This is a genomic window from Kovacikia sp. CALU 1929, assembly GCF_056784235.1.
The window spans coordinates 173,015-215,838 of record NZ_JBXBCF010000071.1 but is presented as its reverse complement, the minus strand read 5'-3'; the positions used below and the strand labels follow the sequence as shown (position 1 = coordinate 215,838).

The 42,824-nt window shown below is 47.8% G+C and carries 32 protein-coding genes (1 of these 32 cut by a window edge); 7 read left to right on the top strand and 25 right to left on the bottom strand.

The genetic code is table 11. The features are described 5' to 3' along the window. The first annotated feature begins 302 nt into the window (after nucleotides 1–302). A complete protein-coding gene (locus AC1S52_RS17410; RefSeq protein WP_482030305.1) occupies nucleotides 303–674 on the top strand; it encodes a hypothetical protein in 372 nt (123 codons plus the stop codon). 14 nt (nucleotides 675–688) lie between these two features. Here the strand turns inward: AC1S52_RS17410 and AC1S52_RS17405 are convergent, their stop codons facing one another. Both AC1S52_RS17405 and AC1S52_RS17400 read right to left on the bottom strand, forming a co-directional pair. Next, nucleotides 689–4,375 carry a hypothetical protein gene (locus tag AC1S52_RS17405; protein WP_482030304.1) on the bottom strand — a complete coding sequence of 1,229 codons (3,687 nt, stop codon included), beginning with the start codon at nucleotides 4,373–4,375 and terminating at the stop codon, nucleotides 689–691. A 202-nt stretch (nucleotides 4,376–4,577) separates the two neighbouring features. After that, nucleotides 4,578–4,721, bottom strand: coding sequence for a hypothetical protein (locus AC1S52_RS17400; protein WP_482030303.1), 144 nt, complete (start codon nucleotides 4,719–4,721; stop codon nucleotides 4,578–4,580). A 170-nt stretch (nucleotides 4,722–4,891) separates the two neighbouring features. Here AC1S52_RS17400 and AC1S52_RS17395 point away from each other — a divergent pair, with 170 nt between their 5' ends. After that, entirely contained in the window at nucleotides 4,892–5,995 is a 1,104-nt protein-coding gene (locus AC1S52_RS17395) for a PDDEXK nuclease domain-containing protein (RefSeq protein ID WP_482030302.1), read from the top strand. Between the two features lie 76 nt (nucleotides 5,996–6,071). Here the strand turns inward: AC1S52_RS17395 and AC1S52_RS17390 are convergent, their stop codons facing one another. From AC1S52_RS17390 to AC1S52_RS17340, 11 genes are read right to left on the bottom strand one after another with little or no spacing between them, the layout of a single operon-like run. Beyond that, nucleotides 6,072–8,177 (bottom strand): DEAD/DEAH box helicase, encoded by a 2,106-nt coding sequence (locus AC1S52_RS17390; protein WP_482030301.1) that lies wholly within the window; start codon nucleotides 8,175–8,177, stop codon nucleotides 6,072–6,074. 17 nt (nucleotides 8,178–8,194) lie between these two features. Beyond that, a complete protein-coding gene (gene brxD / locus AC1S52_RS17385) occupies nucleotides 8,195–9,514 on the bottom strand; it encodes a BREX system ATP-binding protein BrxD (protein ID WP_482030299.1) in 1,320 nt (439 codons plus the stop codon). A gap of 25 nt (nucleotides 9,515–9,539) precedes the next feature. Beyond that, nucleotides 9,540–12,425 carry a BREX-6 system phosphatase PglZ gene (pglZ, locus tag AC1S52_RS17380; RefSeq protein WP_482030298.1) on the bottom strand — a complete coding sequence of 962 codons (2,886 nt, stop codon included), beginning with the start codon at nucleotides 12,423–12,425 and terminating at the stop codon, nucleotides 9,540–9,542. Beyond that, a complete protein-coding gene (locus tag AC1S52_RS17375) occupies nucleotides 12,413–12,649 on the bottom strand; it encodes a hypothetical protein (protein ID WP_482030297.1) in 237 nt (78 codons plus the stop codon). Before AC1S52_RS17375 ends, pglZ begins: the two co-directional genes overlap by 13 nt. Continuing rightward, a complete protein-coding gene (locus AC1S52_RS17370; RefSeq protein WP_482030296.1) occupies nucleotides 12,646–13,089 on the bottom strand; it encodes a DUF29 domain-containing protein in 444 nt (147 codons plus the stop codon). Before AC1S52_RS17370 ends, AC1S52_RS17375 begins: the two co-directional genes overlap by 4 nt. Next, nucleotides 13,086–17,837, bottom strand: a complete 4,752-nt coding sequence (pglX, locus tag AC1S52_RS17365; protein ID WP_482030295.1) for a BREX-6 system adenine-specific DNA-methyltransferase PglX — start codon at nucleotides 17,835–17,837, stop codon at nucleotides 13,086–13,088. Before pglX ends, AC1S52_RS17370 begins: the two co-directional genes overlap by 4 nt. A gap of 23 nt (nucleotides 17,838–17,860) precedes the next feature. Then, on the bottom strand, nucleotides 17,861–21,607 hold the full coding sequence (gene brxC / locus AC1S52_RS17360; protein WP_482030294.1) for a BREX system P-loop protein BrxC: 3,747 nt from the start codon (nucleotides 21,605–21,607) through the stop codon (nucleotides 17,861–17,863). Next, complete coding sequence (locus AC1S52_RS17355) at nucleotides 21,531–22,187, bottom strand: BREX protein BrxB domain-containing protein (protein WP_482030293.1); 657 nt, start codon at nucleotides 22,185–22,187, stop codon at nucleotides 21,531–21,533. The genes brxC and AC1S52_RS17355 overlap by 77 nt, the downstream gene beginning before the upstream one ends. Next, on the bottom strand, nucleotides 22,184–22,996 hold the full coding sequence (locus tag AC1S52_RS17350; protein ID WP_482030292.1) for a BrxA family protein: 813 nt from the start codon (nucleotides 22,994–22,996) through the stop codon (nucleotides 22,184–22,186). The genes AC1S52_RS17355 and AC1S52_RS17350 overlap by 4 nt, the downstream gene beginning before the upstream one ends. 15 nt (nucleotides 22,997–23,011) lie before the next feature. Next, nucleotides 23,012–23,593, bottom strand: coding sequence for a BREX-6 system BrxE protein (gene brxE, locus AC1S52_RS17345; protein WP_482030291.1), 582 nt, complete (start codon nucleotides 23,591–23,593; stop codon nucleotides 23,012–23,014). Then, complete coding sequence (locus tag AC1S52_RS17340) at nucleotides 23,583–23,855, bottom strand: helix-turn-helix domain-containing protein (RefSeq protein WP_482030290.1); 273 nt, start codon at nucleotides 23,853–23,855, stop codon at nucleotides 23,583–23,585. The genes brxE and AC1S52_RS17340 overlap by 11 nt, the downstream gene beginning before the upstream one ends. Nucleotides 23,856–24,575: 720 nt before the next feature. On the opposite strand from AC1S52_RS17340, the gene AC1S52_RS17335 reads away from it, so the two are divergent. The 4 genes from AC1S52_RS17335 (at nucleotide 24,576) to AC1S52_RS17320 (ending at nucleotide 27,974) form a co-directional block, all read left to right on the top strand. After that, complete coding sequence (locus AC1S52_RS17335) at nucleotides 24,576–25,205, top strand: ParA family protein (RefSeq protein ID WP_482030289.1); 630 nt, start codon at nucleotides 24,576–24,578, stop codon at nucleotides 25,203–25,205. Continuing rightward, a complete protein-coding gene (locus AC1S52_RS17330) occupies nucleotides 25,205–26,419 on the top strand; it encodes a ParB/RepB/Spo0J family partition protein (protein WP_482030288.1) in 1,215 nt (404 codons plus the stop codon). Before AC1S52_RS17335 ends, AC1S52_RS17330 begins: the two co-directional genes overlap by 1 nt. A gap of 154 nt (nucleotides 26,420–26,573) precedes the next feature. After that, nucleotides 26,574–27,299: a hypothetical protein gene (locus tag AC1S52_RS17325; protein WP_482030287.1), complete on the top strand. Its 726-nt coding sequence runs from the start codon at nucleotides 26,574–26,576 to the stop codon at nucleotides 27,297–27,299. A gap of 24 nt (nucleotides 27,300–27,323) precedes the next feature. Beyond that, nucleotides 27,324–27,974, top strand: a complete 651-nt coding sequence (locus AC1S52_RS17320) for a hypothetical protein (protein WP_482030286.1) — start codon at nucleotides 27,324–27,326, stop codon at nucleotides 27,972–27,974. Here AC1S52_RS17320 and AC1S52_RS17315 read toward each other — a convergent pair. The 3 genes from AC1S52_RS17315 to AC1S52_RS17305 form a co-directional block, all read right to left on the bottom strand. After that, nucleotides 27,971–29,635 (bottom strand): ShlB/FhaC/HecB family hemolysin secretion/activation protein, encoded by a 1,665-nt coding sequence (locus tag AC1S52_RS17315; protein WP_482030285.1) that lies wholly within the window; start codon nucleotides 29,633–29,635, stop codon nucleotides 27,971–27,973. The genes AC1S52_RS17320 and AC1S52_RS17315 overlap by 4 nt on opposite strands. Before the next feature lie 157 nt (nucleotides 29,636–29,792). Continuing rightward, on the bottom strand, nucleotides 29,793–30,080 hold the full coding sequence (locus AC1S52_RS17310) for a gamma-glutamyltransferase (RefSeq protein ID WP_482030308.1): 288 nt from the start codon (nucleotides 30,078–30,080) through the stop codon (nucleotides 29,793–29,795). 171 nt (nucleotides 30,081–30,251) lie between these two features. Then, complete coding sequence (locus AC1S52_RS17305; RefSeq protein ID WP_482030284.1) at nucleotides 30,252–31,598, bottom strand: cytochrome P450; 1,347 nt, start codon at nucleotides 31,596–31,598, stop codon at nucleotides 30,252–30,254. A gap of 185 nt (nucleotides 31,599–31,783) precedes the next feature. Between AC1S52_RS17305 and AC1S52_RS17300 the strand changes: the two genes are divergently transcribed. Then, a complete protein-coding gene (locus tag AC1S52_RS17300) occupies nucleotides 31,784–34,393 on the top strand; it encodes a two-partner secretion domain-containing protein (RefSeq protein ID WP_482030283.1) in 2,610 nt (869 codons plus the stop codon). Nucleotides 34,394–34,518: 125 nt separating this feature from the next. Here the strand turns inward: AC1S52_RS17300 and AC1S52_RS17295 are convergent, their stop codons facing one another. The 9 genes from AC1S52_RS17295 to AC1S52_RS17255 all read right to left on the bottom strand — a co-directional run. After that, nucleotides 34,519–35,130, bottom strand: coding sequence for a Uma2 family endonuclease (locus AC1S52_RS17295; protein ID WP_482030282.1), 612 nt, complete (start codon nucleotides 35,128–35,130; stop codon nucleotides 34,519–34,521). Between the two features lie 155 nt (nucleotides 35,131–35,285). Then, on the bottom strand, nucleotides 35,286–37,565 hold the full coding sequence (gene topA / locus AC1S52_RS17290) for a type I DNA topoisomerase (protein WP_482030281.1): 2,280 nt from the start codon (nucleotides 37,563–37,565) through the stop codon (nucleotides 35,286–35,288). A gap of 100 nt (nucleotides 37,566–37,665) precedes the next feature. After that, nucleotides 37,666–37,887, bottom strand: a complete 222-nt coding sequence (locus AC1S52_RS17285) for a Mo-dependent nitrogenase C-terminal domain-containing protein (protein ID WP_482030280.1) — start codon at nucleotides 37,885–37,887, stop codon at nucleotides 37,666–37,668. Nucleotides 37,888–37,897: 10 nt separating this feature from the next. Continuing rightward, nucleotides 37,898–38,620: a single-stranded DNA-binding protein gene (ssb, locus tag AC1S52_RS17280; protein ID WP_482030279.1), complete on the bottom strand. Its 723-nt coding sequence runs from the start codon at nucleotides 38,618–38,620 to the stop codon at nucleotides 37,898–37,900. Between the two features lie 41 nt (nucleotides 38,621–38,661). Then, complete coding sequence (locus AC1S52_RS17275) at nucleotides 38,662–39,957, bottom strand: pentapeptide repeat-containing protein (protein ID WP_482030278.1); 1,296 nt, start codon at nucleotides 39,955–39,957, stop codon at nucleotides 38,662–38,664. An 87-nt stretch (nucleotides 39,958–40,044) separates the two neighbouring features. Then, nucleotides 40,045–41,136 carry a SpoIID/LytB domain-containing protein gene (locus AC1S52_RS17270; protein ID WP_482030277.1) on the bottom strand — a complete coding sequence of 364 codons (1,092 nt, stop codon included), beginning with the start codon at nucleotides 41,134–41,136 and terminating at the stop codon, nucleotides 40,045–40,047. Continuing rightward, complete coding sequence (locus AC1S52_RS17265) at nucleotides 41,133–41,279, bottom strand: hypothetical protein (protein WP_482030276.1); 147 nt, start codon at nucleotides 41,277–41,279, stop codon at nucleotides 41,133–41,135. The genes AC1S52_RS17270 and AC1S52_RS17265 overlap by 4 nt, the downstream gene beginning before the upstream one ends. Then, entirely contained in the window at nucleotides 41,276–41,803 is a 528-nt protein-coding gene (locus AC1S52_RS17260) for a hypothetical protein (protein ID WP_482030275.1), read from the bottom strand. The genes AC1S52_RS17265 and AC1S52_RS17260 overlap by 4 nt, the downstream gene beginning before the upstream one ends. An 8-nt stretch (nucleotides 41,804–41,811) precedes the next feature. After that, nucleotides 41,812–42,824, bottom strand: partial view of a ParM/StbA family protein gene (locus tag AC1S52_RS17255; RefSeq protein ID WP_482030274.1) — the 3' portion only. 136 nt of this gene lie beyond the right edge of the window; only the last 1,013 of its 1,149 coding nucleotides appear in the window; the start codon falls outside the window, past its right edge; its stop codon occupies nucleotides 41,812–41,814.

Below are 42,824 nucleotides of genomic sequence, written 5' to 3'. Positions count from 1 at the left end.
TAAGTTTCGCTATTTACAATTAGAATTCAGTCGTCGTTGCTCCATCGTCCACTGGAGCTATGATTTCCTCCCAGAGGCACTTGTCCATTGAAGTGTCCACTGAAATATGAAGTTTTATATCTGGATTCAACACTTCTGATCTTGAAGATATAAATTCATATCTGAAAACACAAAGTTGCAATCAAGCTTCTGAAGTAGAAGCGGAAACGTTCGGAGGAGATAGCCTTTCTCCGGCTAGTTCAGGGAACGATTTTGCAATTCAAGATGCAGTGTTCCCAGAACTTATAGACGCAGTAGCTCAAGTGATAGCGCATCCAGCAGGTTCTCCTTTACCGACTGGTTTGAAGAAGGCGATCGTACAATTCCCTGATCGAGTACAGTCTGCAATTAATTATCTGAACCAGCAACAGCAGAAGCAGCAGATCAAAAATCCGATTGGGTATCTTTATCAAGCGATCGTGGAAGGCTGGAATTTGGCGGCTCCTCAAGCTATCCCTGCGGTATCTGCAAAACAGCACGTACCTGCTGGCTTTAGTGAGTGGTTTGATCAGATGAAAGCGAAAGGGTTGGTAGTGGCAGCAACGGCGATCGACGGAATCCATTGTTCTTTAGATATTCATCGTGGTTGGGTACCAACAATTCAACTGATGCAGGAGCTAAGTATACACAAGTAAGCATAATGGAATCGTCATATCCTTTGCTCTTCTTCAAAATGATCCCAGAAGATTGCCTCTCTTTCAGCATCAGAAGCTTCATACTTTGCCCACTCTCTAATTCTCTGGAGTGGATGATTAAGAAACTTTTGCGCTACTTGGGCTTCTTTTCTTTTTTGTGATGAAATGTTTCCACCATAAACTTGAAGGCTGTGTGAACTAGAGCAAAACTTTTGAAAAGTAAAGTCATCATCCTCAAATTCACTTAAAACAAACTCAGTTAAAGGTGGAATAACTGGATTACCATTTTCATCAAGATAAGGAAGGGCAAGATTTCCAGCAATCCTCTGCGCTGCAACTACTCCTGCTGAATGCAGCCAAGTTTTCATTGCATTGAGAGGTAATGAATTAATCAAATAACGATATTTTTCTACATAAAAGTTCCATCCAGTCTCTTCAGAGAGAATGACATCTCCAAGATACTGCAAAACAAGCTCAGGATGATGTTCAGATAGTTCAACCAAAACTTCTGCTGCATCTTCTTCCTGCTGATGCCCCTTCCCAACGAGAGCAAAACTAGCAATTTGGGCAACTCTAGTCTTATCTACCTCCAGCATGGTACGTAATACTTTACCCCATTGATAAGAATCTCCCCAATTATGGTTAATTGCAGCTTCTAAAATAGTCCACACTGAATTCCAAATTTCAGGAATCTCTGGACATAGAGCCTTTTCGCTAATTGATTCTTTTGTAAGTCGAAAATAGACGAGTTTTATGGCAACCTGAATAGCTAAATTATTAGGTTCTTCTTGCAATGACTCAATCAGTCTCAGGAGAATTTCCTGGAATTCTTCTGAGGATATTGTTCTATCAGCAATGCTAGGTATAAATCCATCAAGATAGGCTAAAGATAATTTTTCAGAATCAATCAGCCTTAAAGTCCTAGTTAAAGCCTGAGTTGACGTACCGCCAGCCATATACAGCTCGTGCGCTAACGTAGGAATTTGAGGTTCAACTCTATCAAGCCAATCATTAACTTTGGACACACTATAAGGGTAATTTGTGATTAAACTTCCAACATATCCCCTTGCCAAACCAGCAGATTGATTATCTATAACTGCTTGCATGATGAGATCTAAACAAGTTGCATTAGCGTCATATTCTCCCATCGCACGTCCTAACTCCCACACTCCAAGTGCTTGTGCAGAGCATAACCACTCCATTTCTGCTTTCAAAGCCTCTTGGTTTTGGCATAATTCTTCAGCAAGGGAGCTAATTTCTTGATACCAGACTTCTCGCTGATCTTGAGATGAAATATTCCATGGAGATCTCCTAACAGTTCTAATTAACGCTCCATGCAAATCATCTGGTATGAAGTTTTTCAACCATTCCTGGATCTCCAATGGAGCATCAGGGGTAGCTGCTAGAATATCCTCTACCCGATCAAGAAAACGTAGAAGAATATTATGAGGTATATCTTCAAGCGGAAAAAGAGTCTTTATGTGCTCAAAGTAGCCTTTAAGTAGGAAGGTACGCAGATGCTGTATTGCAATATTTAATGCACCTTCTCTTAGCCTAGGACTAGGGCTTCTTGCCACTTGAATTAGAGCGTTTAAAGCTAAATCCACCGACTGCTTGATCTCTACCTCCGTTTCAGGCTTCCACTGATCTGGCGGAATGCGACCAGCTACTAATGGTGAACCTACGACACGAGAACCATGTGTTGCAAATGATTCATTCAATGCTCCTAGTGCAAGATCAATCTGATGTTCATTAACTGTTTCAAGTCTGGTTTGAAGAAAGCTGATGCGTTCTGAAAAAGAAATTGATGTTCCAGACAGAAATATCCGAAAAAGATCTTGCCAAACGTGAGTTGCATTATTTGCGATATATTCTTCTGATTCTGCAAGGGCCAGTTTCCATAAAATCGACTCTGCATAAGGAAAAAACTCAGGAAATCTAGCCATCCGCTCTGCAAGCCAAACTAAGTCGCGTCTTGGACCGCGAACCGTTCCACCATAGACTCGCAAAAGTTCATCTATAGAAGCTCTATCAACTAACTGAGCCAACTGTGGTAAATAGTAATCAGGGTTAGTATCTACCAAAATTACAAGCCGAGTGACCTTACTCATAAGGGTTAAATCCAGGGGTTGGAGACTAGCAAACCAAACCCGAAAAAAGTATCCAACAGTTTGGCGCACCTCCTTGGAGCCACTATCCTTTACCCGTTGAAGAAAGGGTTCTAGAAGTACATCTGGAATATTTGCAAGGAAATTACTGGGGTCGTAAGCCCATCGATTCCATGCACCGTCAAATGCTACTTTTGCAATTATCTCTGGAGTAATGTAGAGATAACGCCCTGCAAAAGCAATAAACCCAGGGCTATCTTTTAGCCCTGTTGCTGTTCGCATTAACTCACCTTTGTCAAGCTCTAAAGTTTTGCATAGAAGGCTAAGCTCTTCATTAACACTATCGCGATAGCCTATCTTACGAAATAGTGAAATTGCTTGCACAACTGTTAAAGCTTGAGGATACTCAGGAGAGTTTAGACGAGTCTTTAAATAATCACTAACACTAGTCAAAGCAGGGGTAACATTTCCGTGTATTGCAATACTAGAATCTTGTTTACAAAGATCCGCAGCAAACCTAATAAAACCTTGCGATAGGCTTACGTATGCTCGTCGTCGATCTTTAGGAATACTTGGAAAATTTTGCTCTAAAACTTTAGCAACATCATCCTTAGAAATCCTCTCCAGCCAGAACTCCGCTGATCCGAGTGCTGGACGTTCTCCAGAGTTATCTAGACAGACAACTCTTATTCTGTCTCTATGTCCTATGAGTAATTCTTGTAACCTTAGCCTTGTTTGGAGAAGACATTCATCAGCCACCAAAATAGCTTTTGTTAATTCATTATTTGCCAAGCTTGATGCAATATTTATTGCTTTAGTATCTAAAGTATATAGAACAAAATTTTCTGCCCCTTTACAGACTGTAAGAGTTTCATAAACAAGTCTTGTCTTTCCTACTCCAGCCTCACCTTGTACCGATAAAATTACCTCATCGCAAGATCTACTAAAGTCTACATGCTCAATGATACTTTGCTTTACTTGAGACCAATTTTTTATATCAACAAATCTACTTGTAAGAGCAGTGATATTACGGCCCCATGATTGAAGATGTAATAAATGCTCTAAATCCGGCTTAAAGAAGCGGATGATAATTGAGGGTAAATAGCTCGCCCAGGTTGCAAGATCCGAAGCTGAAATCACTTTTGGTAAGGGAGCAGAAACATTGATCGCTTGAACTTCCTCAGTAAGAACTTTTTCCCAATCACTCCGTTGTGCAGGAGTTATTTCATCACAGATACAAAAACGATAGCCATATCCTTTTTCAATAAGCTCTCTTGAATATCGCTTGCCAATTTCTTGACGAAGTTCTTTCTGAAACTTTGCCTTTGGAGCCTTACTACCCTCTATAGCCTTATACTGCCAGCATGTTGCTACGTCTAACCAACCTGTGGGATCATTAGGAACAGCTACCTGGACTTCTGTATCCACTCCTCCATCAGGGATGTTCGTCCTCTGATTTGTTGCGATATTTGCCAAGTGAATCCCTTTTGAGTAGGCTTCAGCTTTAATCAAAGCATCCACAAACTCAGTAAAGCGATCGCCGCCGGGAGTTCTGCATTTGTAGAGAATGTCCTGCCAAGTAACCGTCCACATAGGATATATAAAATTATTCTCCATAAAATCCTAGCTCATTCAACCAAGCAATCAGTTAAATCCCGATCGCATGATTTGGGACACAAATGTCCCTCATAGTCATCATTATCCAAAATAGGCAAACACTCGATCACTGATATTGCAGAATCTGCAATCCACTTCAACAATATCGTTCCCTTTAGACAGCACCTCCACAGTCAGGTCAAACTAACCCCAGCCCCTTCTCATCCACATAAGCATTCAGATACCGTCCCAATCGAATTTCAATCGCTCCATGCTCTAGGCTGAAGATTTCCTCTAGTCTACCCCCATCATCAAGTTCAGACGAGGCTTCAGATTGGTTCATCATTGTCTCCTGAACGCTTAACTCTTATTGTTGCTGAAAGATTTGAGTGTGGCACTACGGGCGATCGCAGTCAAAACATCCAGCCCCACAAACTGTCCAAAAGCACTTGGACAATCCTACCGTCCGAAATCCCTCTCCGATACAATCAATAAGCTGGGAGTGGAAGGGCAATGGGTAACGATCTGTCAAAACTAGGCTATGAAGAGTTTCTGGGTGAGCTAAAAGAGCGAATTCGCAATGCTCAGGTCAGGGCAGCTCTGGCAGTAAACCGAGAACTGGTTCTCCTCTATTGGCAGATCGGACAGGAAATTTTGCAGCGCCAGCAGCAGCAGGGATGGGGAGCCAAAGTCATTAATCGGCTGGCAACTGACCTGCGTAAAGCATTCCCAGACATCAAAGGGTTTTCTGCCCGCAACTTGCTTTATATGAGGGCATTCGCAGAGGCTTACCCAGATATAGAAATTGTGCAACAGGTTGTTGCACTAATTCCCTGGGGGCACAATGTCCGGATTTTAGACGCGGTAAAGACCCCGAAAGAACGAATTTGGTACATCCAGCAAACCATTCAGTATGGCTGGAGCCGCAATGTCTTGATTCACCAGATGGATAGTCAGCTTTACCGTCGTCAGGGCAGCGCGATTACCAATTTTAGCCGAGTCCTCCCTGATCCTCAATCTGAACTGGCACAGCAGGTCATTAAAAATCCGTACTCGTTCGACTTCTTAAGTTTAGGGAAGCAAGCTCTAGAGCGAGAGCTAGAAACGGCTTTGATTCAGCACATTCGGGAGTTTTTGCTGGAGTTAGGGGTGGGGTTTTCCTTTGTCGGCAGTCAATATCCCTTGGTCGTAGACGGGAAAGAATACAGAATCGATCTGCTCTTTTATCATTTCCGCCTGCATTGTTTCGTCGTCATTGATCTAAAGGTCGTCGAATTTGAGCCAGAATTTTCCGGGAAGATGAACTTTTACGTTTCGGCAGTGGATGACTTGTTGCGGGGTGCTGACGATAAACCGACAATCGGGATTATCCTCTGCCGGACCAAGAGTAAGACAGTGGCTGAATATGCCTTGCGAGACGTTCATAAACCGATCGGCATCTCCACTTACCACATGGGCACCCCATTACCAGAAGAGTTGCAGATGAGTTTACCGACGATTGCAGACCTGGAGGAAGAAATGGAGGCGATCGCTGCCGAAGTTGAGCAGTCTCTAGCATCTCAGGAGATAGAACAGCTTTCCCTATTTGCCGACCCCACCACCCTTGATGAAGAATAAAGTGTTGTTCCCTTTATCTTAGGTAAAAAAATCACTACTGGATATTAGGCAAGCCTTTTAGAAATACATCATCAACCTATTTTCTAAGAAAAGCAGTCGTTGCTGGAATATCTAAAAGGTAATTATGAATCATCTCTAATGAGTACATTGCTGGCAATGCTTGCTGGAACTTACTAAGACGGTACTGAGGTAACTGAGTATCGATAAAGTCTTGGGTTGATGGAGCTTTCCAGAACTCGAAATTGGATAACTGCTCAATCGATAAATTAAGGGTTCCGGCTCCAAGACTCTCACCCTCAATTTTTAGCTTGAAGTTGTCAGCCACAATTTTCCAGTCATGGTGAAACTGCAATCCATACTTCAGAGTGTGATTGATTCTGCCGCCAGCGAACGTCCACCATATCGCTCGATCTGATTCCATTTGAATTCCAAGACTAGCACCTTGTAAGAGGCGACCTAAATCTGCACGAACCTCATCTAAGGCATGTTGAGCCACCGAATCAATGTATGGTACTTTTCCTTCGTCTTTGAGAAGAGCTGCAATTTGTTGGCAGATATCTAAGCCCAAAAGTTGAGGTGCAAAACCACCCCAACTTGGTTTCTTACCACGAGGCGCAGGTTCGACTCGAACCACTCGGTCATCATGGTTAATATGCACAACTGTCCAAGCGCGTCCACCTAAAAGGAACGAACTAATCTCCTCAACCAAGGTGTCTGTAAACGCTTGCTCAAGAGAACCGACAACATAGCCTGCTTTCGTTTGGACCTTGTACAAAACTGGGCTACTAAAGACCGCATAAATCTCCATGAAATTTTTGCGCCCGAATACCCTTTCTGCCGTTGCCCCCATCGAGAGCAACCCACCAGCAATAAATAAATAATCTTGATCCAGCATGTGATTGACTAAAATCTCAAACTCTTCGTAAGCAATGCCAGAAAAATCAGGAACTATAGATAATTGCTGCCAACAGCGTTCCGGGCTAATTGCTCCAAATTGCAGGGTTAGAGCCAGTAATTGATGAACTAAAACTGCCCAGGCTCTCGATTGCACAGGTACGGATTCAACCCAGCCTTTGCGAGCAAGTTCAACAATGGCGATCGCCTGTAAAACGGTTTCAATGCTCTCGCAAAAAAACGTTGTATTGGCAGTCTGCCCAGCTCGACGACCAGTACGCCCTAAGCGTTGGAGGAATGAGGATACGGTTGATGGTGCATTGGCTTGCAACACAAAATCCAAATCTCCCACATCAATTCCCAGTTCTAAGGTTGAGGTACAAACAATGCTGGCGTTTGTACCTCGATGAAATCGCTCTTCAGCCGCATTGCGTTCGTCTAGGGAAATCGAACTGTGATGCACAAAAACTTCAGTTCCACGATTACGCAGCCGCTCAGCAACTTCTTCAGCCAGAGATCGGCTCTCACAAAAGAAGAGACTTTTTTTGCCAGCCGCTTTTTGACTGGCATCCTGGGCGATCGCCCCAAGAGTGTCTCGCAAACAAACCCGCAAATCCTTGGAGGTTGGCTGTTTAGGCGGATCAACAATACAGCGCCGCCGCTGAGAAGTACCCTGCAACCATTTGAGAATATCGTTCGGATTGCCAACAGTGGCACTTAAGCCAACCCGTTGAATATCATTGGGTGTGTAACAAGCAATCCGCTCCAACACCGAAATCAAATGGGTACCCCGGTCTGTTCCGGCTAAGGCATGAACCTCGTCGATCACCACGCCCCGCAAATCACCAAACAGTTTCGCATGGGGTACCCGATTGGAGAGTAACATCACCTCCAATGATTCTGGGGTGGTCATGAGAACTGCGGTAGGTTCTTTGATGAACGCTCGCTTGTGAGCATCTTTGATATCTCCATGCCAGAGAAACCGTCGTAGTCCCACCATTTCGGTGTAAAGCTCTAAACGCTCAGCCTGATTGTTGAGGAGTGCCTTAATCGGCGCAATGTAGATTAACCCAACGCCTTCTGGTTCTCGCTCCATCAGCATGGCGAGCATGGGGAACATAGAGGCTTCGGTCTTACCTCCAGCCGTGGGAGCCAGGATGACTGCGTTATGACCATCCAGTAAAGCGTGGCTCGCTAACTCTTGCACGGGTCGCAGCGTTGTCCAACCAAGGCGAGAGACAATGGCTTCCTGGAGTCGAGGGGGAAAACGAGCAAAGGCAGAGGACATGGTTCACATTCAAATTGTTAAAATTCCACCGTGGCATAACCTTGAATATCTTCTGGTTCCTCATCAAACGGGGGAAGACCCGCGCGCAACCTTTGTTCGTCTTCAGTTGGCACCTTCAGTTCAAACCCTGCTTCCTTCATGGGGTCAAATTCTGGATTTGCTTCAGCCAGGTCTAGCACATCGACAAACTGACGCAGAAACTGCCGAGGCACTACGCCCACATCACCTTTGAAGCCAGTTGTCACCTCATCGACTAATCGCTCAATAAATTCGGTGGAGACCTTATTCACCAATTGAGGGCGATCGCGACTGGGGTAAAGTTCCCGCAATTTAATCGCAACTTCTCTCAATCGTTCAGCCTTAAAGGGTTTCAGCTCCAGTTGAGGTTGGCGTGGATTAGAAAACTCACCCACCTTGCGAAACTGGATGCGATCGTGAAGTGGTTGAAGACCCGCGACCCCCCGCTGGGTATCAAAGAATTCAGGTGTCCCAGTGAAAAGCCAAAGCAGCCCTCGGTAGCGAGCGGCAGCATCACAAATTTGACGAATCCCATTCAAAGACTTGCCGCGAATATCGCGCCGCATTCGTAAAATGGTTTCTGCTTCGTCAATGACGATCACTAGACCTTTGTAGCCTGCTGCCTTCACGATTTCAAGGATGCCCTGAAGGTAATCTAACGACTCTCGGCTACCGATATCCCCCTTAACTCCCGCTACTGCTTTTGCATTAGCCGCGACGTTTTCACTGCCGGAGAGCCAGGAAATGAGCGCACTTGCCTCCGTAATTTTGCCCTTCTGCTTCAGGTCAAAAATGGTGCGTAGCACTCTAGCCATATCATCTGGGGCTTTACCACCCGTCATGGAAGCTAGCTCTTCATCCATACGTTTTTGGACTTGTGCATCAAAGCCATCACTGTCTTCATCTGCTCCGCCTGCAATCAAAGCATCTTCAACTCGTGCAATCCAGCGATCGATAATGTCACTTAGCGCCCCTCGCGGACAAGAAGCAGTTCCCAGTTCCTGCACCACTTTGCGATAAACGTCATCAAATTTGTAGAAATGCAGGTCGTTGTCGGAAACCACGACAAAACTGGTGGCAAACCCTTGGGATTGGGCATCTAAGATTGCCAGACGAGACATAAAGGTTTTACCGCAACCGTAACCGCCTCTAAGAAACTTAAAGCCTCCCTCACTATTGGCAGCAAGTTCTAGCTGGCGGTGCATCTCCGTTCGTTGCTGATCAATGCCAACTGCAAATGTTTCTAGCCCGCGCTCAGGCACAACCCCTTTTCGCAGATTCTCAAAGATGTGGTTAACGTCTCGTGTGCTGATTCCCATGATTTATCTCGTGTTTCGGGTCTATCTAAATATCTTTGACGTAACGTTTACCAGAGGCAGCCGTTTCAATTCTGACGGAGAACGGTATACGGCTAAGATATGTCTCAAAATCTCGGGCAAATCGTCGCACTTGCCTTGCATTACCTAGCATTTGAGTCATTTCTACCTCTGTAATCGAACCATGTTGCTGGAGATGAACAAAGATCCGTCTGATGCTCTCATCCTCAAAGGAATTTTGCCAATCATCAGGGCTAGTTGTGACTGGCTCCGGTTTGGTAGGTTCTGGGGTGCCTTGACTGGAAACATCGAAGAATTCGACGGGTGCTGCTGGTTCCACCTGTTCCATTCTGTCGGGGTGGAACACCTCTACCCGCACTCGCTCAGTTTGAGAGCCTGCCAGATCAAAGAACACTTCTACCCAGTCTTGTTTATCAGTAATGCTAATAATCTGGTTTTTAATGGTGGCTCCAATGACTTCTTTTACCAAGACGGTGATATCCTCCCGATCGGGAACCCGAAGTGCCAGGTTGATTTGGGCCGAACCAGAAAATTGCAGCACACCCTGAGACTCAGGAGCTGGCTGGAGGCGGAGACGGAGACGATTACAGTTAAACGCCTGAGCCAAAGCTTCAACCTCAATGACATACTGGGCAGCAATGTTACCTGCTTTATGGCGATGAGAGACGGTAAGGACTGGAATCACTCGCTCTTGCAGGCTGTTTCCACCATGAACAAAGGTGGCATCGCCTTTACCTTTAGCAAAGACTGCGGTATCTCTGCGAAAGAGGAGGTAACCATCCTGCCCTTCGTAATTCAGAGCCGCAAGAGGCAGCGTGACGCAGCCCTCTTCTCGACGTAATTCGTCGGACAAAACATGTCGTCGTTCGGGGTCGCGTTTAGTGCCGTACTTTGCCTCCATTCGAGTTGTTTGATCTTGTAATAAGAACCCGTGGTCTGCGGTGAAAATAAAGTGTTGTATACCCGCGCTTTTGAGATGATTCCAGACTGACTTTAATTGTCGAATCGATTCCTCAAAGGTGAATAATCCAACATTCGCCTCTCCAGCATCATCAATTTCTTTGCTGTGCACCACGATCAGATCGGCATCTGCACAGCTTTGTTTCAAGCTCGTGATGGAGCGATCGCACACCTCATTCAAGGTCATTAATCGCGATCGCCGTCGTCCGCTACTAACGTTATCGACGCTCCGTTCACCCATTGCACGGGCACGGTTATCGGGAGCATTAACGGTGTATTCACCCGTTTTGAACCCCTTAAAGCCCTTTTGACCCGCCAAGATGAGCTTGCCAGCCTGGTTCACAGGGGCTAAGACATTCATCCCCACTGAGGTTAGGGTGGGTAGCTCAGCAAAGCGCCCTTTGAGGTCAACGACTGCTCCTGCTTCTTTCAACTCAGGCATCAGTTCGGCAGCCATTTCATAACGGAAAGCATCGACCAGAAAGTAAGCGACTTTGCCTTTACTTTGCTGAGTCAGTGGATGCACGACCTGATCGTATAAGGTGCGTTGTTGTAGGTCTGTTTCTGGTAAGAATCCTTCGCTTTCACATAAAGTCGCAAAGTCGCTTGCTAAAGCATCAGCCCAGGCTCGGTAATCGACTCGCAGTTGGTTGGCAACTTCATACAGATCGTTGAAATGGGGCAGTCTGGACTCCAAAAGTTTGAGGCGTTGCTGCTCGAAGCGGCGATGGGCATTATCAACCTCATGTCCTGCCTGGGTGTAGTAGTCGAGAGCATCACGCAGGGTAGGAGTTCCTCTGAGGGGACGGCTTTGTGCCGCAATCAAACAGCCTAAGTTTGCAGCATCCTTGATTAAAGACCATTCAATCCGCCGGGTGGGGTCACGTTGGAGCCAGAAGGAGGCTGCCTGATTGCGGGTATCAGCCCAGTTCTGAGCTTGCTGCCATCGTCCATTTTGCAACGCTGTGATGGCGCTTTTTAGGATGGCAGTTTCTTCTCCCTTAAACGTATCAATTTTGCCGAGATCTTCAGGGCGAATCTGACTCAGTTCTTCTTTAAGCCGAGTTTCTTCCACTGTATTGGCAAGCCGAACATAAATGTCTGGCTGGCGATCGCGCAGATGCTTCACCAGTTGTTCGCACGTCTTGACCAGTGGTGGTGAAAGTTCCTGAATGGGTTGCAGTTCTGGAAGATTGGGCAGCCGAGCCAGATCATGGACATATTCAACACACATGAGCCAGGCAGCACAAATTTCACCCAGTTCTTGAAAGGATGGAATACTTTCTCCGTGGTAAAAACGAACAAAGTTTGAATCTAGTCCAGTGCGGCGATAGAGGTGATCGAGTAACTGCTGGCGGCTGCTTTCATCATTGAGCTTTGCTTTGAATGCATCTTGCCCCCGCACTAATCCTTCTAAGATCCACTCCAAATCGATGGCATTGAAATAGGTACTCAAATCATCTTGGGGCTGGGAAATGACTGTGGCTAGCCACTGATCAGCCGCTGTCAAATTGGATGTCCCGTTATTGAGATAGGCTTCGATCTCATCCGGGGGAACTTTGCCTGTAGCGGCTTGGCGGATGAGGGTATCCAGCGCTTTCCAATATCGTGTCCCGGCTTCGTAAAGCTCTAGAAGTGGTGTTTTGCGAATCGATTCCTGGGTATGACCGGGCATGTGGATGAGTACCCGATCGGGAAAATCGCCATTCCCGTAAGGCTCTAATTCAAACAGCAGTTCTAGATAGCTACCCCGAAATGGCACGACCGGGAAAGGAAAAGCTTCAGAAGCGTAGCGTTCAGCGAGTTGATCGACATAAGAGGTGTAGTGCCCATCCTTATCGAGCCAAACGACAATGCCATGTTGACGCAGTTCACTTTTGACTTCGTCTTCAAGTGCCGTGGTAATGGGACCAAGTTCGTTTAAGAGTCCCATGACTCGCGCTCCTGACGGATGAATTGATCAACCTCTTCGGGGGTAGCAAAATTGCCAGAAGCGGCTCCGATGAAGCGGCTCAAGCCTTGTAATAAGAGGGGAGTAGATTCTAGCAGTACAATGACTTCGACCGTTGCTCCATCAGGAAGCTCTGGCGATCGCACCTCTACCACGCCACCGGGCTGCACCACTACTTTTTGCCTGAGTCCATTGAGCAGGGTCATGAATTCTCCTGGGTATCGGGTAAAAACTCAGCATCCAACGCTTGATCGAGGGTGTAGGGACAAGTCACCGGAAAGCTTTCTTCAGGCAAGTTTGTTTCTTGAATTGCCAGGTCAACCCCATCTTCAAAACCCTGTTGAAACGCCTCTATCAAATAGGGTTGGAGACTGGGATTTTCCTCCAGATGCTGGATGATGCGGCGACGTTGTTCTCGAATGGTCGATCGCCAGCTATTGCTTTGAAGGTTGGGCTGATATTGCCACTTCAGCAAGTGTCCTAAAAGCACTCTGAAGCGATTGCGGAGTTCTTGCTTTTCTCGTTTTCCCAAGGACTCAATCTCCTCCACCAGATTTTCGATATCTAAGTGTTCCCACTGCCCAGTTTTCAGGTGTTCGGCTTGCTCCTTTGTCCAGGCGTAGAAGTCAGTGTCGTAGCTGGTCATGATTCGTCATCCTCCTCGATCGCTCCTTCGTCAAAGTCCATTTCTAACTGGTCTTGTTTTTTACGTTTACGATCGCGCCGCTTTTCTTCCTTCTCTCTTAAATCTGCGACTAGTTCAGGGTTTTCAGCCTCGAATTGTTGCCGTAGTGGGTCAGAGTTGGCTTCGTTGATCGTGAAATCTGGGGCGATCTCGTCTTGCAGGCGCAGTTCCCACTCGTAGGCTTTGGCGGGATGGTATTTCCAGAAGCAACCGTGGGCAACGGCGAGGGAAGGATCAATCTGGCATTTAGCATCAACCCGATCGGGAAAGTAGCGGGCTGCCAGGTGAGACCAGTCGTAGTCTTTTTTGCCGTGAGCGGTGCAAAGTTCTGACCACCAGGTTTTAGGCTTGTTCCACTGAGAATCGAGCAGGCACCAGAGGGCGGCACTGTTCACCATCACACCGTCATCCAAATCCATTGAGAAGCGGGCGTTGGCTTCGCGATCGGGATCTTTAGGGTTGGCTTTGGGGGCACCTTGTTCGGCACATTGCTGTACTAGAGAAATGAAGGTCTTGAGTTCATCTCGCAGTTGCAGAATTTCGGTGTAGCGTTTTTCTGCTTTTGCTTGAGCTTTGCTGTCGCCGCGACCTTTAGCATCGAGTAAATCAGCAACTTCGCCTTCTAACTGACTGAGTTCGGGCATGAGGTAGTCTGCCAGGAGTGTCTGGAGGGTACTCTCTGTCCAGCGATGAATGCTGACAAAGGCGACGAAGTTTTTGGTTTTGGAGGAGAGGGGAAAGTAGATCGGTCGCTGTTCGTAGAGTTTGACGTGAACATCCTTAAAGAAGTTGAGCCGCAGCCAATCGCGCAAAGAGGCGTTTTTAGCAATTTTTGAGCCGTACTGGTTCCAGGTGTCTTTGATGGGTTGGCTGGCAGGATGGTTGAGGCTGTCTTTGGAGTCGGGCTGATTGCCGGAGTAGGCGGAGAGATAGAGGATGCCGTGGGGGAGAATGCCCTCACCCCCTGCCCCTCTCCCTGAGGGAGAGGGGGGTAAGAATTTGGCTCCGGCTTCTTCCTGAGGAGAGGGGGGTAAGTATCCGGTTCCCTCTTCTCCTTGGGGAGAGGGGGGCAAGTATCCGGCTCCCTCTTCTCCCTGGGGAGAAGGGGGCTGGGGGGATGAGGGCAAATATTGAGCAATTTGCTCAAGCACTTTTTCTATTTGATCGAATACTTCTTGGTTAGAAAATCTGAGTACTGTGAAACCCTGTTCAACTGCCCAAGTATCTCGATCGCGATCCTGGACCTGTCGCTGCTGATGAATAACTCCATCGAGTTCAATGACTAACTTTGCTTCATGGCAATAGAAGTCAGCGATAATTTGTCCAATATTGTGTTGTCTGCGAAACTTCGCATTCTGCAATTGGCGATCGCGCAGACATCTCCACAAAATCTCTTCTGGAACGGTTTGCTGTTTCCTTAGCTCTTTTGCCCGTTCTAAAAGCTCTCTTGGAATTCGTCGCTCACGTCCTGCAAGCTCGGAAATGCCCTCATCCCCTAGCCCCTTCTCCCCAGGGAGAAGGGGAACTGGAGGGAGAAGAGGAACTGGAGGGAGAAGGGGAACCGGAGGGAGAAGGGGAACTGGAGCGATCGCCTCCTTCCCAGACTCTTCCTCCCCCTCGCCCCTAGGGAGAGGGGGTTGGGGGGTGAGGGGAAATCGCCCCAACGCCACACCCACCGCATAGGACACCCAATTGACTGCTGGAGGCTTTTCATAAACCGGATTCCACTCAGGCAAAGGCGCACCCGAAGGGCGATCGACTGCTTGCTGTGCCCACTCTTGAGCATAGTTCCAGCAAGAGGCACCCGGTTGTTTGAACTCGACGGAGGTTTCACGGGCGGCTTCGTGTTCGGTGAAGGCTGCGTCAAGTTGGGCAAAGATTTCGTCGGCAGATTCGATAGGAAAGAGGGGAAGGCGGTTTACATCTCCAACTTGAAAATTAACTGTTGGGTTGAGAGATTCAAGTACATTACGAGCAAGAGAACTATTAAATAGACAGACAACACTGGCACAGTTATTTGGATAGACAGAAGATCCAGCAGAATCAATTATGCTTGCAAATCGATGTACTCTTCCAGAGAAAGAAGCACCTATTTTTGCGAAAGCAACACCTGGCTTAAAATAATACTTTTCATTTCGTATTTGCCTTGAATAGCTACCGTATAAAAAACCTGCATAAGTTTTCATTTCTAAGCCATTTGCAAGCCAGTTTGCAACATTATCACAAGGATCAATCCATAGTGATTGCAAGCCACCTTTTACATAACGATGCCATCTTGTCTGATAGCTAGAAGACTTATACTCTGAATGTTTAACGCTTACACAATTAGTAACAACTAATTCCCAAATTTTTCTCAAAAAGCGAACGTTATCTCCGGTATTAACACCAAAGCGGGCAGGAGATACTTCTTCAAGTTTTGGAAATTTAGTATAGGCATTGAGGAAAGCATTATTCCACCAATAGACAATTGGTTTTTCTTTGATTACATTAAACTGTGTAGGCTGAAATTCATATCTTCTCGTTTGCATTAGAACAGCAGCCTTTTTATGATGAATTGATTCGCTTATCTCTGGTGTGTTCTGTTGGTAAGCGATACTCACTACTTTGTTAGGAGTAGTTTTATAAAAAACACTCATTGCAACTGAGACAACATGACCGGAAATTTCTTCAAAAGCCCTTGTACCCAAATCTCCTACCAATCGAAGATCAAAAGTATTAATAAGGTGATCTCGGATAGGAGAAAATTGTTGGATAAACATCCAATTTCTCATAGTTAGAAGTGCCGAGACTCCGCCAGGTTTTACTAATTGAAGACCTCGTTCAAGAAATGCAGCAAACAAATCTGCTTTACCTTTTGAATATTTTCCTACCAAATATGCGGCTTCGGTTAATCGACTTGCCCCTTGGTATGGTGGATTCCCAACTGCCAAATCATAAGTATCCTCTCGAATCATCCGAATAAACCGGACTCCAGCAGTTAACTGTTCCCCTCGCAGGCGCAACCCCAAATCATCTCCACAAGTACGACGATTTAGAAAGGTTTCCAGTTTTTCTAGCAGAATTGCCATTCTGCCCTCACCCCCAACCCCTCTCCCTGTAGGCAAGGGGAGAGCTGGATCTTCTTGCTCCCCTTCTTCCTGGGAGGAGGCTAGGGAATGAGAGTCAAAATCCAGCTTTCCCTGCACCGGACGAAGCAAACTTTGTTCATACTGGGCGATCGCTTTTTCCACCTCGCGATCGATCTTCAGCAGACTACCCCATTGGTCTGCTCCCTTCAACGCCTGCACAATCTGATTCGTGAGTTCTTCTGGGATGCCCGTCGCCTCTCGCACTTCCCGCCGCAGTTCCACCAACGCCGGGTCATCCTCTGGCAATGCCGACAAATTTAAATCTGAGGCAACCAGATTCAACACCGTCAGTTCTGCCTGACCACACAGCGATTTTGCCTTCAGATACAATGCCGCTGCCGCAATCTGCACCGATCGCGCATCAATATCCACCCCATAAAGATTGTTCGCCAAAATTGATTCCACAATCTCTTTGTCGCTCCACTCCTCACCCCGATGTCGCGCTTCCTCTTGATACAGCGCAAACAACAAGCCAAAGGCAATCACCAAAAAATGACCTGAGCCACAGGCTGGGTCAAGAATTTTGACTTCTCGAATACTTTCAGGGGCATGGGCGATCGCAGCATCCGTTAGTGGTTGCGGAACCCAATACTTCCAGCGTTCCTCTGCCTCCGTTTCGATCGGCATTAACTCATCAAGGGCAACCTCTCCCTTTTCTCGCTTCTCTCGCCAGATTTTGCGGCGTGATTCCAGGCGATCGAGTGTTCCATCTGCCTGTACTTCCGCTGCCCAACTTTGCGCTTGACAGATTGCCAGCCACATCTGACCCAAACTGTTGTGCAGCAACCACTCCACCATGTAGCGTTCGGTGAACATCTGGGTTTTGCTAGCAACCTCATGGGGTTCTACTTTGCCCCCGGCATTCAGCTTGGCATCCAGTGCTTCCCGCTCCGGATCATTCCAATACTGATACACCCAGCCCAACGTCGTATCATCCAACCAGGTATCGGGTTCGAGCGCATCCAACGCCTCCACCACAGCCCGCAGCGTACTTGCCGGAATTGGAAACAACTCCGTTAACCCCACTCTGCCAAACAATCCCGGCATCTCTAACGCCAGTTCGTCATACAGCAATTGCAGCAGTGTGCCATAGCCTTCCGTATCGTCCTTACAGAGATCCGGCGCAAAATCTCGAAAGCCTCGATAGCCTGAACTACTCCAGCCACCCGTCACCACCTTGTAGCGCATCACCCCCAATGCTTCCATCTGACGCATCACGATCAGACGGTTTAGCAATGTTGCCGCCGCTAACTTAATGGCTGTGTGCAGATGTCGATCCCAAATGGCTTTTTCCTGCTTCTCGTCCTTGAGAGCCTTGCCTCCCGTTTCTGCCCGAACCTGCTCATCGAGCCATTGCTCAATCCGTAACCGCTTCTGGAAACCTTCCTCCAGCAACCCTGCTTTATTTTTAGGATCAAACTCAACTTCGGCTCTAGGCTCCAGTTGCTTCTTGCTAAACAGATGGATTGAGAAACGATAGGTACTCTCCGCTGCATTGGGTAGATCGGTCAGTAACCGCTCTCGCAGCGATCGAATCGTGGTTGATAGTTTAGCTTTTGCGTCTGGACTTAGGTAAGGCATGAATCACTCTCAAACAAAGTCGGCTAGAGCAGGCGAATTCGGACGTTCTTTCGGTCTTGAAGCTGCTCCAAAAGTTTCTGTCGCAACTCACTCACCAATTGCTCTACATCCTCTGGGCTGCTCACCTCTCGTCCCCGCAGATCAAGCGGAAGGGGGATCACCTGCTCATCTGCCACCTGTGACAGTGTGTTGTCTAAATAGTTATTTGCCGTATCTGCTGCCTTACCCAACTGAATAATTGCCGTATCTCGCAGTTGTAACAACGAGGGAAACAGAGCTTCCGTTGAAGTCTTGTAAACTGCATCCCGAATCGGACGCAGTACATGGTCTTCCTGCTGAGTCGTCAACGTTGCAAAACCCTGCCGCTGTTGCACCTGCTGCCGGAGTGCTTCAGATTCCTTTTCCTGCCGCTCAATCAGGCTGGCACGCAAGGCTTTGTAATGGGCTTCAATTGCCTGCAAATGCGGTTCTAACCGGGCGATGTCCTGCCAGGGACGGGCGATCTTCAGTTGGGCATCCAACTCATCGATCGCAGCCTGCACCTCGGCAGCTTCACCCACCTCCTGGAGCTGTGCTACCTGGTTTTCCCAGACTTTCACCGCACGGGCAACGGCATCGACTGCCGAATCCGTCAATTCTTGCTCAACGCTATTTAAGACCTGAATTCCATCCCGTAAATCATCCAGTGCCTTTTTCGTAGCGATGACCGTATCCTGCACCTGACGCGATCGAGTACATTTCTCTAACGCCTGCTTCAGATGATCTAGCTCCTCTGGCAAATCGGGTCGGTTGGGGAGGCGGTTGTAACGACGCTCTATGCCTTGTAACCGCTGTGCCAAACCTGGAAACTGCTGAAATACGGCATCGGCGATTGCATCATTTTCCAGATCTAACTCAACACCGAGATAGTCTTTGAAGAAGCGGCAAATATTGACCTTATCGCGTGGCGTGATGTCTGTCTGTCCTGGTGGCAGAATGTCTGCTTGCCTGAGTTCCCGATCCTTCTCAAACATATCTCTTGCACCGGGATCGCGGACTGAGGTAATCACAGCCCCCTGTTCTGGTCGAATCCGAATCCGCTCGGCTCGCAGGAGTCCCACCAGGCAGGCTTTGACCATATCAGGTGCATAGCCATAGGGTGGACCCCCAAAGTCTCGCAGCAGGTTGCCTCCCGTAACTCCATTCGCATCCAAAATGTAGGCAGCAATCCGAGCTGGCACTTCACCGCTACAGGTTGGCTGATATCGACCTGCATCCGTCTCCAAGATGCCCAACCCATTCTTCATGAATTTAGGGGATGGTCCAGCCAGGGTCGGTTCTAAAAGCTGCTTTAACTCTGTCGGTGTGATGGGGATATCGACATAGCGGCTGTAGAGATCTGCCATGATGCTCGTACCGGCTCCTAGCAAAATGGCAGCGAAGCTGCCCCCATGCGCCTGCTGATCAATTTGCCGCCCCTGAAAATAAAGCTCTCCGGCAACAAAGACCTCCGCAACTGCCTCTTTTACCTTGCCTTCCAGTTCATCCAACCTCCCTTGCTCATCAAACAACTGCCGTTGCTTTTCCCGCGAAAGAGATGAGACCCGCGAACTATAAAGCTTGACCATGTTGCTGGAGCGCACCAGATCTCGAATTTTGCTATCCAACTCCCCAGGCGCACCTACAACCCAAACCAACCGATTTTTTAGCAGGTCTGAACTGCTGGCAGTCTTCCAGCTATTAGCCTCTCGGTCTTCTCTATTCGTCAAATATCGAAAATCCACCGTCACCACTGCCAAATCAGCAGGGACCTGAAGCCGCTCATCTTTGCGGTTTTTGCCATCACTGTAAAAAGCTGCCCAACGGAATGAGTTTCCTTTATAGCGGGGGCGATCGACCCCTCCCAGTAATTCCTTGAGCTTGTCTGACACAACTTCACTCACTGTGTCATTGGGAACTGTGTAACCATCCCGTTCCCGTGCCCACTCCTGACCGGCTGAACTCTGAACTTTATAGCCTGTCTTCTCCGAATAGGAGAGCAACCCCAAGCTACGCAGTTTTTCCAATGCCTGACTCACGTCAGATTCCTGATTTCCGGCTCCCAGGCAATGGTAGAGGCACTGGCTCACCAGCGTAGCAGTTGTGGGTTCCTGTTCTTGAATCAGCTCCAGCAATGCCACTGCTTTTGCGACTCGCATTGCCATGCCATCCGGCAACACCTCTTCATGCCCAAAAATACGAGCCAGGGTGTTCTGGATATCAGGGTCTAGAGCAGACTGCTGGATCTCAAAAATGTCCTCTAACGTGACCAGAGTGCCGATCGGCTTATCCCCCAGCTTCAGCTCTCGAAACAGTTCACCTAACAGTTGGAGTAATCCCCGAATTGCATAATCATCGCCCTTAGCTCGAACAGAACGAGTGCGGAGATTGGTTGTAATCTGCATCAGCAGATCAACATACCCCGGCAACATGGGATAGACTTCAACAAAATCCTCGACTGTAATGCTGTCGCAGTTGTAGGCATAAAGCTTCAGGTCAGGACGGTGCTGCTGAAACAGCGATCGCAGTTCGGCTTCCTTCGTTGGGTCTTTTTTCAGCAGTCGCTTATGAACAACATCTCGAATATTTGTCGGTGCCAGGTGAACTCTGAGCTTAGGTGGAAACCGATCTTTTAACTTACCGATGTTGCTTTCATCGTCACTATCCTCCAAAGCTTGCTGACCCGTAGCCAGTAGCCAAACCTGCCCTTTCAGCTTCTGCCCCAGATCAGACACAAACGACTGGAGCTTTAACATCCGGTTCGTATTCTGATGGATGTACTGGCTCACCTCATCCACCACAATAAACAGCGTCTTCCCCGGTGCTCTCAACTTCAGAATATAGGCAATGTCACGAGTCACCTCAGCCACCGAAGTCCCACTCCCCGACTCAAACCCTGCACGGCTCTCAATCCAAGCCATTGGGTTGTCATAAAGGTGCGGCTTCATGGCGTGGAGCACTGCTGAAAACTCATCTTCTACAAGTTGGTCTTTTTGAACATCAGTCCAAGGCTGACCGAGTGTATTTTCCACACAGCCCAAAAAATCATCCCATTCCCCATTTAGCTCCAACCTGAGTTCGTAGTCGGCAACATAATGGCTAATCGTGCAATATCCCAACCGTCGCTGTAACTCACGCTTAACGGCTGAGTGAATATGCTCCTCATCACGGGCGATCGCCCCAATATCAAATACGACAGCGATCGGATTGACCTGACTTCGCACCTGCTCCCAGGCTGCCCGGAACTCATGGGATTTAGGGGCATCATTCCGAGCTAGCAATGCCTCTGAGAGCAATTGCCCATTGGGTAGTTCCAAATTGTCCAGTGCTAAACCCAATAACTTGGCAAAGCTTGACTTGCCTGAGCCGTAGAAACCTGAGATCCAAGAAGCAGGTAACTCCGAGCCGCCTTTTTTTTGCAGTTCCCCCGCAATCCCGCTCAAAAGTCTGACAAACTGTTCATGAATTCCGTTTTTAACCCGTTGATGCCGCAAATCATCGGCTTCATATCCCCCCGTGATAATGTATTCCCTAACTTCTTCCGCAATTTGCTCCGGCGATTGCTCATGAAAATACACCACCGGCGCGATATTGCGGGCGACATCCTCAGCAAAAACTTCTTTGACAAACTCTACTGGCATGGCACTGTTTCTCTCGATATTTGCAGGTGGGTGATCAGCAATAGATGCGGGGACGGTAGTCGCGATCGCCAGCCAGTTCTCCCATAAACTTGAGCGACTGGGTGCGGGCATCCCTGGATTCACTGGGGTAGACACGTTCCCCTGGATAAAGCAACACAACCGGAAGATTGCGCGTTTTGCCATCCAAATGCTTCAACAAGGCAGATGAGCGAAGAAATGGGTAAAGAGCACCCGCTCGGCGGAGGAAAATCACCGTGCGATCAGCCTCTACAGGGTTTTCGTTGACGAAGCGATCGATTTCTTCAATGATGTCTTTGGCAATGCCATCAGGACCCTCAACATAAGCGGCAATTTTCTCTTTGACATGATTTAGGGCGCGATCGGGATTGCGCTCATACAACCGATGTTCGCGGCTGATAATGCTATCGATCACCCTTTGTTCCTCCTGCCTCAAGCGTTTTAGCAAGATTTGGTTTAAGAAAATCTGTCCCACATTCCAGCCTTGAGATTTTAAGAGAGCCGTGAGCCATTGAATTTGCTGGCGCAGCGTAAATTCTTCTTTGGGGTCATAAACCAGAATGGCAAAGCGATAGTTACGCATGGTGCTAATGCGAGGTCCATCCTCATCCAGCAAGTCTTGCCGTAGAGCCTCGATCGCTTCATGTACCTTCGTTCGCAAGGATGTTGTCATCGCTCAGGCACCCCAAAAGACTCAATACTGTGGCTTGCCCAAGCCTCTAAGCCTGAATACTTCCAGCCAAACTCATAAAGTTCACCCATGCGATTGAATGCAAGACTAGGTAAACGTCGCAACCGCTGCTCCAAAAAACCTTCGGTTAGTCCAACAGAAGCCAAATAAGGATTTTCTAGCAGGGTGCCCTCAAACGACAGATAGCGGAGGAAGTACAGCCAGTAGGAGAGCGCTTCATCAGTAACCTTGGGGTAGGTCAATGAACGATTACCCACGCTGTTAGAACACAGATCGGCCGCTGCCGCCGCCGCGATCAGTCCAGTCGCCATCCGCTGAGTCGTTGCCGCAGACCAATCGCTTTTAGTTTGGGACGTCACCCAGCGAGCCACAATATCTCGGTCAATGCTGGCATTTTTTTGTAGTCGCCGTTGCTCTAAAAATTCACCTGTAAATTGGCGATATAGCGGATCTGTAAGTTGGAGATGCCAGTGGCAGAGGTTTTGGCGAGTAATTGGATCAACGGCTTGCCATTTCATTAGAACAGCCAGTGCTACCGGGTAAGCATCGTAACGGTGGCTAAATTCTGCCAAAAGCCGCCGGACGCGATCCATACTCTTGTTGCTAAACCATCGCTCTTCAAAGGCAACGGTAGGGCGTTGTTCTTTAGGAATATCTAGCCGCAGGTTCTCCCAATAAGCACGGCTTTCCTCCAATGCCAGAGAAATCCGTAGCAGCCGAGTATGGGGCGCTGTCACTTCAGCTCCATAACAAGTTGGTTGAATCGTTGCAGGGGGCGTACTTGTAGACATCAAAGATTGAAAGCTCTATAGACGATAAAATGGCATTGGGTAATCGTTTGTCAGTGGAAGTAAAGCAGCAGCAAGCTTTTGAGCACAAAGGTCGAACCCGTTAGGCGTTGGGTTATTGATCTGCCGCCCACTAGGCATCACCGTAAAACTCACCTCCTCATTAGATAGACAAACCATATCTTCAAAAATCTTGTTAGAAAAAGGAGCATCTAGCCTGACTTCCAAGCGCAGCACTGCTTCAAAGCTTTTCTTTCCCTGCTTATGTTCCTTCAGACGGTCCAATAACTGTTCATCAACAGTGAAGCCCCAAAAGAATAGTGTCCTCATAGCGTCTGGTTGAGCCATCGCTAAACGCTTTTGTCGGTCTGCTAGAATCGCACATTGCCTCGCTGCCTCAACACCAGCCCATTGATGGGTCTTAGGCAACAGTTCTGCCAAAAAATAGCCGCCACCGCCCTGGTCAATCAGATCGGTATGCCACCAGCCCAACCGCTCTGTTTCACCAGCCCAAGCAACAGCTACCTGGAGGGCAAGAATCCGGTCGAGGATATCTGATGGGAGTTTGATTACAGCCATATCCCGTGCACTACTCTTCACTGTTTAATTCCAGCTCCTCCAGAAAATATCGCTCTAGAAGGTCATGCCCGCGATCGCCCATTCGCTCTAGCAATTCCCGAATTTGTTTAAGAGCCAGTGGCGATGGGACTGAACGGTGATGCTCCCAGCGATTAACGGTTGAGAACGAAACCCCTAACTTGGCAGCAAACTTCTCCTGAGACAGCCCAAGGCGCTTGCGAACCTCACGCACCATCTCAGCCATTTCAACAGATTGTTTTTCTAGGGGTTTTTCAATAGCCATGTCATATAGAGGGTAGTATCCAGATGTTTATGCACTTGCTATATCAGAGCGTAACCTCTATCTCAACAACGTTCTGCAAACTGTTACAGTTAACTGGACATGCTTCACAAACTTTTATATATCTCAGAAATTCAAGTTAAAAATTTCGCCATCTACCATCCTGAACCAGGGAGAATTGACTGAGAGCAAGATTTCCCACGCTCAAACAAGATCTAAAGAACGTTGAGCCCCTTACACGAAGCATCAGAAGATTGCAAAGAGAGATCTAACAAACTGGCTTAAGTCAAGCCTGCTATCAAGGGGAAAATCAGGTGGAGCAGGAAAAGACATAGCAACAGACAGCTTTATATGGACATGTCAATTTTCTACCTGTTTTCAGTCCTAGAATCAGCTATTTCAGTCTATCGATTTGCAAAAATGGCTCTGACACGCCTTTTAGAAGGGAATAAAGAGGCTGCGAAATTCTGATTCGTAGTATTTATATCTAGAGCGATTGTACTACTTCACCTTTTCCAAAAAGGATTCCAACCAGATTTAACGAATATCGAGTTCAAAAATAAGACCCCCGCTTGGAAGTTTGATGGCTCAAAGCTCAAGAAAGGGGGTACGATATTTACAATCTTAAGATTGCAAACTCCAATGCATACACTTACAATCTTGAGATTGTAAATACTGTCTGACCCCTCAAATATAGACACGGCAAGCCTTACGAGGAATTTCATGGGTAAGATTCTGGTTATTTTGAACGGTAAGGGAGGAGTGGGCAAAACCACTACATCTTTCAATATTGCAGCCGTCTTTGCCGAAAAAAGCCGAGTACTTCTAGTCGATTCAGACTCCCAAGAAAGTGCAACATGGTGGGCACAACAGGGAAATCAGAACTTTGAAATTGCAACAGAGACTGATCCCAATGTCTTGAGGCACTTAAAAACAGTCGAGGACTATGACTTGATTGTTTGTGATACCCCACCTCACCTTGATAGCGAAACATTCACAACGCTTATCCATACTGGAGATTACATTGTTCTCCCGACTCCTCCAGCCCCTTTGGATATACAAGCCTTAATTGCAACGATTCAACTTGCTATCCATCCAGTAGGAGTTCCCCATCGGGTCTGTCTTACAAAAGTTGATCCCCGTAGCTTAAATGAAGCAATGGCAGCTCAGAACACTTTTATGGAAGCCGGAGTACCTGTTTTTAATACTTTTATTAGAGCTTACAAAGCTCATGAACGTGCCCCTCTCGATGGGCTTCCAATTATTCAATGGAAAGGGAAGAACGGGACAGAAGCTGCTTCAGATTACCGAAGACTTGTAAAAGAATTGACCGAATTGAAGGAGTGGAACTAATGGCACAAAAGCGTAACCTAACTGATTTAATTCGCCAAAATGCATCTGGATTGTCTTCTTCTTCTCCAATTACGCAAACAGTCGCTCCAACAACCGCTCTCAATGAGGAGTTGAATCAAAAAATCCAAGACCTTGAGCATGAAGTGATTGAGCTTAGACAACAAGCAAACACCGACCAAGACAAAGAGTTTTTAGAACAACAAATTCAGGATTTAACTAAGCAATTAGCCGCTGTCGGCGGTGAGCATATTGTTGAAATAGATCTCATTGATCCTGATCCAAATCAACCAAGAACCATTTTCCCGCGCGCTCTTATTGAAGAGCGAACAGAGAGTTTAAAGCGAAATGGACAAATTTCTCCAATCATTCTCATTCCTCAAGAGAATGGTAGATATCGATTATTTGATGGAGCAGTTCGACGGCTGTCAGGACCAAAGGCCGGTTTAGCGACTCTGCGTGCAGTACTTCTTCCGCATCACGAGTCCTTAGACGATGCGACTCGTTTTGAACAACAGTTTGTCACAGGGAAAGACACTGAAAAACTTCATGACTTAGATGTTGCGAATGGACTCGTTCGGATCATCTGTAGCCGCCATCCTCACCTTGAGGAAAAGCAAATTGACTTTCCTAAAATCCTCAACAACGTCATTTATCAAATCAGAAAATTTGGCAAACTAAAGGAATTAACCAAGATGGTAAATAAGCCAATCGAGAAGCAAAGAGAGTGGCTCGATAGTCTTGGACTAGAGTCATCAGAAGGCAGAGATATTCTGGAGATATTACTTGATCGCCAGTTCAACCCAGCTTCAATTTCAGCGAATGTCTTTCCACTCCTTTCGATAACCGACGATCTTAAAGCTGTGGTTCAAGAAACAGGACTTAGTTCTGGGAAAATCATGGCTATAAATAAATTGACTGCTGAAGCTCTAAATACCAATGAAGCGGATGCTAAACAAGTTCGCTCACAACTTGCTTATCGCATTGCAGAGCAAGAGCTTACTGAAAAAGAAACAAACGACCTCATCCGAAAAACAATTCAGGACCATAATCCCGCAGCGAAACAACCAGACCCAATCGTAGAAAAATCAGTAAAGACGGTCAAACAAATCCAGAACATTAAGCTAGATGAATTCAAACCTGATCAATTAAGAAGCATCCGAGAGTCTTTACAAGAACGTATTCGGGAGATTGACCAGCTTCTTGAGGGCAAATAGCTTAGATTCCTACTGGTGCTAAGAGCGAACTCAAAAAAGGACTGGCAGCTATTTAGGCGTTTCTGGAGGAGGAAGAAAGATGAGTTTGTCTGGAGGCTGACTCAAACAGGTATTCGTGTTACTTTAATTCAAGATAGAAAGTAACACGAATACTATGTCAGCAGACAGGGATTTGAAAACCCATCTGTCAGCTTTAGAAGCGGAGTTGGAAACATTCAAAGGAATGGGGGACTACCTCATCGGAGTCCGAATTGAGCGATCGCCCGCAGGTGGCTCCGCCTCCATTGCAGCAAAGGAAACCTGTAGATATGCCAGACTTCGGGCTGGTAGGGGTAAACTCCTTCCCAATGGAAAAAAGAGCCTTTACATTCCCGTTGAAAAAATTGCCCAGTATGAGGCAGCTTGCGATCGTGGCAAGCAGGTGCAGCAGCTTGAACGCCAAATTGAACGCATCAAAACGCAACTTTGGAAACTTGAGCAGTCCCAGTATCGCCGATGGGATGATCAGAGTCGCAAAAGGCGAAATGTTCAAAAGCTAAGTCTACCCGTTACCAATCCGTCGCATGAAGTGGTTGAGGTTGAGCCACCGTTGATTCCAGAGGTGACCGCTGCCATCCTCGTCTTGTACCGCCAATCTCCCCACACTCCGGTTCATGCAGTGGCAGCGGAGGTCTGGAAGGGAACTCAGAAAATCGCTGAGGTCAAACCTGTACACTGTATGGGCATGAGAGCGGACAAAGTCACTGACTACATTAAGCAACTCTTGATCTCGCTGAATCAGCAATTTGGTGTTCTCAAATTTGAGGATGTAGTGAAAGAAGTTCCAGTCGAGCAATGTCCCCTCAATCCCTGCCCATTGAAACTTTCAGCCACCCTATAATTAGACAACTCTCTCGCTAACTCGATGCAGATAGAGCAAGCAAAACTAGATTTAGATCTGGCGATTGGACGGGCGATCGCTGATCCTAGTTCTGCCAATTTACATCAACTCCTACAGAGGTTGGAGCAGTTGCTCGTTGGGCTACCTCAAGAAGCGCAGTTGCAGCTTGCAGGCACAATTCTGGCTCAACTCGTTGAAATTTATGCCTGCCGCGCCAATCATTTGTTGGAAGAGTGGGAAGAAAGACATAATCCCATCCAGGATGAACCGATTCTAACCAGTGAGTTGCTGCATGAGGTTCTACGGCAGACCATGACGTTGAATCTCGATGACGTTCTAGACGACTCAGATTTATGGCAACGCACTCCACAACCGTCTGACTCTGTAGCAGGTGCGGTTGATAAGAGTAACCTGCTAGAGTTTCTAGCTCAAATGGAGTTAGAAGCCAAGCAAGACGCGCTTGCCGTTGCCCACGATGAAGATATTTCTGCCTGGATTGGGGCAATCGCCCATTGGATGAAAGAGCATCAAAGTCAGGACGTTTCTCTATTGGAACTTCAGCGATCGCTCCAGATGCCGTTCATCGAGATTTGGCTAGCATTGCTGCTCGGAGGCTATGCGATTGAGCAACGGGGCGACTTTTACCAGACAGAGGGAGTCTGGGTGAAGTCTTAAAAAGCCCAGATATATTTGATGGAGGCATTCAATCCATTTTCCTGCAACGTGTCTCCAATTCGAGGAAGAGGAATCAAAGGAACTCCATAGCTGAGATTGACAATCAAGTTTCCCCAGGTCCATTGCACACCCAGCCCCAAAGATGCCAGAGTATTACGATCAAATCCAACAGCCTGGTTACTCCACACATACCCAACATCCAGAAATGGAATCAGTTGTAATTCCATCGTTCGAGTTGAAACAACTGGATAATGCAATTCGATCGCTCCCACAACACCGTTATCTCCAAGTAGGGCATCTTGCCGATAACCTCGAACTGTAGAAAGACCGCCAATGCTGAACTGCTCTAAAGGAACTAAGGGGCGATCGGCAAACTGAAGATCCGAGCGGAGCAGCAAATAGGGACGTGATCCTAACCGCTGCAAGAATGCGAACTGTCCTCGCCAAACAAAAAAGCGGCTATCTGGTGGAGAGGAGTTGGTTGTCGCACCCAGAACATCTAGCCCAAAACTAAACTGCGATCGCAGCAGTAAAACCTGACGATTGCTCCGTTGAGTATATTCTTGGAACACTCGCAACGCTGAGATTCGCGTCTTGCCGTTGTCATCTGCCCCAGCAGAAAGAGGAAAGTCTACGCCCAAGAGTGAAGTGTCGCTTTCTAGGCGAGAAGCCGTAATGCCGATCGCAAACTCTTTGAATGATTGAGCCGTGGCAGTTCTGATAATGGGTTGACGGAAGGTTAATTCATAGATTCGAGAGTTTCCTCGAATATCAAATTCATCAAACGGCTCCTCAATCACCCGACTGAAAAGACTACTGTATCGAAAAGAGACTGTTGCATTGCGTGGGCTGACTGGAATGGTGTAGTCAAGATCTACTTCGTTACTGCCATTGGTATTGGCATAGCCAACCTGCAATCCATCTCCGAGTCCTAATAAATTTGCTTGCGTTAATCCAATACGCCTTTCAAGCGTTCCAATCGTTGGCGAGCGACGATTGTTGAGTTCGACTGTGGCTCTAAACGTTGGAGCAGGTTCCACATTGACGCTCAAAACACTCAACTCCGGCTGACTACCAGATTTTAGATTTCCAGAAATTGATAGAATAAGTGGATCTAACTGAAGCAGTCGCAATGCTTCGAGCAGTTTCTTCTCATTCAAAATCGGATTAGCGGCTGTTTCTAATCGTGGTCTGATGTAGTTTCCTAGTCGATTACTGCCAGTAATATCAATGCGTTCTAGTTTCCCTTCAACAATCTGGATCGTCACCACACCCCCTTGGATTTGAACCGCCTCATTTCCTTCAACTGGGATAAATGCAGCAGAGGTAACATATCCCTGGTCAACATACAGTTGGGTAATGGCAGATCGAACTTTGAACAACTCGGCAATGGTTATACGCCGACCAATGAAGGGAGCAGTGATGACATCCAGATCTTGTTTGCTAAACACCGTGTTTCCCCGGTACTCAAATCGAGAAACTTCAATGGTTTCTTGAGTTTCCGATGGCTCAGGCGGAGGTGAAAGCGGTGGTGGCTGTTCTAGAGGCGGTGGTTGAGGTGCTGATAGCGGAAGTTCGGGTGTTGAGGATGATCTGGGCAGAATTGGAGACGGCAATTGAGGCGCAGCATTAGGAACCTGGGCGCTAGCAGAAACGCCCATTGACCATAAGCCAAGGGTTAGGATAGCAGAAAGATAGCAATTCAAAGCGGACTGAAATTCAGGAACTTCAGTAACTTTTATTACAAAATGACAACTAAAAAATATACCTATAGAAGTACTTTCGTATCCTCACAAAAAGAATATTGGCAATAAAAATTTAGTATCCCGTTGCCTGCCCTACGGGTTTACGAGGATCATTTGCTCCGTGAAAGGTAGAATCTTGACCAATCAAAATTGATTCCGCAGCCCCCCAACCTGGGAGAGAAATGACCCGATAGCCCTTTTCCCATAAAGATTGGACGACGGCTGGCTTTAGGGCAAATGGTTCTGTCACGACCACATTGGGAAGTCCCTGGTAATGAATACGGGGTACGGCAACAGATTGCTCCAGTGTCGTACCGCAAACTACGGTGTTGCTAAAAATTTGCAGGATTGTCGTTGAAATTGTAGGACCCTCAGCTTCCGGTTACAATGCAGGGCTTTCCATCTTTCATTGCAATAGTCGGGCCATTCAACTAAGCGAGCGTTTACCTGGAGCGATCTCACAAGCCTTGCTCAACAAAAACTCAGACTGGCTGCTCTAAAATGCCTTTATTAAAGCCATCTTGGAAGTTCATCACCAACCCAATCCAATTAATCTCATTTGTAAGTTAGTAGGAGGTGCCATCGTAATTCCGTAACGAACAGGCTTTATTGGATTCGATTCAACCAGTGCCAATCGCGATCGAGTTAGGAGTGTCGCTACTATCAGTTTCATTTCAAGCATCGCGAATGCTCCGCCTAAACATCGGCGGCTACCACCTCCAAAAGGCAAGTATTCATACACTGAGAAGCTTTGCTCCAAGAAACGTTCTGGTCGAAACTGAGATGGATTGGGATAAACAGATTGACGACGATGCGCGAGATAAATGGAAGGGCTAATCACGGTCTCTGCTGGAAGAAGATAGCCATCTACTTCGAGAGGTTTAGAAATACGGCGAGCAAACGTGCCAGCTGCCACTGGATAAATCCTCAATGTCTCCTGGCATACAGCCCGCAAATAGGACAGTTGAGCAATTTCCATGACATCAGGTGAAGTTGGCAACGTCTTCAGTTCAGACTCTAATCGAGATCTAACTTGAGGTAAAAAGTGTGTCCAATAAAGCATCCACACGATCGCGGAAGTTGTTGTCTCATACCCTGCAAAAATGAGCATTAATAACTCATCTCGAATTTCTGCCTCAGTCATTGGGCATCCCATTTCATCACGAACTTGAAGCAGCATCGTTATTAAGTCAAGCTCAGAGTCAACAGCACGACTAGAATTGCGCTCTCGAATCTCAGATGCAATCAATTCATTGATTTCCAGTTTTTGTCGTACAAACTGTCCCCAAGGACTCCATGCCCCTAAATCTAATTGCAGAAAGGGAAACACAAGGGCAGCAGCACTTAAAGGAGAATCTAAATCTTTGAAGAAACCGTTGAGCAGAGAATGTAGTCGCTTAACTCGCTCCCCATAAGATCCAAACATTACTTGCAAAATTACGCGCAGTGCAATTTCTTTCATTACAGTTCTGACTACAAACGTCTGTCCTGCAGGTTGTTGAGAGATGACTTCTTCCGTAATTCGACAAATCTCATTTCCCCAATGACGTAGGTTTTCACCATGAAATGGTGGTGCTAACCAACGGCGATGGTTTTGGTGGCGATCGCCCTCTAAAAACACTAAAGCGTATTCGCCCAAAACCAACTGAAAAACACTACCTCGTTGATTGGATTGCAATACTTCTGATGATGCTGTGAAAATAGTTTGAAGCCCAGTTGGACTAGCCACGCAAACTACATTCGCCTCAGTATAAGGCAGTCTGAATATATCCCCATACTGCTGGTGACAATCTTCTAATAACGCTAGTGGATTAAAAAGACCTTGAATGCGCCAAACAAGTTCGGGTGTCGTGGGACCTGGCGGAAGAGATGTTTTCACGGATTTTAAATGCTAGAGAGGCGAAATTGTGAGATTGACGTTCTATAGTTTAGCTATAGAACTTGAAACAGAGGGTCGAAAAGCGCTCAACATCTATCTTTAGAGATAGTTTGTAGCTAGTAGGTTCCCCTAAAATTCAAACAGTTTAGCTTGAACATTCAGTTGTTACTTGTTTTAGAGAGATTATGCAAAGACCTGTGATTTGGCTGATCGGTAGTTTAATCTCGGTTGGATTGAGTTCAACGGCAGCATATTCTCAAGTTGTACCGGATGCAACCCTTCCCACTAACTCAACGGTCACTCCAGGTTGTACAGTTTGCATCATAGAAGGGGGAACAGCTAGTGGAAATAATCTCTTCCACAGTTTTCGCAACTTCTCTGTTGTGACTGGGGGAGAGGCTTTTTTCAATAATGCTCTTAACATCCAAAATATTTTTACACGAGTCACAGGCGGAAATATCTCTGCGATCGATGGAACTATCAGGGCAAATGGAGCCACCAATTTCTACTTAATCAACCCAAATGGAATTCTTTTCGGTCCCAATGCCAAATTAAATATCGGAGGTTCATTTCTAGCAACTACTGCGAACCGTCTGCTCTTTGCTGATGGAAGTGAATTCAGTACTAGCCCAACATCTTCTACTGCTCTCTTAACAAGTAGTATTCCAGTTGGACTTGGGTTCTTAAATCCGGGTCCCATACAGGTTCAAGGTTATGGGCATGAACAGTTTGTCGTCTCGATTGGAGACGCTTTTTCTGCTTCACTTCTGTTAACGGGTCAGGGACAAAGTCAAACAGGTCTGCGAGTTCAACCTGAAAGGACTCTAGCTTTACTGGGTGGTCCTGTTGAATTCCAGGGAGGTATTTTAACAGCTCCTTCTGGACGTATTGAGGTTGGAAGTGTTCAGAGTGGAACAGCGTCTCTTTTTTCTGTCCCTGGTGGATTCGGAGTAGATTACTCTGGAGCCACTGCTTTCGATTCAATTACCTTAATACGACAATCTGCATTAGATGCTACTGGAGATCGGTTTAGCAATATCCATTTACAAGGAAGAAGTGTAACCCTCAATGATGCATCTCTAATCACCATTTCAAATACAGGAATAGGTTCACTTGGAGTAATTCAAGTCGATGCTACAGATCAGGTCAATCTATTTGGTTTGACACCATTTAACCGTCAAGATTTACTACCGATTGTGCAAAAGTGGAAACGTAGCATCGTGAGCGATACCACTTTAGGCAAAGGCGCTGATATTTTTATTAATGCACCTGAAGTTCGGTTGGATCAATCTGCTTATGTAACCTCTTTGACCTTTGGTTCCGGTCAAGGACCTGGAATTTTTATTAACGCGAATCGCCTAGTTGATATCCGTAACATTTCTCCTAGTGAATCTGCTGCGGTCGGAAGTAGTGTGGTTACAGCAACATACGGTTCAGGACAAGCAGGAAATACCCAAATATCAACCACGCAATTAAATGTTGAAAACAGTGGCATCATCAATAATGTTTCCTACTCTAATGGCAGAGCTGGAGACACTTATATCAATGCAATTGATTCAACGTTAATCAATGGTGGAACTCCTAAGTTAGTCATTTCACTTAGCACACGAGCAGCAATACTGTCTTTTGTAGCGACGTTTGTAGGATCTCAGGCAACCAATACTGGATCAAGTGGAGATGTCTTTCTTACGACTAAAAATCTTCGCGTCTTAGGAGGCGCACAACTTGCAACACTTGCGTCTGGCTTTGGCAAAGCAGGATCTCTAACAGTTAATGCTTCTGATATTGTTGTAGCGGGTACAGCACGGTTAACACAGGCAGATTTGCAGAGCCAACTTCAAACAACTCCAGGATTTGTTGGTTTGTTAGCAGCACTAGGTTTGTTGAATGAGCCTACTCCAATCGACAAACCAAGCCGAAGCATTGTTGGATCAGGGGCAGGTTTAGGGAACGCTTTTACATCTACCGTTCTCAACACATCAGAAATTATTCCTTCAACAGAAGGAGGCAGCGTTACTATCAATGCCAATCATGTGAGAATTGACGATACAGCTTTAGTGACTGTTCAAAATACGGGTATTGGGAACGCAGGGACAGCCTCTATTCGTGCAAACCGCGTTCAACTCACTAGAGGAGGTGAGATTTCTGCTTTAACTTTCAATGGCGATGGCGGCAACATTGAAATTCGATCTAACTTGCTTGCTCTAAATCAAGGATCTATCAATGCCTCAGCACTCGGTCTTGGTAATGGGGGCAACATCAGTATTTTTTCCGACTTAGTGGGAGCAGTACGATTTCCAAATCGTATTACTGCAAATTCTGCTAGTGCATTTGGTGGACGTATTCTAATTGTCTCAAAAGGCGTTTTACTATCTCCTGGCAGCATTCTTACAGCAACCTCTGCCCGTGGGACAGAATTTAGCGGGATCGTTGATATCCAAGCTCCAGACATTGATTTGTCGCGGAGTGGCGTTCAAGCCGCGCCATCTCCAGCGGTTCCTGAAGTGGCGGTAACGTGTGGCGGTGGTACTACCGCCAATGCCAACAGTTTTACCATTAGTGGGACGGGAGGGATTCCAATCAACCCGGATGAGTTTTTAGGGAGTCAGGGGGGTTGGAGAGACCCAGAGCAAACGCAATCCCAAAGCAGTACAGCACCTTCGGGTAAAGGGCAAGCGATCGTGGAGGCTCAAGGATGGGAAAGGGCCTCTGCAAATACCGTTCGGTTCGCTGTTACACCTGGTACATCAAGTTCTTACCATTCTGATGCATTGACCGGATGTGTAAAACGGTAATCATACCTCTTGAGCTTCTGCGATTTGTCGCACTGGTCGGGCAAATGGAGGAATGATGTGGCCATGAAGGAAAAGGGGCACGCTGCTACGCAGATACCGGAAGGGTCGCACGATTTTCATCGAATTCATGCATTAGCCTTGAGAATTTGTTCTGCGGTCAGGTTTAAAGTTGGGAAGGTTGGGGAAAAGATGCGGTCTACACCCTGGTAAATCGTGTCCTGATAGCGCCCCTGATCGAGTACACAGATCGTCACCCTGTTTTGAATCGGATCAATAATCCAGTATTCTGCAACATCTAACGCCGAATATTCCACCCATTTCGCCCGGTAATCTTCGGTTTGAGTGCTAGGACTCACAACCTCTACTACTAGTTTAGGCGGAGCCTGATGCGCCAGAATGACAGCTTCGCGTTCACGGAGTGTCTCTGCAAGAGAATCATCCATATCTGACCATTGCTCTAATGTCAACACAGTGACATCGGGAATGCGGCAGGTATCCCAACGGTATCCTCGCGGGGATTGCACGCCCACTGCCAGCCGTTGAGAAGTCCAATCCAGCCCAGATTGTTGAATGGATGAATTCAACGTATCATCCACAAATTTGATGATCTTGCCATGTCGTCCGGTGCCCAAACTCATGGCAATCAATTCTCCATCGACTAATTCATAGCGGGTATCGGTGCCATCGTCGTAGGACAAATATTCCTCAAACGTCAGTTTTCGAGCTGCAATGGTCATCCTCGCACCATCCTTGCCGTCTGTGATGCTCCAATTATCGCATCATCAAAATTCAGCGCCCACTCAAGTTTGCGGCTTAGTTGAACACCCGCACCAACATTGAACTTCTGCATGGTTGGAGCTTCAACCGTGCAGAATATCTTGATCTTTGCAACCTACTGCTTGCGGCCTCTGAGCTTTTCCACAGACTTATGCTTGGTTATCTGAACAGGATCTTTACCGGATTTCTCACTCCCCAACTCTCCAAACTTAGGACTCCAAAATCCGTTCGACGTTTGGAAGTAGACTGCCCCCTCATGCTTCTTCTGTTGCCGTGCTTTCACATTCGAACAGCGCAGCATCACCTTTGGCTGCCCATCTTTCTGGTAGCCGTATTCCTCCAATGGTTTCTTGCAGACTGGACAGGCGTGCTCGGTTAACTTTCCGGAAGCATCTTCTGACTGCTCCGACTTGACACGCGGTGATTCCCAAGTTCTGGTGCGATTCTCCGAAGGAGACGCTGCGCGAACGCTCCAAAATATCACCGATTCACAACTCTGGCACTTGAGGAAGAATCCCTTCTTGACCTTCTTTGAAGGAAGTTGAATCATCAGCGTTTGGCACTGAGGGCATTGGGTATCAGAAACATCAGGAGTCTTTCTGGCTGGCGCTTCACTGGCATGGGTGGGAATTACCTTCCGTGCTTGCTCCAGCGCTGGAGCAAAATACTCGCGGTTCCAACGGGTGAGCCACTGCTCCCAACTCAGTTCACCACTGGCAATTTGGTCGAGTGAAGCTTCCATCTCTGCGGTGAACCCAACATCGACCAACTTGGGTAAGGCTTGAACCAGGAAGCGATCGACCTGCTCACCCACCTCTGTTGGTTGTAGTTTGCTTTTGACCACACTGACATAATCCCGTTGCTTCAACGTTCCAATGGTGGGTGCATAGGTGGAGGGGCGACCAATCCCTTTGCGTTCCATCAAAGCAACGAGCTGGGCTTCGCTATAGCGGGGTGGCGGTTGAGTCTGCTTCTTGTCATGCGCCGCCCGCTCCAGGTTCAGTGCCTGCCCCTGCTGCACGATCGGTAACTCGGCATCTTGACCCAGTGAGCGCCAATACTTGGCAAACCCCTCGAACTCAACCACCTGACCTCTCGCCTGCCACTGCACATCACCGGATTGAGTGATGATGCGCGTTTGCCGGATTCGTGCAGGCTGACAAAGCGATGCGACGGTGCGTTTCCAAATCATCACATAGAGTGAAAAAGCATCCGCGTCCAGTTCCGCTTTGAGGGACTCGGATGAACGGTGAACATCCGTGGGGCGAATCGCTTCGTGAGCTTCCTGGGCATTTTTGCCGCTCTTGTGCTGAGTGACCTTCTGCGGCAGATTCGTTGGGTCATGACTGGAAAGCCAACTCCGCACCGATTGAACAAACTCCGAACTCAAGTAGGTGCTGTCGGAGCGGTGATAGGTGATGATACCTTTTTCGTACAGTCCTTGGGCAAGCTGCATAGTCTTTTCTGGCGACAATCGCAGTTTAGACCCGGCTGCCTGCTGAAGGGTGGAAGTCGTAAAGGGAGCAGGCGGCGTGCGATTGACTGTTTTACCGTCAATGCTGACCACCCGATGCGGATATTGTTGAGCAAACTGGATAAGTCGATCGGCTTCTGCCTGACTCAGCACCCGGTCGGATTCAGGAGCTTTTTTATCTGCTGGATCAACGGCATCATCAACGGATTCTTCTGTAGACGTGCTGCTTCCACCTCGATAGTAAAACGCTCGAAACCCTTCTTTGTAATCCACGTAGCAGGACCAATAATCTTGGGGTTGGAAGTTGCGAATTTGCAAGTCCCGTTCGACCACGAGATGAAGGGTCGCAGACTGAACCCGACCGATCGATTTCGCGCCATTGTTTAACGCCCAAACGAGAGGGCTACCACGATAACCCACCAGCTTATCTAAAACAGAACGGCAAATCCCAGCATGAACCAGATTCAAATCAATCGGTCGAGGATGGGCGATCGCAGCTCTGACGGCAGCGGGTGTAATTTCTCGATAGGTAATTCGCTGAACGGTTTTCAATCCCAATGCCTGAGCAATATGCCAACCAATGGTTTCGCCTTCCCGGTCTTCGTCGGTTGCCAGAATGACACTCTGAGCGTGCTTTGCCGCTTCTCGCAATTGCGCGATCGCCTGTTTGCCGCGTGACCCACGGGCTTCCCAACGACACTGCACATGGTCGCCCACAAGGTCAAACCCTAGATGCTCATCGCCATCATTCGCTAGTTCCCGAATATGACCTCCACTCGCCTGAATCAGATAGTCATCTCCGAGAATGTGCCGCAGTTTTGCCAGTTTCCCTGGAGCCTCAATGACGATCAGGGGTTTGCCTTTCGAGCCTTTGGAATGCCCTGTCGCGGAACTAGAGCGTTTGAGAGTGGAGGTCGCCATTTGTTAAAACACATCCATACAGTTGTCAGAATTTTAGTACAAGCGTCCTTTCCAAGGTGAGAAACGGCTCAGTTACCAATATTGCATCGCTGAAATCACCTCAAAGCTCAAGAAAAGTCAAGGCACGGAAACGGAGACTCATCAGTTGGTCGTAAAAGGGATTCAGTTGGCATAACGGTGGAATGCTGGCGATCGTTCGACCGAACAGTTTAATCTTGCGGGCAAATGGACAACTTGCAGGAATCAACCAACAAATCAGAGTGGCTGTATAGCTGTCCTCGATTTGCCAGTAGCCAAGCCAGTTCTTGAATGGTTTCAGCATGGTGCCCTCCTCATGCGGCTGATGCTTTTGCAGTTTTACGCTTGCGGTTCGGTGCTACTTCGGGTGTTTGTGTTTCAACGTCTGGCACCGCCTCCGTTTCTTCTGAACCTGTTTCGCGCTTACCGCCTAACAGTTCCAAGCGATCGACTCGAATCACAGGCTTGGTTCGTGGAAGCTGGGTTGCTTTGTCTGTCCAACGGTCAATCTTGAGTGACCCGGTAACCCCAATCAAACTTCCCTTGCGAACGTAGTTCATCGCAACTTCGGCGCGTTTATTCCATAATTCCAATGAGTACCAGTCGGGTTCTTCCGATTTGGTTCGATTGATCGCCAGCGAAAGATTGGCGACAACGTTGCCGGACTCCTGGTCCTTGCGGTCTGGATCGCTCCCGACATACCCGACCAACATCACGCTATTCAGCATCTGCTCTGGGGATGCATTTTGAACCCGTAATGCCCGGATACTCAATCGTGGGATCGTGCGATTTTCGGCAAGTGAAATTTGCTCAATTTGAGTCAGCCCTTCAATTAAGACTCGACTACCAACCGGAAATTGGTTGTAAACGTCTGTTCCCAACTCATTCCAAGCCGTAACCGTCACGGTTTCTCGGACCACCGCATCTCTACGCTCAAACTGAAATTCCAGGTCAAATTCGCAGATGGGTGTTTGATCTTGGGACGTATGCCGGAGTTCAGCACGGATCAGAGTTCCGGTCAGAAAGATATTGTTCATAGAAATGTCCTTTTTATTTTGGTTAAGGTTAGAAAACCCGCTCAGGCAGCTTTAGGAACAATTTCGGGATACTCCATCGCTCCAACCTGCGACAAAATCCAGCTAGCAGGCTGAGATACAGGTGCAGCAGGAAGAGGTTGAGTGGCTTCTTCCTCCAAAACGGTTCCAGAAAAGTTAGTCCACTGGTCGCATTGCCAGTTTTCAATTTGTGCACCCAGAAAGTCAGCCTGAGTGAAATTAGTGCCTTCAGTCTTTGCCCCATAGAGCAGGGCACACCTGAAGTCGGCATGAGAGAGGTCTGCTCTTTGCAGCCCCACGCCCATCATTTGGGTCACTTCAAAATTGGTGCGTTGGGCGATGGACTGCGTCATGACCGTAGACTGCAAGATTGCCCATTTCGCAAAAGCATGGGACAAATTGGCATTGATCAAACGAGCATGACTGAGATTAGCGGATTTGAGTTGAGCCGAAATCAGATTGGCTTCATTGAGCGTGGCGTAGGTCAGATCGGCAAATGACAAGTCTGCTCCCTGGAGTGAAGCTCTACGGCAATCTGCGAAGGCAAGCTTGGCACTGGTCAACTTTGCTCCCCGCAACCTGGCAGCATTAAGGTTGGCATAGCTTAAGTCAGCACTGGAGAGGTCGGTACGATCTAAGTTCGAGGCGGACAAATCAACACGGGAGAGGTTAACCCCCGGCAAAGAACGACCGGAGAGGTCAATCTTAGACAGGTTCAACTTTTGATTTGGGTATGCCTCACGCCACTGGTTCCAACCGTTGAGGTCGCCTGATAGGAGAAATTCCAACCCATCTGCTAAAGCAAAGGGGGGAAGTTGCTCCTCTTCTTCCGGGGACTCATCAACGCTGGTTTCAGGCACCTGAACGGAATCGGAGGTGTCCTCCTGCTGCTCATGCAAATCGAGTTCGGAACGGCGATCTCCTCTCTTAGTAAAAGCCACTCCTATAGCAACAACACTCACAGTACCTCCACTCATAAACAGCAGAAGCGGTATGCTCGCCCCGTGGCTTCGCGGCTTCCCTGCGGATAAAGCGGGTGTTGTTTGGGGAGACGGAACCGGGATCGGTGTGACTAGAGGAGTTGATGCTTCTTGTGAAGTCGCTTCGGGTGTAGCTGGTGATGGCGATCGCTGCTGAAGTTGCAACTTTAGTTTTTCGATCGGAGGCAAGTCAGTAGAAGGGGAGGGAGTGGGTAAAGAATCACCTTCATGGGCGACTCCTGCGAACCAGAGGGACGGAGCAAGGGCGCACGGCAAAGCCGATACCGCAAGAGTCGCGCAAGCGATTGGTAGGAGTTGTTGCCAGCGGAAACGTTGCACTGAATGACCTCTGATTTACACTCAATGACTTCAGACTAAATCTGCGATCTTGCATCGGTATGGCACTGGTCAGGAACTGTCTGACATTCAGTTGCTTGTTGTGGATAGCAGTGAGAGTTGAGCAGATGGGTAATAGGTTTGAAGAATGGAAGCGTAATGGTAGCCTGCTTCCGCCAAATTCTGTGCTCCTGTTTGACTCATGCCCACTCCCCCATGAGCCTCACGGCTAACCTCCTCCGTGGAGGCATACTGCGCCATTAAAATTCGCCCGTTTTGGGTCAGCACTTGAGCACGAGTAGAGTCTACAGCAGCGATTGTCGAATCAGTTTCAGCCTCAACACCCCGGTAAACTTGATGGTATTCATCATTTCCAAGATCGAAGTACGGACTGGCGGGTTGCTCTAAAAATGAAAGGGCATAGGAACGGGCAGCGATCGCTTGAGAACACAGCGCCTCAATATTCCATGAAGGTGGCATCTCAGCCCCAACCGCACCGTAGAGATATTCTTCCAGGTCAACCCAGTTAACTGCCAGCAGGTTTTCCCCGTCAGACACAAGCTGCAAAACTCCGCGATACCAATGCCCATCCACGAATGTTAAGCCTTCTGAACCCGGATTGATCAACGCACCATTGGGAATTGTTTGAGAGCCAACCTGTAAGCCATTAGAGCCGACCTCTGCCAAGTACAGGTGATTGGGATTTAGACTGGCAACAACCTTGCCATCCGCATCAAGGATATCTGCTGGAGTAGAGGTGGCAATTTGCAATTGGTTTGAGTGAGAGGCGACCCGCACTCGAATAAAAGTGGACGTTGGCGGCACTACCTGCCATTGAACTGGTGCGGTGGGTGCGGTGGGTGGAGCATCACTCGATGGATCTGTCGATGACTTAGCCCTACTTTTGGATATTTTGCTCTCAGGTTTAGAAGACTTGGAGCGTTGTTTTGCTGTTGGCTGTTGTTTGAGAGTGAGGTTGAATTTTGTGGTTGAGGGGTTGGTTGCTGTAGAGGGACCTGGTGCAATCAAACTGGGGGAGAGAGTTGTTGATGTTGGGGGTTGGGGTTGAGGTTGAGCCGTAGTTCTTTGTGCCGTTGCTCCAATCAATGGTGTCAGTGGGATGACTCCCGTGACCCCTACCATCCCCACACCAACCCAACGTCTAATCGGTAGCGTCATCATTGCTCAAACCACTCCTGTGACTGCGTCGGAGGAAGGTAGTAAATAGGGCGGCGATTTCTCTTCTGCCTGGTGAGGGCAAACACATGGAGGGCGATTGCCAAAACGCCAGTGGTTATCATTACGCCATTAATCAGTTCGGTCATGCCAGGTCTCCTAATAGTTCGTCGTCATCGACATAAATGGCTTCCAGTCCAACAGACACTCTGTCTGCTTCTAAAACTGGGCGAGCGTTTTGAGTTGACTCAGGGGCAGCTTTGAGTGGTGAAACGTGCTGAGTCGTGGACGAGCCAGATTGCAGAAGCTGCATCAGGGCATCAAGCACCGTTGAATTAGCGTTGGCAGTTGGCAGTGACTCAGTGAAGGGCGACACGACTCCAAAGTCCTCACAAATCGCCCGAATTTGCTGGCTCAATACTGTGATCGAATACCGGGCAGCCTCCTTTTGCTGATCGGTCTCAGCGCCACTCGCCCTGAGCGCATAAGCTTGCCAAAAACCCGACATCGCTTCCAGCGCTCGACGTTTGCCCTCCCGAATCGAAATTAGAGAGGCAAGCTTGCCATTGAAGTAATCAATCAGAAGGGCAACCGTCGTACCATCCTCTGCCTTGTAGGAAAACTCCCGGCGCGATCGCCCCGTCTGTTTCTTCGCAACTTTTGAAAGTGCCATTGTCTCCTCTAACGTCCCCGACTAACCTTGCCTGCCAGTGCCTGAGCTAACCCATACACATCCGCAAACCGGAGCGGACGCGCCAAGTCTCCTTGAGCATTACGGGTTTGCTCTGCCAGGGTCAGCAGTCGTCCGCCCATGCCATCGGCAAAGTACAAATTCTCAGCCAACCCCAATTGGGTGAAGTAGTCTCGCAATTCAGAACGCATCACATGCGCCACTCCACCGCCAACCAAAATGTCCGTCTGGCGATCGCTGTTAATCAACAGATCCATCACATTGTCCCGACAGAAGGTTTCCACTCGACTCATCAAACCTTCTCTGACAGCCTGTGCTGCCGTTGAAAAATCTTTCAAGCCACCTGCCACCTTGGAAAGCTGTTGCGGTTTGCCGCTGGTAACCGCTGCCATCAGCGAGGGGTAATCGGCTTCCCGGATGCCAGAGGAGGTCGCATCCGCCTTGAAACAATTCCAAAACCCTAAGTTGTCACTGGTTTGGGATTGGTTCGCGTTGAGTCTGCCGCCCTCAAAGACGAGAACAGATAAGTTTCGGTGTCCCATCATCAAGACAACGACTCGTCGGGAGTAAGGAGCCGCAGTCGATTGTTCTCGCTCTTTTTTATGCAGCAGGTATAGCCCTGTGCCTTCTGGGTAAAAGGAGGAAGTCACTGTAAATTGCTGCTGCCGTCCACAGAAGACAACACCTTCCCCGATCGCCCTCAACCGGGTTTCAATTTCCGCCTTGAAGCGATACTCGTTGAGTGGAACCGCCAGGGAGATGACCGCATTGTACGCTTGAATCCCCAGTTGAACTGCCGCTAAGCCCAGCGCCGCGACAACTTGATAGGCAGCAACCTGAACTTTGTCCGCCGAAAAGCTACTGCCATAATCGGCGGCAGAGTTACCCACCAGAATCGTACTGTCACCCAGTTGCAACCAGATAGATTCAGCCAGGTCTCCAGCCGCATCAAATTTGTGGATAACGGAGGGACTCACTCCTTCAGCGACATCAGACCCCAACC

Excerpts from the sequence above, each read along its gene's own strand:
- pglZ (WP_482030298.1), bottom strand. The coding sequence starts at position 12,425 with ATGGGACTCTTAAACGAACTTGGTCCCATTACCACGGCACTTGAAGAC.
- AC1S52_RS17355 (WP_482030293.1), bottom strand. The coding sequence starts at position 22,187 with ATGACAACATCCTTGCGAACGAAGGTACATGAAGCGATCGAGGCTCTA.
- ssb (WP_482030279.1), bottom strand. The coding sequence starts at position 38,620 with ATGAACAATATCTTTCTGACCGGAACTCTGATCCGTGCTGAACTCCGG.
- AC1S52_RS17325 (WP_482030287.1), top strand. The coding sequence starts at position 26,574 with ATGTCAGCAGACAGGGATTTGAAAACCCATCTGTCAGCTTTAGAAGCG.
- AC1S52_RS17270 (WP_482030277.1), bottom strand. The coding sequence starts at position 41,136 with ATGATGACGCTACCGATTAGACGTTGGGTTGGTGTGGGGATGGTAGGG.
- AC1S52_RS17335 (WP_482030289.1), top strand. The coding sequence starts at position 24,576 with ATGGGTAAGATTCTGGTTATTTTGAACGGTAAGGGAGGAGTGGGCAAA.
- AC1S52_RS17395 (WP_482030302.1), top strand. The coding sequence starts at position 4,892 with ATGGGTAACGATCTGTCAAAACTAGGCTATGAAGAGTTTCTGGGTGAG.
- AC1S52_RS17375 (WP_482030297.1), bottom strand. The coding sequence starts at position 12,649 with ATGACCCTGCTCAATGGACTCAGGCAAAAAGTAGTGGTGCAGCCCGGT.
- brxD (WP_482030299.1), bottom strand. The coding sequence starts at position 9,514 with ATGGGAATCAGCACACGAGACGTTAACCACATCTTTGAGAATCTGCGA.
- AC1S52_RS17330 (WP_482030288.1), top strand. The coding sequence starts at position 25,205 with ATGGCACAAAAGCGTAACCTAACTGATTTAATTCGCCAAAATGCATCT.
- AC1S52_RS17390 (WP_482030301.1), bottom strand. The coding sequence starts at position 8,177 with ATGTCCTCTGCCTTTGCTCGTTTTCCCCCTCGACTCCAGGAAGCCATT.
- AC1S52_RS17405 (WP_482030304.1), bottom strand. The coding sequence starts at position 4,375 with ATGTGGACGGTTACTTGGCAGGACATTCTCTACAAATGCAGAACTCCC.
- AC1S52_RS17315 (WP_482030285.1), bottom strand. The coding sequence starts at position 29,635 with ATGGGCGTTTCTGCTAGCGCCCAGGTTCCTAATGCTGCGCCTCAATTG.
- AC1S52_RS17295 (WP_482030282.1), bottom strand. The coding sequence starts at position 35,130 with ATGACCATTGCAGCTCGAAAACTGACGTTTGAGGAATATTTGTCCTAC.
- AC1S52_RS17340 (WP_482030290.1), bottom strand. The coding sequence starts at position 23,855 with ATGGCTATTGAAAAACCCCTAGAAAAACAATCTGTTGAAATGGCTGAG.
- AC1S52_RS17350 (WP_482030292.1), bottom strand. The coding sequence starts at position 22,996 with ATGTCTACAAGTACGCCCCCTGCAACGATTCAACCAACTTGTTATGGA.
- AC1S52_RS17300 (WP_482030283.1), top strand. The coding sequence starts at position 31,784 with ATGCAAAGACCTGTGATTTGGCTGATCGGTAGTTTAATCTCGGTTGGA.
- AC1S52_RS17320 (WP_482030286.1), top strand. The coding sequence starts at position 27,324 with ATGCAGATAGAGCAAGCAAAACTAGATTTAGATCTGGCGATTGGACGG.
- AC1S52_RS17285 (WP_482030280.1), bottom strand. The coding sequence starts at position 37,887 with ATGCTGAAACCATTCAAGAACTGGCTTGGCTACTGGCAAATCGAGGAC.
- AC1S52_RS17370 (WP_482030296.1), bottom strand. The coding sequence starts at position 13,089 with ATGACCAGCTACGACACTGACTTCTACGCCTGGACAAAGGAGCAAGCC.
- AC1S52_RS17260 (WP_482030275.1), bottom strand. The coding sequence starts at position 41,803 with ATGGCACTTTCAAAAGTTGCGAAGAAACAGACGGGGCGATCGCGCCGG.
- topA (WP_482030281.1), bottom strand. The coding sequence starts at position 37,565 with ATGGCGACCTCCACTCTCAAACGCTCTAGTTCCGCGACAGGGCATTCC.
- AC1S52_RS17400 (WP_482030303.1), bottom strand. The coding sequence starts at position 4,721 with ATGAACCAATCTGAAGCCTCGTCTGAACTTGATGATGGGGGTAGACTA.
- AC1S52_RS17265 (WP_482030276.1), bottom strand. The coding sequence starts at position 41,279 with ATGACCGAACTGATTAATGGCGTAATGATAACCACTGGCGTTTTGGCA.
- brxC (WP_482030294.1), bottom strand. The coding sequence starts at position 21,607 with ATGCCCGCACCCAGTCGCTCAAGTTTATGGGAGAACTGGCTGGCGATC.
- pglX (WP_482030295.1), bottom strand. The coding sequence starts at position 17,837 with ATGCCTTACCTAAGTCCAGACGCAAAAGCTAAACTATCAACCACGATT.